This is a genomic window from Mesorhizobium sp. 01N446, from assembly GCF_056399285.1.
The window spans coordinates 57,672-113,048 of record NZ_JBFTRA010000011.1; the positions used below are offsets into that span (position 1 = coordinate 57,672).

Genomic DNA, 55,377 nt, shown 5'->3' on the forward strand with positions numbered 1-55,377 from the left:
GCGGCACAAATGAAGAGTGCAATTCTCATGAGCTTCCTCCTTGGCCCACAGCCCGGGTCGACCGCGTAATACGTAAGATTGCCATCAAAGGTACGGGATGACAAGACCACAATTCGCGGATGCATGAAGGGGTCGGAACATGTTCCCAGCGACACGCTAAGGTCGAACGGAGCATGAATGTCATGCGGCGTGGCGTAACCGAGCCGGAAGTCTGAGCGACCGGAAGCCTTCAGGCATCTGATGTTCTGCATCACAAGTGTAGATGCCGGTCAAATTGATGTGTTCCCAGCTCAGCGGCGAGACGTGCTTGAGCAGATGATCCGGAATCTCGCGATGCATTTTGCGCAAGCGGTGACAGCCCGTTCGATATAGGCCGTATTCCAATGCACAATCGCACTAACGACGAGGTTGAGGCCGGAGGCGCGGAACGCCTGGCTTTCGAATGATCGGTCGCGGATTTCGCATAAGGTGCTCGTCGATCGGCCGGAACGATCGGCTGCCATCGACCCAAATGCTTACCTCGGTCTCCGGACTGCATCTAGAGACGATCGCCGCGCCGCCCTTGTGGCTGCAATCGATGCGGCGGCCAATGGCGATCACGGGTTGCCGATCGCGACGGCAGTCATTGCCGAGTTCCGGAAGCGAAACGCACTCCTGCCCTCGCTGCATTCCATCGAGAAGATCGGCCTCGGCGGTCGCGCGATAGCTCGCCGACGCTGAGAAAGAACTCGTCGAAGGTATCCCGCCCGATCGGCATACATTTTTGGACAGGCTGTTGGAGGTTGACCCGACCCTCGACCAGACGCGCTTTCATTGGCTGCGATCGGCGCCGGAAGCGAAGCCGCGGGTGGCTGCTCGTTGTCCCACAAGAGCCGCCCCGTTTGTCGCATCGTGCAGAGTTGAACGGCGAAGCCCAGCTTGTTCTGCGGTCGCCGGCGGAGTTCGCATTCCAATCTATCTGCCGGGTCCAGTGTAACGTGACGGATCAGACTATCCTCGTCCGTCGCTATGCCCAGAAGTATCGCCGCTTCCCTAGTCATGAAAACATTTGGTCCCGCGCGGTGACCGGTTACTAGAGAGCCGCCGCCAAACCGGCAACTCCGCAAATTAGCTGGCTGACAAATGACCGAAGCAATCATCTCTTGCCCTCCCGCCCACTTTAAGAAAAAAAGGCCGGCGCCCTCCATGGGAGGTTGCCCGAATGGCGCCGGCCGGCGGCTTTTTTATTTGCGCTTCGAACCCCGCGCCGCGCGGGCCAGCATCAGTTTCATTTTTTGGTGAGAAAGGCCTTACAGGCCGGCGTGACTTCGCTGAGGTGCTGCTTAAGGCAACCTTGCGCCTTTATTTCGTTGGCCATGTGGCACACTCGCACAGCGTCCGCTCGACAGGGTGTTTTGGTGGCATCTTTGGCTAATGTGGCTTCGGTGACAAAGAGTGATATAGAAGCCAAAAGCGCTAGTTGAAGCGATTTTCGATTTTTCATGATTTTTCCCCTTTCGAAAATTGTGCGCAGAAACGCACCACGTCATATATGCTCCTGTTCTAATATAAACGGAAGACCACACGAATGATGCCGATCAGACCGGCGGGCTACGCCTTGGCCTTCCGCTTTGCTGCCTTCTTGGCCGGCTCAGCCTTGCGGCCCAAGCCGCTTGCCTTTGCCAGCGCTGACCGAGCTGCCGCGTAGTTTGGCGCGACCATAGGGTAGTGGCCCGGCAGGCTCCATTTAGATCGATATTCGTCTGGCGTGATGCCGAAATCGACCCCCGTAGGGACGGCACTACTGGAGCAATATGGGGAAGCGGTCTTCAGAAGTCGCACCGGCGCTCGAGCGGTCAGCTTTCGTGTCGATGTCGACCCAGAAGGCGCGACAACTGTGACGCCTGTAGAGGAAGTCATCCCCACCCAGGCGCGAGTGCCCGAACAGGTTGGAATCGCGAGCCCCGAACTGCAGGACGCGTTGGCCGCAGCGCGCGCTCGCGGCCGGTTGCGGGCGGCCGAGATCCTCACTGCCGACGATATGCTGAGCGCTGAGGCATTCGCCGAACTGCTCGGCACCACACGGGTGACGGTGAACACGAAACGGCAGAGCGGTCAGCTTCTGGGCCTCGATGGGGCCAAGCGTGGTTTTCGCTTTCCGGTCTGGCAGCTCGACGCTGATGGTAGACCCTATGCCGAACTCGCAGCGCTTCATGAGCGATTGGGAGGGGCGTGGGCGGTCTATCGCTTTCTAGTCCAGCCGCACGGCGAGCTCGAAGGGCTGACAGGACGTGATGCCCTGGAGCGAGGTAAGACGAAGGCTGCTCTTGAAGTTGCCAAAAGCGTCGGCCGAGACTTCCGCTAGATGGCGAAGGTACTCCCGCCTAAAGGCTTTGCGGGGTCAAGCCTTCAGATTCATACGGTACTGGCCGGACTTAAGTTCGGCCGAATCTACATGGATCGTTATCCCGACCCTCTCGGCATCGGGAAAACGCCGAGCCGATTCAGTGATCCGAGGGCGCGCACTCCTCAAAACAGGTTTGGCGTGCTCTATCTGGGCGGTTTGCTTTCTCGAGGCAGTGCTGCGTGATCGGCGTGACGGCGTAGTCGGCGACCTGCCGATCGACGAAAGGGAACTCTTTGCGCGCAGTTATGCCGAGATTGAGATTATCACCCCACTCAAGATGGTCGATCTGCGCGACGACCGAGCCATCATCATGGGTGTTCCGACCGATGTAGCGAAAGCAGCCAATCAGACTCTGGCGCGCGCTTGGTCGGTGGCTTTTCACAACCACCCCGACAAGCCAGATGGCATCATCTATCCGTCCCGATTTAACGGGCACACGAACTTGGCCGTGTTTCGACCACGCGATCGTGAAGCTGAGGGCGATCCGGGTGATGCAACTGGTCGCCGCGTCAGGATTGGCCGCCGTGCTGAACGATCTGCAGGTCAGCATCGGCGAGCCCGATCCATAATGGGGGGCTTGCTCGGACAAGGGCGTTCTCCAAGACCCGGAAGACTAAATTATCCGGGCGGCCCTGCAAGCATTTGTGCTCAAGTCTGATAGCTGAGGTTAGCTATTTGTTGCGTCAGAAGCGGCATCGACGTTCACCATTTGTGCCTAAAAAGTCGCATAATTGGCACACTGGTGTGATGTCCGGAATTATTTGGCATTTGATGGGGTTTACCTGTCCGGAATTGTGGGCCGCAGGTGTTCAGCCTATACGATTGAAAACAAGAGGATTTTCAGGTCGAGGAGAGGGGCTCCCGATCCAAAGACCGGGTTTACCAATGGCCACAATCACAGCTAATTCTGGATTGGCGTTAAGTGGTTGAATCAGCGTGGAAGTTAAGCGCCTCTATTGGTCAACCTGCTTACGGTCGGCAACGGATTGGTCAACCCCAAAACCCCAGGATTGGTAAACCGAAGCAGCAGCCCTATCGACTAAGATTCAGCTCTACGCCTTCACTGTCCCAGCAAGGGCTCTCGGTAGCGAATGGCGCCCTTGAGCGGGCGAGGGCGGCAAGGCGTGGGTGTCACGACACATATAACTCAGCTGCTACTCCGTGGTTTCCGTTCTGCCGCTGGGGACTAGCGCACGATGTCGAGGAAAGAGTTCGTGCCGCTCAACATGCTCGCCAGCTTGGCGGGAATCTCTCGACAAGCGGTTTGGAAGGCCTGCCAGCGCGGCAACTGGCGGGGGCACGCCCTGGAGGTGCGCGTCGTTCAGGGCAAGGGTGGCAACGCGGGCAAGCAGTATCTCGTCAGTTTGGCTTCCCTCCCACCCGAGTTGCAACTCCGGTTAAAGCCCATTGAAACGCGGGCTCAAAACCGTCCGAAGCCGATTGCAAGCCGGGGGCGGCGCGGCAGAGCGGATCAAGGCAAGAAACGCGTCGTCATCAGCCGGCAGTGGGATGCTTTGGTACCGTTCGACGCTGTCACCAAGGCCCAGATTGCAGAGGATCTAAAACAGGAAATTCGAGGCCTTTTGCCGGCGCCCCAGGTGAGACGATATCGGCCTTCGCTCGCCTTCCCTCCCGGCGCACTCACTTGTGCGGCATGCAAAAGACGCCCTCGGATTCCATGAGTACCGCGCCACCCTTCAACTCGCTCAGTGCGCCGACCCACGCTTGCGAATAAGTACGGCTGGCATCCACGGCCGTCAGCCAAAGAACGCGATTGTCGGCCAATTCAACTTTAACTTCCTGCTGCAAAGGGCTCCCCTGCACGGTCTGTTGATAGTGGCGTTTGATCCTGACATTGCTGGCCGGAAACTCAGCTTCGTTGCTGCCGTAGTTCAGCACAAATCCAGTGTGGTCCTCAGCCACCGAACAACTGCCATCGCGCTCGCACACGATTTTGGCTGCGGTCTTGCAGTCCCATTTCAGTGAAGCCGGCCACATAGGGTTGTTCACGTTTGATCGCGGCTTGTCGCTCTGACCAGCCGCCGCCAACACTGCGCCTATGTTCATAATCACAGTGGACAGGAGAAGCACCTTGAACACTTCAAACCTCCCTGAATTGTCACCCTCATAGCACCTCGTCCTGCGTGATCGCCTGGCTCATGGCATGTTGAGATTGAACCAGCTTTTCTGGCGCACGCCGTTCGCGTCATCATACTGGATGAGCCAGGGCTTTCCGCGCGTCGGTCGAGGGATGGTGTAGTAGGTGGGGCCATTACCAAGGGAATGTCCTCGATCGTTTCCCGCGGTCTGGATTGTTGCCGCAACCACCTTACCGTCGATTTCGATTTGGACCGGACGTGAACCGTCTCCATGATGCCCGCCGAGGGCGTTGTTTTTGAAAACAACGGGCAAGGAGAGCCTATCGGCCGCGATGCGGCAGATGTTCCGTTCTTGACCTAAGCCCGGCCGATCGGATTCGGAGCTGCCAACTGCTTGCCAGCCAGACGGACAATCCTCATACTTCTCAAATCTCGCCGCGCTAGAGTTGGCTTGCGGACAGGTCGGCCAGTCAAAACCCGGAGCTTCCATCGCCGCAATCAATTTGTAGATCGGCGGGTGGCACGAGGGGGTACCTTGCCAGTCGCCGGAAAGACATAGGAGGACCTGACAGCCCCATTCCGACGCTTTTGATTGGGATGGAAGAGCTGCGGCGCCCGCGATGGCGACGGCACCCCCTAGTAGAAATTTGAGTATGGTCATAGCCTTTTCCTCGCTGCTGATTTGACAGTTTACTATGGATAATCCGCGCGAAAAAGGACAGGTCGAAAAGGCAGGTTTGTGCGACTACATCGATTTATGAAACGAGACGACGGAGGCGTGGTCAACAACCCGTTGCGCGCCAACATTGCACTGACGCTGGAGCGGGAGAGAGCCAGACGCGGCCTATCCCATATGCACATGGCAGAACTGTTTCGGACCGCCGAGGGCGAAAAACTGGCCTATCGAACCTACATTCAGACTGTGCGTCAGAAAAATAATGTCACATTGATGACGCTGCAGATCATGGCAAACGGCTTGCAACTGTCTTTTGCATCACTGCTCGCCGGCGGCAAGAAAATTCCGGAATGGGCGCATCGGTTGGACGACAATGCGATTCGCAAGCGGCTGGCGCACATCATCGATTTTGAGCGACAACGACGTACTTTGCACCGCTATGAGATGGCCGAACTAATCGGCGTGGCGGAGGCGACATTCACGAAACTGGAACGCGCGAGCGGCAATATCAGCGTGGACACGATTGCGGCGATCGCCAAGGCGTTGAAACTTGATCCAGCGACCTTCCTCTTTTCCGAAAAGATCCCGCCTGGCGGAGCCGACATCTAGCCGCCTGACGAGTGTTCCTAAAGGGCCTGTAATACGCCCCCAGCCGGCGACCGCTCCCATGCCCCTGCCCGTCAGGCCCAGCGGCCGACTTTAGACTAGCACCCCCGCCGCGGCTGTCGAGCCGCTGCTGTCATCGTCGGCTGCTAGCCTTTGCAGCGGCGGGGATAATAAGGGACTTTAACATGGACGACTGTGCCGGCGTCGGGAATTCTGCTGATGAAGAGCTTCCTCTTGAGGGTCGAAACCATATGAGAACAAGCCGTCAAACCTAGCCCGGTGTGATTGCCGGCGCGTGTAGAGTAAAAGGGTGTCGTGACTTTTGCCGGTGTCACGCCTGCGCCGTTGTCGGCCAATTCCAGGGGTCGGTTCCGGTAGGGGGCGACCCAGATTCATCACTTTAGTGTCGTGATGCCCATCAGAGAATTTGCTGGTGAACTGACCGGCCAACGCCAAACTCATGCTTGCCGGGCAGACTTGTCAGCACGCGACAGAAACCGCTTCAAGCTCAAACCGGCCAACAAAATGTATGGCGGCATGGCGAGCGAATAATGACCGCAGTTTAATTCCAAAATATTTGGCCTAGCTCCGGCGTCCTTCAGCCTCTGCATGAACCTCTCCGATAGCTCTGGCAACACCACTTTGTCTCTCTTAGCCAACACAACGTGAAGACCGAGATCAGGCCGTGCCAAACTATCTGCGTAATTCTCCAAGTTAAGTGGACCCCAAGCCCTTCTGAGCTCGGTCAGCTTAATCGCTGGCTCGAGACTAGCACGTATCAATCGTGTCGCGCGACCCGTCCAAACCATATCCGCTAGACTCCCCGCCGTGAGAAACAACGCGGCTTTCGACACAGCCGAGTCGTGCGCCGCGAGAAGGCCCGCAACCCAGGAGCCTAAGCTCATACCGAGAACTGAAATCTCTCGATAGCCTTCGATCTTCAACCAACGTATGAGCTTTCGCCCATCTAACACTGCCTGCCTTACAGATTGAATCGTTCGACCGAGATTAGGGCTAAGCATATAGTCAGCGTGCGCGGAGCCGGGACGGCTGCGCTCGAAGTGATAAGGCATAGCGATCTCGACAACCGTGATGCCACGTTGCGAGAAAAAGTTGGCGATCTGACGATTCCGGAAGGTTGCATTCCAATGGTGAAAAATCACCATCGCCTGATCGAACGACCCGCTTTCTGTGATTTTCGCCGAGACGACATTGTTCTGTTCGATGTCAGTAGATATGTCCGATGGAAATTTGAGCCACCCATCTAGCCTTTCAAACCCCTGAACACTCACATTCGGATCATCGAAAAAGGCTGGATCAGCCACGGCTTGGTCCGCAAGGGCACAGAATTCCTCGATACTTGTTATCTTATCCGCACCTGGAAAGGCACGTTCCGCGTCAAGGGCGAAATCGGTTGATTTCTTCCCTTCCTCACCGCGTCGCGCCCGCCGCTCATCCCAATGATCAAGCCAACTATGATACACTCTGATTGCTTCCCAACTTAATCGCTTGCCGTCGCCCCATCCCCGGATCAAACAAGCCATATATTGCGAACAGCACTCCAACGCCCAGAAGGATCGAAAAGCCGGCAAATGCATCGATCAGCAAGTAGCTAGCCACGAGTAACGCTACGATCGCTGACATCTTCCACAAAGACATACGAAACCGAGGTTCGACACCTACACGGATGGAGCCGTACAGAAATACAGCACAGGTCGAAATAGCGATAAGAAGGCTACTATAATGGGTCGGCCTACGGTAGCTGATCACGGCGGTCACATCATTTCGCCCATAGAAGGCGGAAGACATATCGCCGACCAACCACGCCACAATATTCTCCCCACGCGATGTCAGGTAAGCACTCTGGAGCTTCATGACTATGGCGATCAGAAGCCCCAAAACAGTACATCGGAAAATCGCACGCATAACCCTGAGGCTGGCTTCATGGAAGCCGTATTGATAATCCACCTCGGGCGAATTACTCGCTGCTTTTCCAATTTTCCAAAGATCATGGATCACTGTATAAAGCAAAATTAGACCTACGAAGAACAGATAAAAACATAGGCACATGTATAGGTAAGCGAGCCCCGTGAACACGATCGCTTCCGGCACCGATATAACTTCAGGGCGCACAATCGCTAACGAGCCCCAGTCCGTCGCATAGCTGCCACCACCTTTGAGCAACGGGATTAAAGACACGCCGATCCACTGAAAAAGACCGGCGAATACCACACAAATCAAAAGAACCGCCCAATATGAATACGAAGAAGCTTGTACGCTGCGCGCCCAGGCATCGTCGCTTTTCATCTTGTCGCCCTGCGCTACAAGCTTTGGGCGGCCTTCATCTTTCCAAAAGGTCACCAGCTCTGTCACGAAGGCAAAAAACAGTGGCAAAAATACCATGAAGACGAATGTCCAATTCGCTGTCCAAAGAAACCCAACCTGCTTGACGACGCCATCCGCCCGGCCATATGTCACGCTGTGAATCCCCGTAAGATACGACAAAAACCCAAGAGCGGTGACACCCGCAAACACCGACGCCGGTAAATTCAGGGGAGATCCGCGACTAAAAAAAGCCTCCGATTTCCTCGCCAAACTAAAACGCCGGCTCGGCCCCTTGGGGTCAGTATCCCGTGTCAGCACTGCTGGGGAGTCTGTCTCGTCGTCGAAGGTCGCCGTCAGTGACGTATCTGGAATCTCCTGTGCAACGCTGCTTCCGGCTCTCTTCCATCCTCGTCTCTTGATCGATAGCCGCGATTGCGCCGCACTAAGCTCCATCTGCCATTCGCTAGTTGCGACCGGATCATCGCATCCGAGAATCCTCGCCAGCCAACGAATGTTGGCAGTGCTAATACCCTTCTCGTTCTCTTGAAACCAAAGCTGCACCGTTCGTAGATCGACCCCAACCCGGTTGGAATCAATCTGTGAAATCGCCTCTGCAAGGAGCTCGGGCGTCCATGGGCCGGCAGGAAACCCGTCTTTGCCCAGTAGTCGACCCGCGCCCGCCGCCGCCAATCGTTTGAATAATTCTTTGAAATCACTCCCGTCTCTGGGCGGAGGGAGAAATAACTTTCCGTTCTTAAACAACAACTTATAGGCTCTAGTTTCGTTCCGCTTCGCTAGGCTTCGTATCTTATCGTGCCTTTGTGCTCAATCAACGCTTTTATCAACTGGATTTGGCCGGCACGGGAGACGATCGATGACTGGTGACCCGCTGGAGAGGCTGCACACGGTTGTTGCGGGAGAGATGTTTCGCAAACCGCCGGCCAAGGCACTGAGCTGCCCGGATCGGTCGCGACCGCATGAGCGAAAAGTGGGGGAAGCCAGGGCTTCGGGAGCCTGAGAAGCAGAGGGATGAAGCCATCCCTCTTTTTCTCGCCTCCCGAGGTATCATTTACGAATTGTCATGAGCGTGGAGCCAATCGATGCCCATTCAAGTGGTCTGTAACAACGGAGTGGTGGAAGAGGCCGACGGGGTCCCGAATCTGATCGCGGCGCATCGTCAGGCAGTCGCCATGGTTGAACGTCTCGGCAAGCGATGGATGGGGGCAGAAGGGGCGGACGCGACCCTGACCGGCCGGCGATTGGATTCGGTCATGGCGGAAGAGGTTATCGCGCGTCGGCGCGCGGCCGCTGCGCCGGTGGCCGATATCGTCGAGATGAAAATGAAGGCAGCTTATTTCTGTCGGTTGTTGGGGAACGACTGGTGCGAGATTGACGTCGACGATTTGCGCGCGTTGCTCGGTTCTTTCACGAAACTGCAGGCCTAGGAGAAGAGCGCTGAAATCCATGACGCCACGGTATTCCAGGCCACGTAGATCCCCGCCGGCACCAAGATGATCGCGATGAATGCGATAGCATCGCCGATTGCGCCGTCGGTGCGTCCTTCCACGGGATAGTAATATTTGTGCGCCTCATCGTCGTGCTTCATTCTTGTCTCTCCGATCGCTTATTTAGCAGCAGCTGAACAGGGTGCTGAAACGTCGTGCCCCACAAACCTGCACGTTTCATCTTAGCGTTGATTTCCGCGACGAGGTAGTTCTCGTTGACGGCTTTGCCCTTTGCTGTCGTTGCGGCAAACGCGTATCCGGTCGCTATGAGCGCGGTGCCGACGTCGATTGTGTCGCCATTCAGCTGCGCACCGCAGACGACAAAGGCCGCCTTGTCGAGGGCGTAGCCGATTGGCTGGCATGTCACCGCCGCGCTATCGAACAGTGCTGCCAGATGCGCCAGCGAGATGTTCCCGCAATCGAGTTTGTTCCCATTTCGCTCTTCAGCCGACGTGCCGCGAAGACATGACTGCACGCCATAGAGGCGGAAAAGGTGGTCGCCGTCACGCCAGGTATCTCCGGTCAGCAGTTGAGCCGATTTCGATACCGCGAAGGGCGTTGGCGCGGCAGATTCGGATGCACCCTGGGCCTGTGCCGATGCGCACAAACCAAAAGCGGCCAGCACTGCAAAGCGCGCCTGTTTCATTCCTGGAACTGTCCACCGAGGTCGGCGGAGTGCTCCAGATCGGGGCGCAGCGACTTGCCGTCCTTGTTGCGTCCGATTGCGGCCATGCCGAAGAAAACCATTTCGTCATCGTCGTAGGCGACGTTGTACGGGTCGTTTGTATTGCCCGCACCCACGAGAGAAAAACACGACACGGCGTCGGGTTCCCCCTTCTTGCTCTGCAGCACAAGCGTTTTGCAAAGCACGACAGAAGCACGATGGTTGTAGATTCCTTCTTCATAGTCCTGCGCGGCCTTCGTGCAGTCCCACGCCTGCGTCTTGTAGGTAATCTTTGGATTTGGGCAGGCGGCGAGGCCGCGCAGTCGATAGGCCACGCCGTTGATGACGCGCTCGGTCGCCGACGACGCCTTAACCGGCGAACTGAGGGTCGCCGCGTCGCGCTGAAAGAGCGCGCCTTTCGCATCGTAGCGCTCATAGACGAACACCTTCTCGCCCGGCTTGGCAAACTGGAGCAGGTAGTGTTCCGACGGCTGCGCGAAGGCATTTGGAGCGTCGGCGCCGGCAGCATAAGCCGCGGTGCCCTGGAGCAGCAAAGCCGTGCAAAGGGCAATCTGTTTCATCGAAATCCGTCCCTGCGGTGCATATGGTGTTGACACTTTACTAGGGCTGCGTGTAGCCATAGTAAAGTGTCAAATTTTGGCGACAGTATGAACACTCGAACAGCTCTTCTGCTCACCCTGTGTGCCGCTACAATGCCCTTGGAAGCGCACGGCCGGGATCTGGCATCAGACCGCGTCGCGGTCGCCTTTGCAACGCCGGCGCAAGCCCTTACCTCAGTCGGGGCGCAGAGGCCTGGGGCGTGCAAGACCGGAAACCGTACTGAAGTCGCCGAACTTGTGCGTTCAGTCGCGCTGGACGAAGGCTTCGACGCCGATCTGGCCGAGGCGATCGCATGGGCTGAAAGCGATCTCGGCGCCAATCAGGGTCCGTCCAAGGCCGGAGCCCTTGGGATCATGCAGTTGATGCCGGGGACGGCGGCTGATGTCGGCGTGAGCGACCGTTGCGATACGCAGGCGAATGTTCGGGCTGGCTTGCGCTATCTGAAGTCACTCTATGACGAGTTCCAGGATCCGCTGCTGATGCTGGCGGCATATAACGCCGGGCCCAACAGCGTCTACAAGGCGCAGGGCATTCCGGTGAATCCGGAGACCGCGGAATACATCGTGAAAATCCTCAACCGCTGGAAGTTCGGCGGTGTCGCGAAGAAGCCCCTCCTGACCAAATCCGAAATGCTCGCGGCCGGTCCGCCAGCAAGCGGAGACGCTTGGCAGGAGGGTCATGTCATGGATTTCGGCAACTGAAAGGAGCCAAGGGTGGAATACAGGAAAGCAGGCAAATTTGCTCTGAAACTGGCCTTGGCCTCGGCGGTCGGAATAGCTCTGGCGCCAGCCACCGCATACGCCCAATCGGCGGCGCCAGTCGAAAACGTGCTGGAATGGTTCGTCGGCGTTCTGCAGGGCAACATAGCGCGCTCATTTGCCATCATCGCGGTCTGTTTTCTCGGCTTCCTCGCCATGACGGGACGGCTGGCGTGGATGATGGCTTTTTCCATCATCATTGGCATCGCTCTTATCTTCGGCGCTGCCCAGCTGGTGGACGCGGTTCGCGCGACGGCAGGAGGCAGCTGAGCCATGGACGACGAGGAAGTCTACGTCGAGCCGGTCAGCCTGCCCCTGACACGCCCCCCGATGAAATGGGGGGTGCGATATGAAGTTTTTGCATTGAACGGCATCCTGGCGGTGATCGGCTTTATCGCCACGAGCAGCTTCATGCTCGGTCTTGGCGTCTTCGGCGTGGTGCATCTGGTAAGCGCATATCTGTGCCAGCGCGATCCCTACATCTTTCATATTTTCGAGCGGCGCGTCTCCAAACGCGGAGCGGTGGCGAATCTCACTTTCTGGGGGGCGAGGAGCTATTCGCCATGAGCCTCGATGCAGAGCTGAAGTTTGGCCGTGAGCGCCGCCGCGAAAAGCCGGCTGCGATGCACATCCCCTACCTTCGCCATGTCGATGACAATCTGATCGTGACGAAGAGCGGCTTTCTGGTCGGCGCCATCCGGCTCAGCGGCCTGCCATTCCAGACCATGGACCAGGCCGAGTTGAACAGCCGAATGTTCAACCGCAACACCACGTTCCGCAATCTTTCGACCTCTCGGTTTGCGGTCTACACAACGATCATCCGCCGTCACGTGACCCCGGAAATCGAAGGCGACTTTGAAAATCCTTTCGTGGCCGAGCTCGACGCCCGCTACATGGACGAGCTTGGCTCGAAAAACCTCTTCGTCAACGAGGCGTATCTGACGGTCATACGGCGCCCGATGGTCGGCCGGGTCGRCTGGGTGGACAAGGCGCTCAATGCATTCCGTATCAGCACCGCTGGCGAAGAAACCCGCGAAGAGGCAATAGCCGAACTGCATGACATCCTCGACGGCATGGTCAAGGATTTCAGCGCATATGGGGGACGTCTTCTCGGTGTCGTGAAGCGCCGCGACAGCTTCTTTTCCGAGCCTGCCGAATTTCTGGCGAAAATCCTCGCCGGTGGTGGCGACGTGGAAATGCCTTTGCCGCGCATGTCCCTTGGCGATGTGCTGGCGACGCGGCAGCTGTTTTTCGGCAAGTCGGCGCTGGAACTTCGCGGTCCGGACCAAGCCAAGCTCGGCGCCATGGTGTCAATCAAGGAATATCCGCCGTTCACCGCGCCGGGCTCTTTGGACGGTCTGTTGCGACTGCCGCATGAGTTTGTCCTGACGCAAAGTTTCGCGATCGAAGACCGTGTCACGGCGATGCGCAGGATCAACACTATCGCCAACCAGGTCGAGGGTTCCGACGAGGCGGGCACGACGGTCGAGGTCTCCGTCCACGACGGTGCCGACAAGCTGGCTGGCGGCGAAGTCGTATTCGGGCAACATCACATGAGCGTCATGGCATTGGCGCCGGACATGACTGGTCTCAATCGTGCGCTATCCGACATCACGGCCGAACTTTCGCGCATGTCGATCGTGCCGGTCCGCGAGACACTGAACACGGAACTGGCCTTCTGGGCGCAGTTGCCGGGAAATTTCAGCTACATCGCGCGACGTGCGTTGATCTCGTCGCTGAATTTCGCCGGCCTTTTTTCCGGACACAATTTCCCGTCCGGCCAACGTGACCGGCTGCATTGGAAACGGCCCATCGCCTTGCTCGAGACGACCAGCCAGACAGCCTACTATTTCAATTTCCACGTACACGATGTCGGGCACTTCACGGTGTTCGGCCCGACCGGCTCGGGCAAGACCGTGGTGCTGTCGTTCCTGATGGCGCAGGCCATGCGCATCATGCCGCGGCCGCGATGTGTTTATTTCGACTACATGCGCGGCGCCGAGATCTTCGTTCGGGCGCTCGGCGGTCGTTACGAGGTGATGGAACCCTCTCAGCCGACCGGGTTGGCGCCATTGCAGCTTGATGACACGGCGGAAAACCGTTCTTTCCTGGAAGATTTACTCCTCTACATTCTGACGCCGGAAGGCGGCGCGCTTGAGGTGGCCGAGATGCGCGTCATCAACGCGGCCGTCGACATGATCTACAAGATACCGCGCGAACAGCGGACCTTCGACCTGCTGCCGGAAGTGCTGCGGGGCTCGCTCATGCCTGGCATGAATGATCTGGCGGCGCGGATACAGCCCTGGCTCGACCCGAAGGACAAGGGCTGGCTTTTCAACAATCCCGTCGATCTGGTCGATTTCTCGAAACCCGTTGTCGGTTTCGACATGACGAAGATCCTGGGCGACCGAAAGCTGCGCTCGGCGGCGTTGCTCTACATCTTCCATCGTCTCGAGGACGTCATCGACGGCTCGCCGATCATGCTTTTCCTCGATGAAGGCTGGAAGCTGCTGGACGACGAGGTTTTCGCCGCTTTCATCAGTGAGACGCTGAAGACCATTCGTCGCCGCAACGGCGTGGTCGGCTTTGGCACGCAGACAGCAGAAGACGTCGTCAACTCCTCCATCTCGTCGTCACTGATCGAGCAAACGAAGACCAACATTTTCTTCCCCAACCCCAAGGCGAGCAAAGAATCCTACGTAGAGCGCTTCTCGCTGACAGCGAAGGAATTCGAGTTCGTGCGCCGAACCGCGAAGGAAACACGCACCTTCCTCGTCAAGCACGACAGCGACTCGATCGTCGCCAAGCTCGATTTGTCGGCAATGCCCGATCTCATCAAGGTCTTGTCCTCGAACGAAGCCAACAGCAAGGAATGCGCACGGCTCCGGGAGACCTTCGGCGACGAGCCGGAGATGTGGTTGCCTTACTTCTGCGGATGGGAGGACGAGCATGACGAAGCGGCTTAGCAGCTTTTGTCTGGCCGTGACTCTCGCGACAGCGGAAACCATGAGCGTGGCTGTCGCCCAGATCGCGGTCATCGACGGGCCGAACCTCGACAAGCGGCAAGAGGACGAGCAGCACAGCACGAAGTCGGATGAGGCCAAGAAGGACGAAACCGACAGGAAGAAAAGCGTCGTTTGCACCTATTCGAACAAATACCGCTCGCAGATGTTTCGCCGATCCCCGGCCGAAGCGTTGCAGCGCGACGCGGGCAACGTGAAGATGATCCGCTATTATGCGCAGAAGTACGGCGTGCCGGAAGGCCTGGCGCTCTCCGTTGCCTATCAGGAATCGCGCTTCGACACATGCGCCGGGAGCCACACCGGGGTCAAAGGCGTGATGCAACTGACCAAGGGCACCGGCAAGTCCATGGGACTTGACCGCGACGTGAACGAGCAGAACGTCGAAGGCGGTGTCAAATATCTCGGAATGGGTGTCAAGCAATGCGGCGCGACGAGTTACAGCTGTCTCGCCTCCTTCTACAACGGATCGAACGCAGGCGAGCAGAACCAATGGGCCGGCGGCGTCGGCCGCTGGAACAGCTACTTCAACGACTATGTATCGAGCGGCAAGGCTCCCGCCGCCGCGCCGCCACCATTCTCGATCGTAACGGCCGACGGCGCCGGCGGCACGGCTCAGGAAGCGGCCATGGGCACGGTGAGGAAGGCGGCTGGCGGCCTTGATGCAAGCTCATCGCAGATGGGCGCCAACAATGCTGCAATCGACGCGCTGGCGGGCAACGTTGGCCAGGTTACCGAATACAAGGATGCGTGGGAGCTGAACTCGTCGGCTCGTGGGATCAACGCCGATGTCACCAACCAGTACCTCGCCCAGGCGGGGGATTTTACGACGTTGCTGGCCCAACTTCTATCGTTGCAGAATGTTCAGGCATCGCAGTCTTCCAAGCTGGTGCAACAGCCGAAGAGCGGGTCTCCAAACCCGTTGTCTTGTGATCCCGCGGAATTGGAGCGGTTGAGGATCGATCGCGGCCGGTGGCTACCATGCGCACTTGAAAACGCGGGGGCAAGCTCGGCCGACAGCAGCTCGACGATCATCACCAGCGATCCTGCCGGCGCTGCCAGCGTGATCAATTCTCTACAGCAATAGGAGGCTGACATGAAAAAATTCGCGACTGCTGCCAGTCTGGCGCTTTGGGCAAGCACGGCCCACGCACAGATTGCCGTCATTGATGGCGCCAATCTCGATGTCGCCCGCAAGAATGCGGACAACACCAACTCCATCATGGATTCGAACAAGGATATCCTGAAAAAGAGCGAGGAGATCCTGCAGGCTCTCAGCGGCAGTCGTGACGGTTCGCTCGGGATCGGACAAATGGGTCTTGGCGGCAACATGTCGATTGCCCAGGCTCCCTCGTTCGGATCGATCCTGAACGGCGGTGCGCTTTCGTTTGGTGGCCTTTCGCCCGAAATCCAGAAAATCGCAGGCGCCGTCATCAATGGGCTCCAGCTGGTGAAGCAGCTGCAGCAGATTGCCGGCAAGGAGACCAGCGCCGTCAACACAGCCTATGGCGGCAGCGTCAATGTGGCCTCGCTGCTAAGCGCATTGACCTCGCAGGCTTCGCAGGGCGTCACCCAGCGCCAACAGTCCCTCCAGTCCGCGAGTGGGCAGATCGGGCAGTCACAGGACGTCAAGGGATCGGTGGACCAGAACACCCGAATGCAGCTGGAAAATGCGCGCGCGGTCAACGAACTGATCGGCGTCCAGAACGGCGCTGTCGCGGCCCTGAATGAGAAGCTGAAGGGGGACCTTCTTCGCCAGAGCCAGGTCCAGAAGATGATGACGCCGCGCAACGTCAATCCGTTCGCGGAATTTGGCAAGAGCGGAGGCTAGCGCTTGTCGAGGCGAGTGCTGCGCATATGCGCTGTAATTGGGCTCGGCGCAGTGCTGTTTGGATGCGCTAATCGCGAACGGAAAGCGCCGTGCGGGCCTTTGGCGTATGCCCGCACCGACGAATGCGGCGCGCTAAAACCGGTCAATTCAACGCCGTTCGCCAGCATCATTGACGAGGATCCATGAACGGTCTCGCCGCAAGCATTCTGGGTGGCATTGACAACATCGGCGAGGACTTCGTCCGCACCGTCTATATGCAGTTGGGCAATGCGATGGGCAACGTCTTCACCCTCATGCTGACCCTCTATATCGTGTGGTGGGGCTATTCGATCCTGAGCGGGCGGGAGTCGATTTCGCCACTCGAAGCGGCCTATCGCCTCGGCCGCGCCGTCATCATCTATCTGCTGCTGACCGGATGGGGCACATTTTCCGCGACGATCTACCAGCTAGTCCAAAGCATTCCAGATGAGGTCGGCAAGGTGATCGTCGGCGCCGTGTCGCGAGCCACCGGCAATCAGCTCAACGACCAGGCGGCAATTCCAGCGCTGATCGACAACCTCTATCAAGGAGCGCAGGACGTCGCCAATCAGGTCTATAGCGGATCCTTCTACGACATTTTTGGCGCGCTCTTGTCGCTGCTCGTCCTGCTGTCGGCCATCATCTTCGCAGCGCTTGCCATTGCCGCGATCATCGCCGCCAAGGTGATGTTGTTCATCACGCTCGCCCTGGCGCCGATATGGATCATTCTTTGGCTTTACCGCTGGTCCTCGCGCATGAGCGAAGGCTTCCTTTCGCTCACCACCTTCCTCATGATTCAGCAAATCCTGATCTACGGCTTTCTCGGTTTCTACTTCTCGCTCGTCAATGCGGCGCTGAACACCGCCACATCAGGTGGAGCGACCATGGACAGCAAGATGTCGCTGGTGCTGCCCCTGGTGCTGGTGACGATCATCGGGATCTACGTTCTCATGCAGATACCCTCGATTGCTTCCATCCTGAATGGCGGCGGGTATCTCAGCACCACAGGCGCTCGTTACTCATATGGGACGTTCGGCAGGAATGCCGTGCGCTATTCCGGCGCGCGATGGGCCGCAGGCCGCGCCGCTCGGGGCGCCCGGCAGCTCGCCGCAAACAGCTTCCGATCCCCGCGAGCAGCAAGGGCGGACGACGCAGCCCGGTCAGCCATCCAGCAAGGTGCGCGCGATAACGCCAGGCCTCTGGCGTAGAACACACGAACGATCATCGATCGCGGCCCTGGATTAGGATTGCGTCACTCAAACGAGGCAATAGTAAAGTGTCAACTCCATCGGAAACGACTGCTAACAGCAGCAGCGAACTCGTCGACAAGCGCTATTACAGAGCGGGCGCGACCTGGGAAGACGACACGCACAGGTCAATGCGGCGATCGCGTACATTGGCCTGGATCGTCAGCGGCTTTTCCGGACTGGTGGCGGTGCTGTCGCTGCTTGCGCTTGTGTTGATCCTGCCGCTCCGCCAGTTCGAACCCTACGTTGTTGAGGTCGACAAATCGACGGGCTACCTCGAGATCGTGCGCGCGCTCAAGCCTGGAGATTTGTCCCAGAACGAAGCCGTCACGGCGGCCAATCTGGTGCGCTACATCCGTGCCCGCGAGACCTATGATTCCCGTGAACTGAAACAGAATTACGACCTGGCGCAGCTCTACTCCACCGACGCGGCGTCCAAGGATTTGACATGGCTTTTCACGGCTGCAAATCCGCAATCGCTGGACAAGATCTATGGCCGCAATGCCACCATCTCGGTCGAGATCAAGTCGGTTTCCCTGCTCAACCGCAACACAGCCTCGGTGCGCTTTGCCACAACGACGCGGCGGGACAATTCGTCCACCGCCGACAATTGGGTGGCGGTGATAAAGTTCCGCTACACCTCGACGCCGCTCAAGAACGAATGGCGTTTCGACAACCCGTTGGGATTTCAGGTAACGGATTACCGCCGCGACCAGGAATCGGCGCCGGCCGCGGGGAGCCTGCAATGAGGCGGCGCGTGAAGCTAGCGCTGTGTGCCGCCCTTCTCCTCGGCACGATCCACGGCGCGGCTGCACGCGACGGTCGCATCCGATATGTCACCTTCAATAACGACGACGTGACGTCAGTGCGGGCAGCTCTTGGCATTTCAACGATGGTCGAGCTCAGCCCGACTGAAGTCATCGAAACCGTCTCCGCCGGCGACACGAAGGGCTGGTCGATCATTCCCAAACGTGGATCGCGATTTCTGTTCGTCAAGCCGCTGGAGCGCGATGCTTGGACCAACGTCAACGTCATCACCAACCGGCGCGTCTACTCCTTGCTGCTGCAGGCGACTGACAATGACCGGGACCGGGCATCCTTCCAGGTCCGGTTCAAATACCCGGATGAGGATGTGAACGCCCGCCTGCTCTCGCAGGCCAAGGAGAGCGCCGCCGATCCGGATTTGAAGGATCTGAACTATGCCGATCTCAATTACGACTATGCCTATAAGGGCGACGACAGCCTGAAGCCACGCACGGTATTCGACGACGGCACCAAGGTGTTTCTGGAGTTCAAGGGTGACATTCCGGCGATTTTCGTTGTCGACGACGACAAGCGCCATGAGTCGCTGGTCAACGTTCGCACGCAGGGCAAATACACCGTCATCGACAAGGTCGCGCGGCAATTCACCTTGCGAGCCGATGGCAAGACGCTCTGTCTCTACAACCGGGCGCGACCCAACGCTGTCGACTCGGTCGAGCAGGTCTACGGTCCAACGAAACTGACAGGTGGTTCCACCCTGTTCGGATCCAGCGCAGGGCGGTGATGACGCAGATCGACTATAACCAACTGGACGGCAGCCCGACGGTCGCGGGCCGCGGTGCAGGTGTGGGCACGAGGATCGCCCTGGTCGGCCTCGGCGTCGTGCTCGTGGGCGCGTTGATATGGCTGAACTGGCCTCGAGAGCCAGTGTCGCGCGATCTTCGCAGCGATGGCGAGGAACACTTCAACCCGCCGGAGTTTCGCCCGCCGGCGCTGAACGAGCCGCCGCAACCTGCCGACGGCACGATCGACCAGATCGTGGTGCCGCCACCGGCTGACGACCAGAAGGCCACGCAACAAGCCGACAACGTTGATCAGACAGTGCAGGAGGGCGCGGATCTCGATGCGCAGCGGCGGGCGCTGGAAGCACAAATGGCGGCCGAGGAAGCTCGCCGCAAGGCCGAGGCGGAAGAAGCCCGCCGCAAGGCCGAGGCTGATGACGAGGCTCGCCGCAAGGCTGAGGCCGCCGAGCATGAAAAGGCCGTGTGGGAACGCCTACGATCCAACCAGATGGTGACAAATGGTGAAACCGGCTCGACGGATACCGGCGCCCAGGCGGCACAGGCCGAAATCGCGCCCGACGGTCAGATCATCCCGGTCCCCGGCGCCGACAACGATCCCAACAAGGCATTCCTGGCGCAGTCAGAGGCAAGTTCTTCCAGTATTGTCAAAGCCAGGGTCTTCCGACGCACCGATGCGTTGATCCCAGAGGGAACGATCCTTCGCGGCTATTTGGAAACCGCTGTTAACACCGACCTTCCCGGTGCGGTGCGCGCTGTCGTGCGTGAGGATGTCTTTTCGCTCGACGGCAGGCGGGTTCTCATTCCGAAGGGCTCGCGCCTGACCGGGGAATACCGCTCGGGACTCGCGCGCGGTCAAAAGCGTGTGTTCATCGTGTGGAACAGGGTCATTCGCTCGGACGGCATTTCCGTCGATATCAAATCGCCCGGCGCAGACGCCCTCGGCCGCGGCGGCATGGGCGGCCGTGTCGACACACACTGGGTTGAACGCTACGGCAACGCCATCATGCTTTCCGTCGTTGGCGGCGTCTCTGAATATCTGTCCCCGCTTGGAGATAGCGGGCAAGATGGCCAACAGCGCCAGGTGTCGACGATCGATCCCGTAACCGGTGAGACCACGACCGTAACTTATGGTGGCAATGGCTCGCAGCGCGACGCCCGCGGTATCGCGTTCGACAAGTCATCGACCGCCTTGCAGCAACTCGCGCAAGAGGCGTTTCGCGACACGCAGAACATTGGCCCGACAGTCTACGTAGACCAGGGCACGTCCATCGTCGTGCTGGTGCGGCGAGATCTCGATTTCTCGGATTTGTACGCCGATCCGGTTCAGGAAGAAGTTGCACGAATGAGGGCAGGTGGGCGGCCGAAGACCGCGATCGATCCGACGCCTCTTTACGCGACGCCAAAAGATCATTTTTATCCCGGCTATGGGAGCCCGGTGAAATGAACGCCGTGCATCCCCTCCCTGACCCGTGGGCAAGAGCGCCGGTCCTGCGCGCGCATCTGGAACCGATCTGGCCCTATTTGAACGAAGATGCGGTATCCGAGATTGCGATCAACAGGCCAGGTGAATTGTTCATCGAACGCCTCGGCGCTAAGGAAATGGAGCACGTCGTCAAGCGCGAGGTGACACCCGGCTGGATCCGCAATATCTCGACGGGCGTCGCCTCGGCGACCAATCAGGTTATCAACGAAGAAAAACCGGTCCTATCGGCCGCGCTACCTTCGGGTGAGCGCATCCAATGCATCTTGCCGCCTGCGGCTCCCGAAGGCGGGGCGATCTCAATCCGCAAACAGGTCATCATGGATATGAGCCTTGATGCCTACAAGGATCTTGGCGCATTCGAGAACACGGCGATGGGCAGCGGCCTGGCGCTTTCAACCGAAGAAAAGCGACTTGTCGAAATGCTGCACGACACGTCGCCGATGGAGTTCCTGCAATATGCGGTGCGCAACCGCGTCTCGATCGTCGTTTCAGGCGGCACGTCGACCGGCAAGACGACGTTCCTGAATGCACTCCTGAAGGAGATCCCGGCTCATGAACGGATCATCACGATCGAAGACACCCGCGAACTGAGGCTGCCGGCTCCCAACAACGTCACGCTGATAGCCTCGAAGGGCGACCAGGGCCTTGCCAAAGTCTCCGCGCAACAGCTTCTCGAAGCCTCGCTTCGCATGCGACCCGACCGTCTGTTGTTGGGCGAGTTACGCGGCGCTGAAACCTTCGCGTTTCTCCAGGCGATCAATACCGGCCACCCGGGTTCGCTCACGACCGTTCATGCCAATTCGGCCCGATCCGCCTACGAGCGCCTGGCGCTCATGGTCATGCAGGGCAGTACGGGCCTCTCACGGAGTGAAATCCTCGACTATCTGCGCGAGGTCATTCCGGTGGTCGTCCAGATGGTCCGCACCGAAGGCGGCCGGCGCGGCATCAGCGAGATCAAGTTCACCAAGGCGGAGACGATCTAGCGAGGCCCCACCCATGCAGAAAATCGCAACAGCAATTTTCATGGTGCTCTTGGCAATGGCCATGGGCGCCCTGCTTTTCACGGTCGCCTATGCCGCGACTGGTTGGTACCAGACCGGCTCCCACGTCCTGTTCGATCAGCTGAACGACAATCCCTTTCCGGTTGTTCGTCAGGCCTTGGCGGACACGATGGCGAGGAATTTTGACCAGGTGCAATACGCCCTTGGGGCAGGAGCATTGGGGTTTCTCTTGCCGCTGGTGAGCTTGTTTCTCATGCGCCCGAGAAAGCGCAATGACTCTCGCTTCATGACTATGAGCGACGTATCAAAGACCGGCCTGACGAAAGTGGGCGGCGTCTTCGTCGGTCGAGCCGGCGGCAGGCTTGCCGAAATTTTGTCGCCCAGCCGCGATCCGCGCTCCGGCAAGATCCACTTGACGCGGCGCAAGCTGATTGGTGGCAAGAAATTGTGGATTGATGGCGACGATGTCGGCGGCTTCGTCATAGGGCCGCCGCGCTCCGGTAAGGGTACGTCTCTCATCATCCCGAACGCCTTGACCTGGCCGCATTCGCTCGTGGTTCTCGACCTGCGGGGCGAGACCTATGCGGCGACTGCTGGTTACCGTTCCACCATGAGCCGGGTGGTGCGTTTCGCGCCGGCTGATCCCGACGGCAATACCGCATGCTACAATCCGATGGACTTCATCTCGCTGGACTCCTCACAGCGCGACATCGACCTTCGCAACATCGCTGCGGCACTGTTTCCGCGCCCCCCTTCGAACGCGGATCCCTACTGGGTTAACGACGCCCGCCTGCTTTTTACCGGCATCGCGTCCTTCGTCATGGAATCGCCTGCGATCCTAAACGAGAAGAAGACCTTTGCCACAATCCTCGAGATCATGAACGGCGCCGAGCAGCCGCTCCTCGAATTCGTCGGCTCGCTGCGTGAGGATCGCCGCCGCGAATGCTCCCATTTCACGCTGCAGACCCTGTTGCCATATTTCGAAATGTCTGAGCGGCAGTTTTCCGGAATCTACGCCGGCGTCCGGACCGGCATGGCCCCCTTTCTCAACGAGCGCCTGATGCGAGCTACCTCACGCAGCACGTTCGATATTCGCAAACTAAAGCGCGAGCGGATCTCTCTTTATCTCGACGTACGGCGCGAGCAGATCACGTCGCTTGGACCGTTGTTCAACGTCCTGATTACGCAGATGATGAACTTCATGTCGGAGACTATGCCGCGTCCGGACGAGCATCCGGTGCTTGTGCTGCTCGACGAGTTTCAGAACCTCGGCAAGCTCGAGAACGTGACCGAAATGGCGAGCGTGCTTGGCGGCAACGGGGTCTCCATGTGGTTTTTCGTGCAGTCGCTGAAGGCCGTAGACGAGATCTATCGCCAGGAAGGGCGCAAGACGCTCATCAACGCCGCTCGCGTGCAGATCTTTTTCGGTGCGCAGGACGCCGACGATCTGCGCTACGTTTCCGAGCAGCTCGGCGAAACCTCGGACGTCCAAAAGGACGTGACGCGCACCAAGGCAACGTTATTTGACACTTATTACACGCGCTCGGAGCACCGCAAGGAAGTGCGGCGGCCCCTGATGCGGCCAGATGAAATCCGCACGCTCGACAGGAACAAGGTCATCATATTGCCGCGTGGCGAACTGCCAATCCTCGGCATACGCAATTTCTATTTCGCCGACGGTCAGCTCGCCAAACGCGCGTTCATGCCCCTGCCCTCCTCTGTCGAGGTTTCGCGCACGAAAAGACCTGCATTGGACCCTTCCGCGGCGGTTCCATCTCCTACGCTCCCGGCGATTGTGCCGATAGCACCTGCGTATCGCTCAGGCCTCTTGCAGACGCGGCTGCGGCGCGGCGCGACATTTGCCGCAAAAGCGGGCGCTATAGCTCCGCCTCTGGCCCGGCGCGCACTTGTGAAGGACCGGCCGAGAGCAACAGACGCTGCAGCCGTACCAGCTTATGCCGCCATAGATTTTACCGCTTTGGCGGCCAAAGCGGTGACAACACGCATAGCGCCCGACAAGGAAGCGGCCGTTGCAGCGATCCTAAACAAGGTGCGGTCTCTCCGGGCCCACGCATCCGATATCGAGGCTTTCGATAGGAATTTGTGCGTCGTCGAAGATACTTTGCCCGAGGTAGTCGACGGGTAGTCTCTAAAGGCGCAAGCACGCTTGTTAGCGGGCCGATTGCAATTTCGGCTAAGGAAGCGGCAGAGATTGTCTCACAGCCTTGCCGCGTGGCGGCTTTTGGGCCAACGGTCGAGCGCATCGACATCGGAATTGAGATGTCTCGCGCCAAGGCATCAAATGAGTTGCCGCGTTGGCCTTTGGGAGCGATGTCGCGCTCGCCCCGAGGAATGAGCATACCAAACTTGGTCATCTCCCATCACCCATTCCATTTAACGGGAGGAAAATACGAACGGGGCGGGCCGCCGATCGAGCAGAGAACGGCGGCCCGGCGGGACCCTCACTCTGTCTCTTTGACCGTCTTGTCGTAGAAAGTTTTCATGCTCGCGGCAATGAATGGCGCGTTGTCTTCCGCGGCAAAGTGGCCGGCGTCCAGCCGATGCATCTCTGCCTTGGGCAAATCACGCAGATAGGCTTCCCCACCTTCGGGAGTGAAAAATGGATCATGCTGGCCCCAGAATATAATCGTCTGCGGCTGATGATCGTGGAGGAATTTCTCCCACACAGGGTATAGCTCGGCGTTCTTGCGATAGTCATAGAACAGGTCGAGGTTTAGCCGCACGTGACCGGGACGGGCCATGATGCCGTAGTCATATTCCCAATTGTCCGGGCTGATCAGTTCGGGATGGGCGGCGCCGGCCAGGTAAATGCCCTTGATGCCGTCGTGTGTCAGAAATGCCGCCAGCGGCTTTTCATTCTCAGCCGAGCGGTCGAGCCACAGCTTCTTGCGGAAGCCGTCCCACGCCGCCGAAAAACCCTCCGGATATGCGTTGGTATTCTGGATGATCAGCCAATCGAGCTTGGCAGGCGTTTCGGTAACGATTCTGAAGCCGACCGGGCCACCATAGTCCTGGGCATAAAGCCCGAAATGGTCGAAGCCCTTGGCGACCAGCAACTTCTTGGTCGTATCGGCGAGCTTGTCGAAGGTGTACTCATAGTCTGCCGGGTTGGGCGCATCGCTGGCCCCGAAGCCTTGATAATCGGGAGCGATGAGATGAAAGCGGTCGGACAACTCGTCGATGAGCTTCCGGTATTGATGGCCGGATGCCGGGAATCCCATCAGTAGCACGAGCTTAGGCGCGTTGGGGTCGCCCGCTTCGCGATAAGCTATGTTAAGCCCGTCGATGGTCATCGATTTATAAGTGACATCGCGGGACGAGATCGAGGCCGTGTGCACTCCGGCCTCAGGGGCGACAAGCGAAGCCGATTCGGCAAAGGGTACGCCTGTCAGAAGCGCACCTGCCACAAACGCAGCACGCAGCGAATTGATCGATCGAACATGTTTCATGATCTGGGTCCTTCTGTGAATGGGATCTTGCGGGACAAGGGATAGGCGCGGCGCTGATCTCGCGGTATCCGGTCAATCCGGGATCCATCCTTTCATTTTTCGGGACCGCTGGGGCGGGTTTGAGCGATGCGGAAGTTGCTTGCGGCAGCCTGCCTGCAACGCCCACGCTCCCCTTGCCCGCCGCTAGGAACCTTCAAGCGGGTATCGGACCGGGAGCCACACCTTCCCGCTTAGCTTATGGTCCGGGCGAAGATGCGACTGTCGCTAGCCGAGACGAGCCGCGTCTGGCGATCGACATTGGCCGCGGGGTCCTGAAATTCACCTTGCTGCACCCAAACGCCTTTGTGCTGGGCTCTTCGTGGTTTGCCCCGAAGCGCGATTAGGTGAATTTGCCGGCGTGACAGCTAGCCCTCATAGGCCACGCCCGTTCGACCGAATAGCTCCAGCGAAACGTCGCGATCGGTCATGATCGTTCGGAAGTGGGGCCGGGCATCCATGCGACTCATATATGCTGGCGCATCGGGAACTAATTGCTCCACAATATCCTCCCCGTATATCGCCAGCGTCGCCTTCCGGATCATTGTAAAGTGGACATAAGCGACACAATCCGCAGCGGTGAACTCGGAACCGCAGGCGTAAGGCGCGAACCCTGTCAGACGTGCCACTGCCTGGAGGCCCAAGACCAGCCGGTTCCTGGCCTCGTCCTTGGTTTCCTGGGAGACCCTGCCCCCAAAAAAGCACTCTTTGTAGAGCCGGCGGGCGACCCATTCTGAGTTGAGCTCAAGATGCTGGATCAACTCGCGGCACTTCGCCCGTGCAAACCTACCCTTGGGATAGAGCGGGATCGCCGGAAAGCATTCCTCCAGATATTCAAGGATCGCTTGCGACTCTGACAGGCCGCCTTCATCGGTCTCGATGAAAGGAATTTTCCCGATTGGCGACTGGTTGATGAAGCTCTCGCGCTCCCACGGGTAGACGAGGCGTTCGCGAAACGGTATCTGTTTCTCCAGCAACACCAGCTTGAGTTTGTTGTAATAATTGCTCACGCCGAATCCGCACAACGTGATCATAGCTGCATCCCCCGCGAGCCTAGTTTAGGAGAGCATACACCAAACGTCCAAGGGATCTCCCGACATTCGCACTAAGCGCGGACTTAGTTTCTTTCCCCCTCGCGAGATCAAGCCTATTCAAGTTCAGATGCGGCTTTTCCGAACCGCGGCAAGTTCCGCTTCAAGCTCCGCAATGCGCAGGTCGCGTTGCGCGAGGGCGGCGGCGATTTCGGCGGCTTCGAACCGTTGCGGAATGTGCTGCGAACAGTTTGCATCCCAGGCGGCGACGGTGAAGAGGATAACCTGCTCCGGGCGCGCCTTGTAGTTGGCGGGCATCAGTTCGGCAATTTGCACAGCATCGCCTTCGACGACGCGTGCGGTGCCCCATAGCTTGATGCGCCGCCGTTGTGCGTAGTCGATCAGGAACAGGTAGGCTTTCGAGTTCTCGGCTAGGTTGCCGGTCGTAATGAATTGCCTGTTGCCGGCGAAATCGACAAAGCCGATGGTGCTGTCGTCGAGCACCTTGAGAAAACCGGCCGGACCACCACGATGCTGGATATAAGGCTGCCCTTCTGCATTGGCGGTGGCCAGGAACACGCTGGTCTGCGCTTCGATGAACACCTTCAGCGCTGCGTCGATCGCTGTGGACCAGCCGCCGCGTTGTTCCTGATGGGCATATGCCCGCCGAGAACCTCTGCGGCTCTGGATCGCCTTGACCATCGGTGTGAAGGCCACGTCGCTGGAGTGGGTGGGCTCGTCCGCCATCGTCGACAACTCACAATCCCAGATCGCCCAACCCTGGATGGTCGTCGGGCCGGCGTCCCGGCGTCCAGAAAAACAGGCGCTTCCCTGGGTCGATGGCGAGATCGTTGATGCTGGCGATACGTCGACACATCAGCCCATCCTCGTCGAACTGCCAATTCTCATTGCCATAACTGCGGAACCACTTTCCCTCGCTGTCGTGCCACTCATAGGCAAAGCGGACGGCGATACGGTTGTCGCACCATGCCCAGACTTCCTTGATCAGCCGGTAGTCCTGCTCGCGCTGCCATTTGGCGACGAGGAAGGCTTGGATTGCGTCACGGCCCTGTATGAAATCGGCGCGGTTGCGCCACTGGCTGTCGGCCGTATAGGCAAGCGCGACGCGCGCCGGATCGCGGCTGTTCCAGCCATCCTCGGCAAGGCGGACCTTCTGGGCAGCGGTCTCGGGCGTGAAGGGCGGAAGCGGCGGTCGGCTCATGAGGAGGCTCCTTCGGACAAGTGCGCTGCCGTGGCCGAGACCGCGGCAGCGAGCGGACGTGTCATGCGGCCAAGGCGGAGGCGACCGGGAAATCGATCTCGGTTCCGGCGACTGAGTTGAGGTAGTTGGTCCAAGTGTTGAGCGCAACGTGCTGCACGATCTCAATGATCTGGGCGTCGTCATAACCGGCAAGGCGCACTGCACGGACTTCTTCATCTGAGACATGGCCACGCTGGTGGACAATGCTGGCGGCGAAGCGGACCGCGGCATCGGCCTTGGGGTCGTTCGAGCCGCCGTGCCGATTGGCGAGGATCTCTGCGTCGTCGAGCTTGGCCAGGTTGCGGCCGAGATAGGTGTGAGCGGCCAGGCAATAACCACAGCCATTGATCTCAGCCACCGCGAGGGCGATCCTTTCGCGTGTCGGCGCTGGCAGCCAGCCCTTGGCCAGCGCACCGGAGAGGCCGAGATAGCCTTCCAGCGCAGCAGGGCTGGTCGCCACCGTCCGGAATAGGTTCGGCACCACTCCGAGCTGTTTCTGGACTGCTTCAAGCATCGGCTGCGACGCCTGCGGCGCGTCGGCGATGGTCGCGGGAGTGGGGAGACGGGTCATCTTTTATGTCCTCTGGGTTCGGTACAGGCCGCATTGGCCGGACGAACGACAAATGCCAGCTTTCATTGTCGCCTGGCATCCGATAATCTCGGAACCTATCCTTCCGATTTTCGGAACTTTAATGGACCGCATTGATGCAATGACCGTGCTGCTCGCCGTGGTCCAGGCGGGCTCGCTGTCTGGCGCCGGGCGAAAATTGGGGATGCCGCTGCCGACCATCAGCCGCAAGCTTTCCGAGCTTGAGGATCACCTTGGCGCGCGGCTGGTGATCCGCTCGAGCCGGCAGTTGAGTCTGACCGATGCGGGCCGCAGCTACACCACGGCCTGCCAGCGCATCCTGGAGCAGATTGATGAGGCAGAACGTGCCGCGGCCGGCGAATACAGCGCGCCACGGGGCAGCCTGGTTGTGGCCGCGCCGGTAGCGTTCGGGCGCGCACATATGCTGCCTGTGATAGCTGAGTTCCTGAAAGCGTATCCTGAGATCGACGTGCGGCTGATTCAGGCCGACCGGATTGCGCATCTGCTGGAAGACCACATCGACGTCGCGCTGAGGATCGGAAATCTGCCGGACAGCAGCCAGATGGCGATCAGGCTGGGCGAAGTGCATCGAATCGCCTGCGCGAGTCCGCAATATCTGGCGCAACGCGGCGTGCCCGACGCGCTGGAGGCCTTGTCAGGGCACGATTGCATTGCCTTCGACATCCTGACCTCAAGCGACGGCTGGTTGTTCCGCGACGGCGGAAACGACCGGATCGTGGCTATTACGCCGAGGCTGGTGGTCAATATTGCCGAATCTGCAATTGATGCCGCCAGTGCCGGGTTAGGGATAGCCCGAGTGCTGTCCTACCAGGTCATCGAGGCGGTCCGTTTGGGACGCTTGCAACTGGTGCTGACCGGATTCCAGCCGCCAGCCTGGCCAGTCAGTCTGGTCTACGCGGCTCAGGGGCAGCTGCCGCTGAAGTTGCGTGCCTTCCTCGACTTTGCCGCACCGCGACTGAAGGCTGCGCTACAGCCGGTAGGCGCCTAGGGTCAAGACCACCCGCGCTCAGCCAACCGGCCAAGCCTGCGATTGCCGTCTGCTGCCTCCGACATTCCGCAACCTGAAAGCATGGCTCTCGGCTTTGCCCGATATCGGAACGCCGGGGACGGGAGTACTCAACCGGTGCCCAAGCAATCCTGCTGAGCCTCCCGAAAAAGGAATACGTTAATGTCCCGCCTTGCCGCCTTCCGTCGCCTCGCCCTGCACAGAGATGCAGCACTCCTGCTGCAGGCTGTCGCGCTGACCCTTAGTCTCGGCCTGCCCGCCCGCGCCGAAGCCGGCGCCATGGGTGCCGGTCCCGGGATGACCTGTGCAGAGTTTTCGATGATGGACGCCGCCGGGCAGATGCAGGCAATGGCAACCATGGCCGCCACTGGCGCCGATGCCATGGCGACCGATGCGATGGCGACTGATGCGATGGCCAATGACGCGCCGGCGACCGGCCCCATGGCGGCAAGCCACGACGACGTGATCGCGACGGTCGATGCCTGCGCTGGCCACGCCGACATGATGGCTGTGGATGCGATGCATGCAGTCGCTCACTGAGCCGCTGGCGGCGGCGCTCGCCCGCGCAGCGTCGCCGCCTTCCTGAACCATTCCCGAGGATCATAGAAATGCGAATCTCCTCGATTGCCGCCCCGGAAGTGGCGCCGAAAGGCGGCGACATGGTACGCCGCCACCGCTTGTCCACCCGCCTGTGGCACTGGATCAGCGCCGTGACGATGGTGATCCTGCTGATGAGCGGGCTAATGATCTTCAACGCGCATCCGAGACTTTACTGGGGCCAGTATGGGGCCAATCCAGACCATGCATGGCTGGAGATCGGAAGTGATGGCGGGCAGGGCTTCCTGCGCATTGGTAGCCAGAGCATCGCTACGACCGGCTTCCTCGGTCAATGGACCGATCGCACCGGCCAGTCCCGTGCACGCGCTTTCCCCGAATGGGCGACGATTCCCTCGGGTTACGATTTGGGCATGTCACGGCGATGGCACCTGAGTTTCGCGTGGCTGTTCGCTACCGCGTTGGCCGCATACGGCCTGAGAAGTCTGACGAACGGCCATTTGCGCGGCGACCTCTTGCCCCGCAGGGACGAGCTTCACGCCCACCACATCTGGCAGGACATCCGTCACCATGCCACGCTCAATTTCCCCAAGGGGGTTGCGGCGCTGCGCTACAACATTCTCCAGAAAGCCGCCTACCTCGGCGTTCTCTGCGTGCTGTTGCCGACGATGGTGTTGACAGGGATGACTATGTCGCCCGGTCTCGACGCCGCTCTGCCCTGGCTGCTCGACGTGTTCGGCGGGCGGCAATCGGCGCGGTCGATCCACTTTATTGCCGCAGCTCTGCTGGTGCTGTTCGTCCTGGTCCACCTGGCGATGGTCGTGCTTGCCGGCCCGTTCAACGAGATCCGGTCGATGATTACCGGCTGGTTCCGCCTTCCCGAGGAGAAGCCCTGATGTCACCCGCGATTTCCCGCCGCACGCTGCTGACCGGCCTCGCCCTCGCCACCCCCGCCCTGCTGGTTGGCTGCGACCGCATGGGCGCCAGCCCAAGCTTCCGCGACCTTGTGCTTTCGACTGGCGAGGCCCTCGCATACCGGACCCATCGTCTGTTCGCCCCAAACACTCTGGCGCGTGAGTTCGGCGCTTCGCAATTATCGCCCGACTTTCGCACCAACGGCAACACCCAGCCGCGGTCCGCGCAATACCGGGCGCACCAGGCGGAGGGTTTCGCCAACTGGCGCCTCGACGTCGGCGGGCTGGTAGAAGCGCCGCGCCGCTATTCGCTGGCCGACCTGCGGAACCTTCCGGTTCGTACCCAGATCACCCGGCACGACTGCGTTGAAGGTTGGAGCGCCATCGGCAAATGGACCGGGGTTCCGCTGTGGGCGATCCTCAACGAGGTGCGGCTAGGCGCCGACGCCCGCTTCATCGTATTCCACTGTGCCGACGACTTCGGTGGTGCGGCCTATTACGAAAGCATCGACCTGGTTGATGCTTTCCACCCGCAGACGATCGTTGCCTATGGCATGAACGACGGCAACCTTGCGGTCGGCCATGGCGCGCCGGTTCGGCTGCGGGTCGAACGGCAGTTGGGCTACAAGCAGGCCAAGTTCGTGATGCGGATCGAGGCGGTTGCCTCACTGTCGCCGATCGGCGGAGGACGCGGCGGCTTCTGGGAGGATGCCGGGTCCTATGATTGGTACGCGGGAATCTGATCCGGGCGCGCCGCGCTCGCGGGCGTGATCCGTATGCGAGCGATCTGCATCGAACAAAAGTGCGGCCCCGGGGCTCGCTCGGCGGCCATCGAGAAACCGTTCAGGAGAGATTCGCCCATGCCCACGATCACCATCCATTACGTGACGCCGGAGCCTCAACCCGGACTTCGCTTTCAGATAGCAGCCCTGGCGGCGCGCCTGGGAGCGGAACGGTGGGGGCAAAGATCCCTCCGTCACCACAGTATTGGTTGAAGAAGCTGATCCAGAAAGCTGGTCATAGGCGGCAGACACGCCACCGAAGCTGACCTTTCAAACTTCTGGTTCGAGATCGAGAGCACCGGAGGGACCAACACAAATGCCGAAACGGCTTGTTTCGTCAGATCAGCCTTTTCCGGCATGCAGGCGCTGCTTGGCCCCCTTCACAAGGAGTGCTACGTCTATGCGCACGCGGCCTGCGGTGACGCGTACGGCTATGGCGGCCGGACTCAGAGCGGCCGCTGGGCTGCCGCTAACCTCGGGTAGCCGGCAACAGGGACTGCGGCCGTTCAAAAGGCAATCGCTACCTGTGCGCTAGGAAGCGATTGAACTCGACCTTCCCCCGAGCCTGCCTGGAACCGGTCCAAAGCGATTGCGCGGCRTATTTGTTGGTTGCAGCGGAACCTTTCGGTGCAGTCAGATCAACGCGAAAGAAACCTCAGAACGGGAGTGGTGCTGTGAAGCGATACATCGTCGAAGTCGAGGGCGTGCCGCCTTCTCCATCCCCAATCAGCAATGCGGTAGTTGTCGGGAATCAATGCTGGATCAGTGGCCAACTCTCGATCGGCCCAGACGGATCTCATATGGCTGGCACCGCGCGGGAGGAAGCAGAAACCGCTTTTGGACATATGTTCAGGATCGCGGAAGCGGCCGGTTTCTCGAGAAGCGACATTGTTTATGTCGACTTGGCTTTCATTGATCTAGAAGACGTAGAGGAGGTCAATAGACTTTATGGGAGCCTTTTTCCCGAAGGCCGGCGTCCCGCCAGAACCATCTATCAAGCCGCGAAGCTGCCATTCGGCGGGAAGATCAAGGTCCAGGCGATCGCCGCCCGCTCATAGTACGGTCCCGCTGTCGGCCCAAATCGAGACGTTCGTCTCGTTGGCGCTGAGTGTTAGCTTTTGCCGTCGTCGCGACCAATAGCGTGGTTGCCAATAAGGTCCGCTTTCAGTCAGTGACAACGGTCACTCCTACGGCTGAGATCAGGCGCATTGCTGGCAGGCGGCTTTGGGCCGTTGGCCCACTACGCTGAATACAAAGGTCGGCTTTCTGGCTCTATCATCTCGGAAGCAGACGTTCCGCTTCTGATGCGGTGGACGGCTCTCCTCCCTTCCTGCGGTATGATCGCGGGATTAGAGCTGGAGGAGCGCTATGATGAGCAACGTTTACGCCAACGAGCAACGATGAGCCGATCGCAAAGCCAACATGAGTTCTAATCCGCCAGCGGTCTGAACCACGATGCCCTAAAGGCGCAACCACGATTATCAGCGGGGCCGCTTAACTTCGGACGGGCCAATGATTGCGAGATGAAAGGTGACCCGACATTGAGCATCAAGGCGTTTGACGTGATCGGGGAACTCACGTCCATCACAGGTGGCCCGGTGAAGTAGTATTCTTTGAGGCTACGAGGGAGTAGTAGCAGGAGCGCGGCCAGAAGCTCGACGATCCCCAGCACGCCGCGCAGCAGTGCAGAAGCGGACGGAAGAGCAGCGGATCGAGTTCCACATCGGGGTGAATGTGGGAGACATCATCGTCGAGAAACGGTGGCATCTATTGCGACGGCGGCAATGTTGCAGCGTGTGTCGAGAGCATGCCAAGTCTGGCGGCGTCGCGGTGCACGCAGTGGTGCGAGACCAGGTCGGTAATCGGCTAGAGAGTCCGGTTATGGCGATTGGGGTCCGGCAGCCTCGGGTCGACAGCGCGGAAGCGGATGTTCATGGTTCCGTCCAGTGGTCTCGATCGGGCCCACGTCGCGCATGGGGATTTTCCGCGTTGAGGCAGCCTAAATGTCCGAACACAGGCTGCCCGCTTGCCAATGCCAGAGCTGAGGCTCAGTCCGGCGTGCCACCCTTCAGGTAGTCGATCTCAGGCGTGTCGGCGTACAGTCGCCGCATGCTTCGGATCTTGCTAAGCGGCAACACAACTATGGCCTTTCCGTCGAAAATGATGGCGAATCCGGAAGTCATCCTCAGAATGCGACCGCTAATTACGCCCTTGTCGGTCTCGACCTCAGTTGTCGCGGCCGACAAGCTCGAGACGGTCCGAAGACTATCAGCAGCGCCGCAAGAAAACGGGACATAAATCAATGAGAAGGCGAGCCAAACCAAACCCACGGCTCGCGCCCTGAATATCAGATTGGAAAGGGACGCCAGGCCAGCGAGCAGCAAGTAGGCAAACCCAAGATGCCCTCCGGTCGATTGATGAGGTCCCTGATAGAAGTACCAGGAGCCAGCGAGGCCGACCGCCATCAACGTCATTGAAATCGCTACCGTGCGCACTGGGCGCTTTGGCGCATCTGCAATAAAGCGGGCAATGAACAGCGCTATCCACGCCGCGACCGACATAGGGAGCAGTGCAATCGATGCTCCAATCAACAGGTCTTGCACGGTGAGCACGGAGATGAGACTCCACTCAACGGGCGCAAAGAAACCGAGATTATAAAGCGTCGCGCCGACCATCGCAGAAATCGACAAGCCGGTTGCGATTTCGGTCACACTTCGCCGCTCCAGCGACAGATGATGGCGAACAGCCGCTATTTCGATCATTGTGCCGAGCCCACGTTGCTTGCAGCAAATCCGGCGCCGGCGACAACGAGCGCGGTTGACGGCATGACCGCCAGCAGATGGCGTCGGGCGAATTGGGCAGGCATGGCGATGCTCCTCAAGTTGCGATTTGCATGCGTTGATAGACCTGTCGCCTGTCGCAGACTTGAATGAAGGGGCTATGCGGACATCGGACGGGATGCCGGGGGAAGTTGCTGGCGCAACGAACTTGGAGCGAGCCCATACATCCTACGAGTCGTTCGGCTCAGATGGGCAGAATCCGCGAAGTTCGTCGTATGAGCCGCATCAGTCCAAGAGGTTCCCCCGAAACCCAGTTCGAGCGCTCGATTGAGCCTTGTCCAAAGGAGATAGGCTCGAAACGAGATGCCTGTTTCCTTGACGAAAAGGTGTCTGAAGCGCCCCGCGGAGAGTCCAACATGATGGGCCACCGCTTCGAGCGTGAGCTGCTCTCCCAGTTTTGCGGCAATGAAAGCGGTGGCACGAATAATCCGCTGATCGACCAGGCTTGCTGGAACACCTCCGCAAAGATCGTAAAGCGTCTCGAGCGCTATATGCTCAAGTTCTTCGTCGGCATTCCCGTCATCGAACGCTGAACGAAGAGCCTTGGCGTGTGGCGCTATGCAGGCTGGAGGGAGGCCCACGATATGGTCGCTTCCAAAACGGGCCAAAAGGGCACGGCCTAGAGCAGACTCGGGCTCGCAGAAAAGGTTGGCAACTGTCTTACCGGGTGCCTGGAACGAGTGGGGCAGGTCGGACCGAATGAAAGCCGCGCCATAGGATACCCAAGCAACCGCATCGCTCGTTCGGAACTGCACGCGATCAGACAGGCCCATGCTGACCTGAATGGCATGGTGGGAGTGAAGCTCAATCGGGCCAACTGCCTGCCCGATCCAAAGGCTTCCGCCAGACCAGAAGATGATCCTTCCGATGCCTGAAATCTGCATGCGACTACTATGCCATAGATCTCGAAAAGAACGGAAATCATTGAGGCTGCTCCCTAGTCGATATGGCGCCGGTGACATGCAGATGTCAGCATCCGGAAGAGGCTTAGGCGTCGCGGAACCCATCTTCCCAAACTCGGCCAGGGCGCGCGCCGCCGCATCCACCTACCCCAGCTGGGACGGCGAGTCCGGAAGCGCTTTGCTTTCTCAAGCCCGCCCCTTTCCGCTTTTCGCGCCTGCAATGCCATGAGGATCGACGTGCATCACGTAGGCCGCGCGACCTATTAGAATGCGGATGCAGTGGCTATTTCTGACCCCTCATTTTTCAATGAGTTTCACGAAGTGCTCCAGGATGGTCTGCGTCGTTCGCTCCGCAGTGTGTCCAGCCTCCGCCCACTGCGCAAAGTGTCCATCGATGCACATGCGTGCGAGCCCGTAGACCAACGCTCTGGCAGCTACCTGGGTCTCCGCTATGTCGTCTGATCGGAGCAAGTGTCGAAGCTGTGCTTCTTTCATCGACTCTTCCATCAGAGACCGCACCACTTGGTTATCATGACGAAGCGAATCCGAGCTTTCCCAGTCGATAAGAGTCCGTGTCGAAATGATCTGGAAATGGGTCGGGTTTCGAATTGCCCACCGCAGATAAGCTGTTCCAACCGCGGCAAAGCGCGCGATTGGATCATCAGTGGCAACGTTCTCAACTGCTGCCGTGATCTCTAATCGAAAACGGCTCATTGCCTGCTCTGCGACGGCCGTCATAAGTGCAGTCTTGTTGCTGAAGTGGCGGAAGGGCGCGCCAGGCGAAACGCCTGCCCGCTTTGCGACTTCGCGCACGCTCACATTGTCGGGGCCGCCTTCCTCGACAAGTTGAACCGCGGCATCGATCAGCGCGTCCCGCAAATTGCCATGGTGATAGCCGGTGCGGCGAGGCGCCTTTGTCTTTCGCATTTCATTTCCTTCGTTCGACAAAACAGCACCCTCACCCATATCACGATTCAAGAAAATGTAATCACTGTTTACAATCCTCGCATTAGGATGTAAGCAGTGATTACAAACGTGATAGGGACAGACCTGCGGTACCCGCGGGCCTCCAAATGCCCAGATGGAGAAGAAGATGCTTGTCGCAAACGCCAACCCCCGCCGCTCTCAAATCACATCGTCCCAGAGTTCATCTAATGCGCCCTATGTCCGGACCGCTCCATCGAGCGCGGCCGTGTCCAGCGTCATCCTTTATCGGCTTGCCTCTATGGCCGGGGTGGGAAGCGCCGTTATACTTCTGGTCAACGCAGCGAAACGCAGCTCGCTCATTGCGACCACCGATCTAACGCAACTTCTTGCGCCACTCGCCGAGATTTTGGCACTCGGTCTTGTCGTCGGCTTGTTCCTTGCGTTCGGTCGGCGCGCGGGTCTACCTGGCACAGTCGCGTTCGTCATCAACTTCATTGCACTTGCAAGTTTGGAAGGCGTGGAAGTGGTGATCAATCTGGTATTTTCGAAACTTCCTCTGGCAACAATCATCGAGCTGCGGGACGGCCCGCTAGGCCTGGCTCTGGTCGCCAGTTCGTTACTTTTTCTTCTTGGGACGCTCGCGTTCGCGATCTCTCTTGCCGTCGGAAGAGGTGTGCCTCGCACTCCCCTCGTCCTCTATGTCGCCGGCGCGGTGCCTATTGCACTGCGTGCGTTCGTTCCGGAGTGGACTCTTGATTTGGGCTTGGCCGTTCTTGCGGCAGCAATCGCCTGGCTGGCGGGCTGGCTGTGGATACGCGCGATCGCTGTCACCGAATTCAGGCCGAAAAGTCAATTGCCATTATAATAGCGCGTTTCGTAGGTCAGGTGAGGCTCGCCATTCCGGTCTCCTTTGCGTCAGAAGCCGGCCTTCGTCAGTGTGTCGTTGCCCAACTGAATGTCTGAAATGTGTATCGAAGCCATATGAGGAACCGGTACACGGAACCTCCTTTGGGCCGAGATTTGACGGGCCGCCTTAGAAACCCATTCGGCGGAGCGTGAATTCAGTTTCCAAGGCCATTCAAGCCTGCGGCTTCCGAAGTGGCGGGCTTTTCAAAGCGAATGCGTCGAGAGGACGGTCGAGGATGTTCTGTGAAACAGCCGAACCCTCGCTCCGGTTGGCATGCCAGAGAATGATGGCCGCCGGGGCTCGATCGACGGTGTCCCTGCAGCCGCGATTGGCAATCCACTACGAACTGCCGAGTTAAGGATCGGAACGAAAATGACCGGTCAGCGTTCTATGCGTCGTTGCTAATAGCTATTCGCCAAAGGGAGGGTCGGCGTTGCAGTTAAGCGGGGGCAGCGAGAAGCTCACAGAGAGGTTGGACGAACTCAGCGCGCTTTACGTGCTGACGGATCGACTGTACCGGGCAAAGTCGAGCCACGAAGCTTTTGAAGCCGGCCTGGATGCCATCCGTGACGGCCTAGGGTGCCGTCGCGCCTCCATGTTGCTCTTTGATGAAGCAGGCGTAATGCGCTTCGTAGCCTGGCGCGGCTTATCCGAAAGTTACAGAAAGGCGCTTGAGGGGCACTCGCCTTGGGCTGTGGGCGAACGCAACCCTGATGCCATCTTTGTTTCGCACATTTCTGAAACGGATGAAGCTGCCGCCGTCAAAGAGATTATTGCCAGCGAAGGCATCGTTGGTTTGGCGTTCATTCCACTGACAGTCCAAGGCGAAGTAGTGGGAAAATTCATGACCTACTATGAACACAGGCATTCGTTTGTCAGCCATGAGATCGATCTCGCTACGACAATTGCCAGACAGATCGGCTTTTATCTCGAGCGGACGCGAGCAGAGCAGGCCCGAAAAGTTGCCGAAGAAGAGCTGCGAGGATCCGAGCAACAGTTTCGCCTTATGTCGGAACACGCTCCGGTGATGATCTGGACTTGTGACGCTTTGGGCAAATGCACCAATCTGAACATCATGCTTCGAGAGTTCTGGGGCGTCGAGACCGAGGATGTCCCGACGTTCAATTGGCACCCAACCATTCATCCTGATGATGCTGCCGATATTGGGGCCCGAATGTTGCAGGCACTGGCTACACAATCAGCCGTCTCGGTTCAGGGTCGCTACAGGAATTGCAGGGGGGAGTACCGCGTTCTGCTAACAACGGCTCGTCCTCACTTCTCGGCAAGTGGGATATTTCGCGGGTTGATCGGGGTAAATGTCGACGTCACGGAACGTGACCAGGCGGAGATCGCGATGCGCCACAGTGAGGAACGGTTTCGATCAGCTGTAGAGGCGGCTCCAAGTGGCATGGTGATGACAGACGAGGACGGACGCATTGTTCTCGTCAATCTTCATGCAGAAGCTTTATTCGGCTATGGGCGGGAGGAGATGGTCGGGCAAGGCATCGAGATGCTTGTCCCCGATCGCTATCGTAGCTCGCACCCGGTTTTTCGCCGCGGGTATGGGAGTTTCCCGGAGGCACGCCCAATGGGTGCGGGGCGGGATCTCTATGCGCGCCGGAAAGATGGAAAAGAGGTGCCGGTTGAGATTGGACTCAGCCCGATTCAGACGAGCGAAGGAATGATGGCGCTCGCCTCTGTGGTGGATATCAGCGAGCGACGGCGGTCGGAGGCACAAAGAGAACTGCTGATGGCTGAGCTCAACCATCGTGTGAAGAACACTCTGGCTGTAGTCCAAGGTATTGCTCATCAGACGTTCAGGGGAACGGAGGCCACTGATGCTCATGCCGCGTTTGAAGGCCGCCTCATGGCCCTTTCGGCAGCGCACAACATCCTGACGCAGACCAGTTGGGAACATGCATCACTGGACCAACTTGTTTGCGATAGCCTTCAGATTCGAGGCGCATTCTCCAACCGGGTTTCGACAACTGGACCAGCAATTCGATTGCAGCCTAACCAAGCTCTTTCCCTAGCGCTCGCCTTCCATGAATTGCTGACCAACGCAGTGAAGTACGGCGCCCTTTCAAACGAGGCCGGCAAAATTTCCGTCGAGTGGTTTCGCACCGACAAACCCAAGCCAAGGCTCAAGCTGGTTTGGAGCGAACTCGGGGGGCCTACAGTTTCCTCACCGGCCAGGCGAGGCTTTGGCTCTCGCCTCCTCGAGCGGGGCTTAGCTGCAGATCTCGAGGCGGAGGTCGCGATGGATTTCCAACCCCAGGGCCTCGTCTGCAGGATCGATGCCCCCTTGGCAGAGGGGAGGTTGCCTCAATGACAACACTGTCAGGCCGACGTGTGCTCATCGTCGAAGACGAATCCCTCATTGCCATGCTGGCTGAGGATTTTCTGATTGAGCTTGGGGTCACAGTTATTGGGCCCGCCACCACCATCGAAGGCGCGATTGCGATGATCGAAACCCAAGAAATCGACGCGGCTGTCTTGGATCTGAACATTCGCGGGGAGCGGAGCGACCGCGTTGCCGACGCACTACGGTTGCGAGGCATTCCGATTGTGTGCGCCACCGGATACGGAAATGGTGCGGCAGACTTCGCGAGAGGATCGGCGATTATCGCCAAACCTTATTCCAAGGAGAAGTTAGACCATTCGTTGCGGCTCGCGCTCTCAGATGAGCAAGGCGGGACCGAACCCGTCAGCATGTGACTTGAGGATTTGCTATTAGGCCGAAGCCGGAACTGCTCGTGTGCTTTGCAACGGTAGGCTATGGCCGACATGATTCGAGATCTTAATCTGGCGCTAGGCGCTCGTAAGGTCCGCTTTTGGACAACGCCGAAATGGGACTTAACGTCCTACATTAGGCGCTTTTCGGTCAGGCAGCTTTGGGGCCGACAGCGAAATGGCAGCTGTTGGCGTCTGAAGAAGGAATGGTGCAAAGATCCATCTGTTGCCCTCGCCACGAGGACAGATAGGGCATATGGTTCTGGATCGCTTGCTTGGGACTTGAGCTGGCGCTTGAGAGTGTAAGAAACCGCGTTAATTGCAGAGCTTCTAACCCGGTTTGTTCCGTGCGCTCTCACAGTTGCCACCTCGGCCGGCCTCTCATTAGCGTGTCCGGCCGCTATTGCATTCATCACTGAAGGAGTTCTCAACTTTTCACAGGAGGAGAAGTCATCATGCATTATCTTCCGAGACGTGAATTTATCGGTCAAGGCGGCGCGGCCCTCGCGGCATTGGCGTTCTTTCAATCACGGGTGGCCAACGCTTTTCCAACTCGGGTCGGCGAGGAAGTTATCAAATGGCTCGATCAGCTGCCGCCGAACCCGGTTCCAGAGGTCATCAAAAATCAGCTTGTCTGGGAGGATCTCGATTCCTGGGTGACGCCCAACGACAAGTTCTTTTCAATCGCGCATTTCAACCGGCCTGTTATCGACGAAAGCAAGTGGAAACTCGAAATCAGCGGGTCGGTCAAAAAGCCGACAGCGCTAACACTCGCCGACATCAAGGCTCGTCCACGCCAGGAAGTCACGTTCACGGTCGAGTGTTCGGGTAATACCGGCCTGCCGTTTTTCAACGGCGGCATCGGCAATGCGCGCTGGGCCGGCACGCCGCTGGCCCCGATCCTTAAGGAGGCAGGGGTCCTTGACAGTGGTATCGAGGTTGTTTTCTGGGGTACTGATAAAGGGGAAATCAAGCGAGCCGACGATGTCAAGTTCACGCAGAATTTCGCCCGCAGCATGTCACTCGCCGACGCCATGGATCCCAAGAACATCCTTTGCTACGAGATGAACGGAACTCCCTTGCCCCCTGATAATGGCTTCCCGTTGCGGCTGATAGCGCCCGGCTGGTATGGGATCGCGAACGCGAAATGGCTTCAGCGTATCGACGTGCGCGACCAGCGCTTCGAGAACCGTTTCATGGGACGCGACTATGTCACGCTCCGCGAGGAGGACCACAACGGCGAGACAGTATGGGTGGAAACTTCTGTCGGGCGGGCGCGGCTGAAATCGGCACCGGCCCGGGTCACTCATATCGGCAATGATTATCGGATTGTCGGCGCCGCCTGGGGCGCGCCGATCGACCGGGTGGAGGTGAAAGTCGACGACGGGCCGTGGATGCCGGCGGCCATCGACGAAACCGACAAAGCCGACTTTGCTTGGAAGATGTGGTCGGTCGACTGGCCCAAGCCCTCCGCCGGGGAGCACACCGTCACCTCGCGGGCGGTCAGTATGGAAGGGCAGGTCCAACCCGCAATGGACGATCCGTATATCGCCAAGAAGCATACCTATTGGGAAAGCAACGGTCAGGTGACCCGTCGTATCGGCATTCACTAGGGAATTTTTTGCGGGCGGAGAGCCGCGCCGACGTGGCGGAGGATCAATGTGACCCCATGTTGCTGTCATGGGGTCACTTCACAGTGGCACAAAAGGCGATCAAATCCCCATGTACACCTCGGCTCGATCTCTGAAGGGCCGCCCAGCGGCCATCTCATTCAAAGAATCCCGTCCGACGAAGCTTCGCCAGTAATCTTGCGACGGCGCTCCTGTAGCTAACACGGGCTTGCTCGGCCATCGGCAGTGAACACCACGCGGTTAGTTCGACAATTGAGTCGTCGTTGCCGTCCAGTGGCGCGAGCAAAGTTGCTCGTGCTTGTCCATGCAAATTGCGACCGTGCCGTTTGCGTCATACCCAATTGGCGCACCTCTCTGGAATCGGGTGTCGCCATCGACGCGAACATCGAACAGGATGGAACCGGCAGTTTTCTCCGCGACATCACTCTCGATCAAAAAGCGGACGGTTCATTTTCGTCTGCATTGGCAAGAGATTGCCCCAACAAAACTAGTTCAACGTACTCCGCCTTCATGCCGTAAGAGTGCTGGGCCTGCCGTGCGGGACCAATAGGCCAGGGTGAGCTTACCCACACAAAAAGCTCGCCCATCCAAGTGTTTTTCCCAGGCAAACCTATCAATATGACGACCTCAATTAGAGTGCTTCAACGGCCCGGACGGCCGGCTCGGCAGTGACGGGGTGTGGTGCTTGCTCTTTCGGTACATCTGGCGACACCGCTCAGATGCTTGGCGTCGCCGGCAATCACGTCATGACGACGATCCGGTGCCCTCGAACACAAACGGTGGACCTTCCTTTCGCGGGGCTCCGGAGGGCGCCGCGAAATGCGGCCGAGTTTGGCCCGCGAATTGCACCACTGCTTCACGGCTTGGACACGCACCCGAAAGAGGGCGCCTAGGACGGAAGCTGGCCAGGCTATTGGGACCGTTTGGCCAGCGGCCTGAAGTCATCGTGCGAAAACTGGGGAACGGCTATTTAAGCCCGGCCACCCGCAGACCGCTGGAATAGCGAGCGCGATCCTCCAATCTAACGATCGGGTGGAACGCTTCGATCCAGGCGAGGGTAAGCGTGGGATGAAGCCGCCGTGCCTCGGCAAGAGCCAGGGCTGCGAGGGGACCGTCGTCAGCGAGGCCGGCTGTAGCGGCGAGCGTGCGCCACGCAGTACCAAAATGAGGCCGCAGTTCGACGGCACGCTGAAGATTAATAATAGCCTCGTCGAGGCGACCGGCAATCATGTGGCACATGCCCCTCGTTGCGTGGTTAGCTGCGAGGCTGAAGTCACGGGGACTCAGTCGGGCAGATAGCGCAAGATGGTGAAGACCGTCCTCGGGCATGCCGCCATAGCCATAGGTCGAGCCGAGGATCAAATGGGCGATGGCCATGCTCGGGTTGAGCTCGATCGCCTCGTTGAGCGCGGCGACAGCGGGTTCGAACTCGCGGCCGACCATATGGACGTAGCCTGCGGCAAAGTATGTCCATGGATCCTTCGGATCGCGGCGGAGGGCTCGCAGGGCGGCCTCACGTGCCACTTGGAGCGCTTCCTGGCGCTCATCGAGGCCTAGCTGCACACGGGCCGCCTGTGTCCAAGCCAGCAGACTGTTGGCGCGAGCGTAGTCGGGATCAAGAACTATGGCGCGACGCAGCAATGCCTCGGCCGAGGCGATTTCCATCGCCGTGCCCCAGGTCCAGGCATAGGGCATTGCTTGCATGACAAGGCCCCAGGCATCGAGATTGCCCGGTGGACGGGTGCGGGCGCGCTCATGCTCTGCGGTGTAGAGTCGTGGCTCGATCGCCGCAACAACGGCACCCGTGATACGGTCCTGCAGATCGAAGAAGGATTCGAGGTCGCTGTCGTAACGTTCGGCCCAGACCTGAAGGCCACTGGTCGCGTCACATAGTTCGCAGGCGACGCGCACGCGATCCGCCGACCGCCGAACACTGCCGCCGAGGATGTAGCGCACATTAAGTTCACGTCCGATGCGACGGGCGTCTGTCGGTTGGCCTTTGTAGGAGAAGCACGAGTTTCGCGAAGCGACCATTAGCCAGCGGAGGCGCGCAAGCTGCAGACTCAGCTCCTCGGCAAGACCGTCGGCGAAATGCTCCTGCTCTGGATCGGTCGAAAGTGTCTTGAATGGCAGAACCGCGATGGAAGGGCCGGGCTCATGCGAGACATCGGCTTGGGTGAGCGTTCCCTCGGTGATTGCGAAGCGGTAGCCGACGCGAGGTATCGTGGTGATCCACTCGCCCCCTTCTGGCCTTTCGCCCAACAGCTTGCGGAGCTGCGAGATTTGGACGGAAAGGTTACTCTCCTCCACTGCCATGCTAGGCCAAGCCGCGTCCATAAGGGCGGTCTTGCCGAGGACCACTCCTGGTTGCCCGGCGAACTCGGCAAGGAGAAGCATAGCCCGGTAGCCGAGTGGAACGGCGACCCCTGCGCGCAACAGCGAGCCATTGCGCGGGTCAAGCGCAAAGGGGCCAAACACGAGGGACTCGTCCATTCTTCACCAACCCGGATTTCGGAGGTTTTCGGCGTTTTTTAGGTTCCCTTCAAGACTTGTTGGAACAGCGTCGTCACAGTCGGCGCGGTTRCAACGGAATGCAAGGAGGGACTGTGAACGCCATCCCATCTACAACGCAGCGCGCCGTAACGAATCGAGCGACGACATTGTTTCAAGAGGAGTGGGCCGTATATCGCAAGATGGTCGACAACAACTACCTGTTCCATCGCGAGGCCTATGGCTGCCTTCACGACTTCATTCTGCGGGACGCGCCGCGCGGGTTCTCATTCCTCGATATTGCCTGCGGCGATGCAAGGGAGACAGTCGGCGCGCTAGAGGGAACCCCTGTTGGGCGATTCATCGGGGTCGACCTTTCGGCGCCCGCCTTGACGATTGCCCGCGAATCCACCTCCAGGCTGGAGTGCCCCGTCGACTTGATCGAGACGGATTTCATAACAGCGCTTAAAGATATCGCAGGACAGATCGACATCGCTTGGATCGGGCTCTCGCTCCATCATTTCGGGCACGAACAAAAGCTGCCGATCCTTTCACGATTGCGGCAGCTGGTTGGTCGGGATGGAGTCGTAATTTTTTACGAGAATGCTAGCCCCGACGGTGAGGACCGCGACCAGTGGCTTCGACGATGGGACCTGCAGGAACCGCACTGGACTGCCTTGACGCCGACGGAATGGCACACGGTGCGGGACCACGTCCGTGACAATGACTATCCAGAAACGCGATCTGCATGGATTGGCCTTGGACATCTCGCCGGGTTCTCGCAGGTAGACGAAGTGATGGTTTCGCCGACTGGCCTGTTCCGGATGTTTTCACTGAGGGCATAGCGCGCCCCTCGCGTCCAGTACTGGTCCGGGGTCCTTTTAGTTCGGGTCGAGACGCTCTCGACCGCCAAACAAGCGCCTGGCCGGGACTAGGGTCCGCTACGATGTCTAGGTTGAGCGCGGGTAGCTTTCAGGCGCTGGCAAACCTGACCCCAACTTCCGTATGGAGGCGCAAAACAGCAGGGAAACGACATCCATGTGCGGCACGTTTCACGACCATTGAAAATCACTCGCGGTCGCTCTCTGTTTGCGCCATGAGCTGCCCCTGTCCTCCGTCGGGCTGAAGGCCGACCAATAGCCTTCTGGAGTCCGCTCAGCCAGCAGAAGACGTTCAATCCGCCAAGGCGCATCCTTAGGAACATTTAGAGACAATTAGGCACTCGCTTCAGGACCCTAACGGGGCCTTTGGGCGATGGTTTCCTTCACTGGCGCAACGAAGCGCCAAACGGGAGACCGAAATGAACCCTCTTCAGATCGTCACCGCCGACACCTTGACCTACAATGCCGAGGATTCCGCCAATGCCTTCGCGGTAGTCGAGCGTATTGTCTCCCTCGCCGCCGCGGTTCTGAGGTCTGTTAGCAACGCCGCGTATGTGGGTAGCGCCCTGGCGTTGCGCGCCGCCCAAGCCTAATGAAAAGGTGAACGTCCAGTAGAATGTATCAACGCACCCACAGCTCGCTAGACTATCAAACTCTTCGGGAGGATCGGCCGATGCCACAACGCCCCTATGATGAGCGCCTGCTCAGGCAGGCCTTTGCAGTAGCGCGCCGTGCCCGCGACGGAGGCGATCATCCCTTTGGGAGCCTGCTGGCCGATCGTGACGGCAAAGTGCTGCGCGAGCAGGGCAACGGTTATACATCCGAGGGATACGACCGTACCGCTCATTCGGAGAGGCTGCTGGCCGCGTGGGCCGCGAAGAATCTCAGCATGGAACAGCTGCGCGAGTGCACACTTTATACATCGGCTGAGCCGTGCGCGATGTGCTCCGGTGCGATCTATTGGGCCGGTATCGGGCGGGTCGTTTATGGCCAGACCGAACGTGACCTGAAGGCGCAGACCGGCGCACACGAGGAAAATCCAACGCTCGACCTGCCCTGCCATATCGTTTTCGAGGCCGGACAGCGTCCAACCGAGATCGTCGGGCCTCTTCTCGAAGACGAATCAGCGCAACTGCAGGCCGATTTCTGGAAGTAGATCAATTGCCGCGCGCGGCCCTTGCCTCGGCCTCCCCATACGTGGAAATAGGCGCTACAAAGGCGCGATGGGGGAATCGTGCAACTTCGGTCCATTCGTGCTCGACCCGGAGCGGCAGATAGTGCTGCGCGATGGAGTGACCTTGCCGCTGGGGCAGCGTGCGCTCGCACTGCTGACGGCGTTGGCCAAGGCCGACGGTCCGGTCGACAAATCGACGCTGATGGAAGCCGCTTGGCTCGGCACCATCGTTGAAGAAAACAATCTCACGGTACAGATTTCAGCGCTGCGCAAAGCGTTGGGGCTGCGCGACGATGGCAGCGAGTGGATCGTAACCGTCCCACGGGTCGGCTATCGGCTGATCAAAGGCGCAACTGGATCCACAAATGACGCCGAGATTGGCGGCCTGAAGCTTCCTTCAATCATCGTCCTGCCATTCCAAAATCTGAGCGGCGACGTCTCTCAGGATTATTTTGCGGACGGTGTCGTCGAAGACCTGATCATGGCACTCAGCCGGTTCAGCACCTTCGTTGTACTCGCACGCAGCAGCTCGTTTGCTTACAAGAGCCGCAACGTCGATGTGCGCGAATTGCAGCGCGACCTGGGCGTTCGATATGCCGTCGAGGGCAGCATGCGGCGCGCGGGCAATAGGATGCGGGTCACCGCGCAGCTTGTCGACGCGGCAAGCGGAGCACAGCTCTGGAGCGATACGTTTGACGGTGTCGTCGAGGACGTCTTCGATGTTCAGGAGCGTATCGCTGAGAATGTCGTCGGCAGGATCGCGCCGCAAATCCGCGCCGCTGAGATGGAGCGTTCGCGGCGGGCTCGGCCCGAGAATTTGGATGCGTACGATCTGACGCTCAGGGCTGCGCGATACTTCTACGCCAATCCCGGCTACGGCGCCGATTTGGAGACGGCGCTGGAACTTGCGACGCTCGCCGTCGAGCGGGACCCGACCTACGCATACGGACTCCATGTCGCAGCGTGGCTCGACTTTAACCGCATTCTAATGGGATTTTCGAACCTTGGAGAGAATGAGCAGGGGGCTTGCGAAGCACTCGCGCGTCGCGCAATCGCCGCTGCGCGCGGTGACCCGGAGATTCTATGTCGCGGGGCGCTCATCCTGATCCATATCTCAAAGGACTATGACCAGAACCTAGCACTGGCGAGAAGTGCCGTCGACGATGGGCCAAACAACATCGACGTTCTCACCGAGGCCGCGGTAGTCGAGCTCCACTGCGGAGACGTCGAGGAGGCGATCCGGCTGGCGAAGCGGGCAATGGCATTGAGTCCAAAAGATTCCGTGAGCGGCTTTCCAACCGCGACGATCGCGCACGCCAATATGATACTGGGCGACTACGAAGCCGCGATCGAAAGGGCGAGCCGGTCTGTCGCGTTGAACCCTGCCTTCTTTCCCGCTTACTGGGTCTTGGTCGCCGGCAACGCGCAGCTGGGACGTATGGATGCAGCCAAAGCGTGGCTCACCAAATGGCTCGAGATTCAGCCGCATGCAAGTCTGTCTCAAATCCGACGCGTGCAGCCGGCGAAGGATCCTTTGCGCCTGGCCGCAATCTATGAGGGGCTAGCACTGGCGGGCGTGCCCGATGCGAGGTCCAGATCGGCGTGAACGATCCCTCCAACTGTTTTGGACCTTGATGCATGGCCTCGTGAATGCCAAGTGGCGCGTTGTCGGATGGCAGGAACGTCCGCTTTCAGAGGGTGGCAGAGCTGACCTCAACGGCAGATAAGGGGCGCATTACTGCCATGCAGCCTGATCATCCTGTGACGAATGCGTCGTTTGATAGCCAACCGCGCGAGGAGGCTAGGTCGGCCCTTGCTCAGCGCTCGTAATCGTTATCATTCGAGCGCTGGGTCTTGCGGTCCTGCTCTTCAGCCCGCAGAGCCTTCTGCTTGTTCGCGTCCTTCTGCTTGGCTCTCACCTTCTCCTGCTCGGTGCCGGTGCGCGGCTGCTCCGGCTGGCGGAGATCGTCCCGAGTTGGAAGGTCGCGCCCTCGCGCCTCGCGCTCGGGGATCGGCTCGTCGACACCGCCACGACGCTGCTGCTGGCGCTCGAATTGCAGCCGCGCCAGACGTTCCTGCATCTTGTCGTTCACCTCTTCACGATATTGTTCGAACTGTCCTTGATGCGCCGGCGGCAGCGTCTCGCGCATGTTGTCCAGAGCCTGATTGACGCGGGCCATCTGACGCCGCATTTCCAAGGGGGTTTGCGCCATGTTCAAATCTCCTATCAGTGCATTCAATTCTCTCACACCGGGATGGGACAGGAAAGACTCCTGCCCCGACTGATCAGTCCCACGACCCGCGCCAGGACCTGGCTGCCCCTCCCCTGCTCGATCGCGACGGAACTGCAGAAAATTGTTTCCGATCGACTCCGCTGCCATGAGAGCCTGACCGACTACGCCCGCGGTACGCATTGTCGACACAGTCTTTTGCCATGCGGCAGCGATTGCGTCGCCGTTCACGACAAGGGATTGTCCATCCAAACGGCGTTGCCGCTTGGCCTCAACTCGCTCGATTGTTTTGGCGCTGACCTGATAGCGCGGATCGCTCTGGGCGCGGCTATAAGCCCCGGCATGCTCCTTGGTGAATGGCCGCGTCATCGCATGATCCATGCGCCGCGTCGCCACCATCGCAATGCCATTCTCGCGTGCCTTTTCCGCGAAGGTCTCGCGCCAGGCGACAAGGTCTGGCTTGTAGAATTTCAGGCGCTCGCCGTCGGCTGACCGTGCCTGCACCATCGCATGGATATGGACGTGCTTGGTGTCCTTGTGATGCGCCAGGACGAACTTGTACCCCGGCGCGCGCTCCTCGAGCACGGCGCGCGCCGCGGCCATGACGGCGTTGGCATCGGTGCCGACCCTTGCCGAGAAAAGCAGGTGATAGGCATTGCGGCGCTCACGCCCCGAAAACTGCGGCCGCCATTGTTCATAGACCGAAGCCGCCGCCTTGGTGGAAAACTTCGCCCCGGACACAGGCTCGCCATTTGCGTGGCGGACCTGGTTGTGGGTGCGGATGAACTTCTGCAGGAAATATTTCGCTTTGGGTTCACGGCTCACGGCCGCAGTTACCTCTGCCTTGGCGACCACGCCAGCGGCGCCCATGGCCTCGGACAAGTGCGCCTCGATCTTGTCGAGCGCCTTGCTGCGCGAATTCTCCCGACCGCCCGCAAGCACCTTGGCGAGCGGCCCCGCCCGCTCATCGGTGTGTGCGTAAGCCTCCACCGTCTGCCCGTCCTGTGCATAGATGAACGGCTTTGCGCCGAGGGCCTTGTTCAACGCCTCGCTCAAGGCGGCGTCGGTGACCTCGCCGGCGAGCTCGAAACGAACCTCGATAAAATTGGTGTTTTCCAAGGGCGGTTCTAACGTCTCGCAAAACCTTTCCAGGAACGCCTTTCGTGCGCCGCCTGTCGCAAGGACTTGTCCATCCTCGTTAAAAATCTCGATGTCGTGTTTCTCGCCTTTTTCGTCCTCGCGCTTCCCGATGTAATTGAGCAGCCGAGCCGCCGCTTCCTTGGTCGATGGCGGATTGGGCATGACCTTGAACACGGCAGGCTGCGCACCCGCCGCATAGCCTGCCCGTGCCGCCACGGCGCGTGCCTGAAAGGCGACCCGCGCCGCTCGTCCTGTCGCGCTCGCGCGACCCGCACCACGGCCGCCGCCGCCGCGCCGCTTCCAGTCTTCCTCCTCCTCTTCCGGCCGGAAACCGGCGAGCGTGGCGCCATAGACCATGATCGGAGCGCTAGCGGCCTTGGGTGAGCCAGCAGCTGCAGTGGACTTCGGAGCCCCGCTGGCGACGGAGCTCCCTGCCACTCCTGTCCCTGCCTGCGACGAACGAGGGGCGTTCCTGCCGCCAGCTAGCGTCGAGCCGGCTTGTCCTTGCCCGAGGGGTCCGCCACTCGTCGCGGACTTGTCGTCGTCCAGGTCCTCGCGCTTCACGCCGGACCCGCCTCGAAGATAGCGTTCGATTTCGGCCGCGTAGCCAGCAAGACGACCGCTCAAGGCCTGGCCTCCCTCGCCTTGCGGGACCCGCCAGTCATCGCCTTCAGTTCGTCGCGGAACTGCCGCACCAGGTCGCCCACCGCGATCAGCGCCTGCTCAAGATCCTCATCGTGGGCAACACGGCCGTCGTTCATGGCGCGCACGGCCTGATTGAAATTGACGCCGACGCGCCGCAGCTGATCGGTCATGTCCAAGATCGCCGGCCGCAACGCCTCTGACGCGATAGGCAGATGCCCGACCTCTGCCCGCACGAGACGCCGGACGACCTCGCTGACGGTAACGCCGTCCCGCTCAGCAATGGCTTTGAGGTTGGCCAGCTCCTCAGCCGAAAACCGGATGTGCGTTACATCGCCATAGCGTCGTGAGGCGCTCTTCACCGCTGTTTTCTGAGCCTCTGCATCCATCTCTCAAGCCCGCTTGCGGGCGCTAAGGCCCTACAGGGCCGCGCCGCCTATTTGTGTGTATCACAAAATAGGCTATCCTGCCAATATAGAAAAGGGAGAGGCTACTAAAACTGAGCGGACGTCCCCTCACGACCTAGCCCAGTTTCCAGCACATAGACCAGGCACGCCAACGTCGACATGTTCCATAGTGATTTGTTGTGATGTGTCGGTGACGCGTTGGAGACTTGTGTCCATGTTAACATGGACACACCCGAGCGGTTGCAGTCGGGATGCTCCACCGTATCCGTACTCACTGAAGATAGCAGTCCGGAATGATTGCGCTTGCGATCGAGCGTTTTATTGGTGCGCGCCTGGGTTGCCAAACCGGTCAGCCCCGTCGACTATGTCATGATGTTTCGACCGTGATTTTGTTTCATGTGTCCATGATGACTTGTCTCCATGTTAACATGGAGACAAGGAGACAACGCCGGAAGGAGGCCCCCATGATCATCTCCGCTGCGATCCCCAAGGGCGGCACTGGCAAATCGACGATGCTGCGTGCCCTCGCATCCGTCGCGCTGCATAGGGGCTATTCGGTCACTCTCATCGACGGCGACCGGCGGCAGAACATGAACCGCTGGTTCCAGATGCTGGGCGAAGCTGGCAATCGTCCTGACAGGTTCCAGATGGTGAGCGCGATGACCCCGCAGGAAATCCTTCGCGCCGCAGCCACCCACAACGGTGAACGCTCGGTCGTGTTGATCGACACGGAAGGCACCACAAACGATAACCTCATGGCTGGGCTCTTCGCCGCCGATATTGTCGTCGTGCCGGTCTATTTTGCTCTCGACGATGTGACCGCCGCTATCCAGATCACCGACCACTACATCCCGCTGGCGGTCGAGAGCCGGGGGAGACCGCTGCCTGCGATATTCGTGCTGACCAAGCAGACCATCATCGATGGCAGGGCGCGAGCCCTGACCGAACTGCGCGCCATCATCCAGGCCAACGGCACGCCGATTGCAGAACACGTCCTGCACAATCGCGTTGCCTACCGTGACCTCCAGACCGGGCAGACCCTTTACAGCCCCGATGTGCCCGATGCGAAGGCGATTGCCGAAAGTGAAGGGGTCTTTGAAGACCTTCTGCAAACCTTCATCGAAGCCACAAGGAACGCGGCATGAGCGAAGAAACTGCACCGAAACCCGGTGACGACAAGAAGGCCCGCATGATGAAGGCGATCTCCACGCAGCCGCCAGCGCTGCCCAGCATGTTCATCCCGCCGAAGGCCGAGACGTCAGGGATCAAGGAGCAAGCTGCGCCACAGATGCAGGAATCGACAAAGCCGTCCCCGGCAGTCGGCCCCGATTTCCGCAAGCTGCTGCGGCAGGGTCAGAAAAAGGACCCCATCGCCGGAAAGAAGATTCGCGAGGAGGAGATGATCCGCTGCGGCTACTATTTGACGGCTGCGGAGCAGCGCCAGTTCAAGTTGCTGGCGATCAGCAACGGGCACAGCATGACCGAACTGCTGCGAAAGGCTGTCCAGGACTATATCCGCATTCATAAGCACAAACTGCCGAAGGAATAATCGGCGGTTGGAGTCGCTGTCTCTTGCTGTAGCGGGTGATGTTCGTGGCTCTTTTGCGACGTGCAAAAAAGGGCCGCGACGGAACACTCCGTCGCGGCCCTGGGACGTGTTGCCTAATTGGGTTGGTTGAGGTGTTTCAGCACCTGGCCGAAGATTGTGTCTCGCACCGGACGCCCGCTGGCTGCCGCTTTGTCGTCGACCAGCTTTGCGGCCAGTTTGGGCGACAGCGGGATGAAGTCGTAGCCGTGTGAGATGGCTGCGCGGTGAAGATCCTCAGGCGTTTCGAACGCGCGATCGTGGGTGCCGAGCCAAAGATCGGGCTCGTCGGTTTCTTCGTGCGGGAATGCTTGCAGGAAGTACGTCCGGAGTGGGGGATCGTAACCGATGACAGCGTCTGGATCCGAGCGGACTTTTCCGGTGGTACCAGTGACAGTGATGGTATAGCGGCTCATTGCAACCTCCTATTGCCGGTGGGGAGCCGGCCCCTTGCGGGGCCGGCCACCGATGCCTCACTGGGGGTTGTTCCAGAGGATGACCTTCTTGTTTTCCTCGCCACCGGGGGCGGGAGCGAGATTGCCGAAGATGACGCCGATCTCCGGGGCTTCCAGCTTGACCGAGAGGTATTCCTCGCCCGAACGCTGGGAAATGCGGTGCCAGCCGGCTCCGATCTCGAAGCCCGTGCGCTTGTTGACGATCCGGTAGTCAGGGGCGTCCTCGCGCGACTTGTTGGTGTTCGGGATCAGGGTGATCGGGGCGTTGACTCGGAGCGTGGCAAAGACGCCTTCCATCGAGCCGTCGGCCTTGGTGGTGAGGTTTGCGATCGTGGTGGCCATGGTAGTTCTCCTTCGGTTACATCGGGACCATTCCCGATGGCGCCACAGGAGAGGGCCGTCCTGCTGCGGTCATCTCGGCGAAAATTCTGGAAAATTCTATTTTCCGAAAAATTGCGGGCAGGCCCTTCGCCTGTCCGCGGACAAAAGCAGAAATCGAATTTTCCTGAATATTCGCCGAGTGTACCCCCAACGGGGGTTGACCGCACAAAGCAGGCGGTCGTCTACAAAGGCGACATGAAACGGGAATGGCCCCGGATGCGACCGAAGGAAAAGAACTCAGGCCGCCATCGCCAGACCGCCGACGCAACGCTGGCGGATCGCAGGAACATGCTGCAGCCTCTCGGGTCATATAGTCGCCATTGCCAACACATCGAACAGCAGCCCGGCGCGTGACCGCCTTGCGTGTTCGGTATGGCGGCATAGCGGTTTCGAGATCGGGCCGGCTGGCAGCGGCCTTCACGCCCCCTCGGGGATGATACCGCGCAGTCCGGTTGGATGACCCGGCAAGCCAGGATTTTGTTCGGCACGCTTGCACCGGCTTCAGAGGTGAGAAAAGATGAACGCACAAAACCCCGCGGCTCTGCGCGTGGACCGGTTTCGAAGGGGCCGGCTCCGTCCGCACATACAAATGGATTAGGCGACGAGGAGCCGGATCAACATATCTGATTGAACCCGCCGGGCTGTCGGCGGGACCGCATCCATCATCCTGGCAACGTTAGACGCTCCTCCGGCGTCATGCGCGCTTCGACGTGGCGGCGAGTGTCCGGATCGACATGGCGGAGCATGGCGCACCAGTCCTCCACATTGTACGTCGTCGCCATCCGGCCCCTGGCCAGATCGTAAATGACGCACGGCTTGTTCGCGATGGCGAGCCGAAGCACGTTGACGGCCGTACCGGGTGATGCGCCGTCCCAGACCATCATGCCAAAGTCGGCGCGCCGCGCCATCTCCCGGTCCTTGGCGGCGTCGTACCAAGATCCATGAGTGCCTCCAGGAGAAGGAACATGGTAGGCGGCCCAGTCGCCCAGATTATTGCGGGGTTCCTTGCCGGCATGGAAGACGCCGACATGCTCATATCTGTAGCCCGCGAGCAGGCCTTGCGCCTCGGCATCGGCTCCCGAAGCGTCGCCAATCATTACGCCGTGCTCGGCAGCAACGATTGCGCCGATGCGAGTAATGGCAGGCTCCGGCAGCTCGAATATCTCGCTTGATCCACCTATGAATATCATCGACATCGTGACTTTCCTTCTCTCCAGCCTCCCGCCCCGCGCCGGCCGCCCTCTCCCTCTGGTCCTGCGCGAGGGACCATCACCTGGCCGTGACTGCGAAGCCGGCGCGGAAGCGGCGGGACGCCGCGACTAGAGCCCGGTCGGGCGCAGGCCGGCGCGCCTAGGCCTTGCACCGCCGCAGCAGGTGCTACGCGCGTGGACTAGCGGCCTTCGGCCAGCCAGAGGCTCACGTCCTGGATCGAGCGCATCAGGATAGACGGGTTGTCCCGCGACGGCTTGCTCCACGTCGCGCGAGTGCGGATCCGAGGAAAGCGGCGCTTTACGCGCCGCCCTCCGCGAACCGCCAGACGGGGATGCCCAGTCGACGGGCCTTGTCGGCCAGGTTGTCGGTGATGCCGGAGCCGGGAAAGACGATCAGGCCGTAGGGCACCACCGAGAGAAGCTGGTCGTTGCGGCGGAACGGAGCGGCCTTGGCGTGCCGGTTCCAGTCCGGCTTGAAGGCGATCTGGGTGACCTTGCGATTCTCGGCCCAGCAGGCGGCGATGCGTTCGGCTCCGCGTGGGCTGCCACCGTGGATCAGGACCATGTCAGAATGCTTCTCGCGGGCCTTGTCGAGCGCGTCCCAGATTCGGTCGTGATCGTTGCAGTCGAGACCACCGGCGAAGGCGATCTTGGTGCCGGCGGGAACGAGCACCTCGGTTTCAGCGAGGCGGCGGGCAGCGAGGAAGTCGCGGCTGTCGATCACCGCCGCCGTCATCGCATGGTGGCTGACCTTGGAGCCGGTGCGCGGCCGCCATGCCGATCCGGTTTGTGCCTCGTAGAGGTCGGCAGCCTCATCGCGCATGATTTCGAGCACGTTGCGGCGCTCGATATAGGTGATGCCCTCGGCGGTCAGCCGCTCCAGCTCGACCGACTTCACCTCCGAGCCGTCCTGCTCCTGCTGGCTTGAACGCTGCGCCTCCTCATTGCGGTCGAGGCTGCGGGCGACGCGCTCGGCGGCACGGTGGAAGACGTTTGCGAAGGACCAGAGCAGGTCGTCGAGATCGGGTTCGAGCCTGGTGTCGCCAAGCATGCCGGCAAAGGTCTCGACGATCCCGGCGAGGCCGGCCCGGATCACTTCGTCGTCGGGAAGTGGCCGAGGATCAGGTTCGTCCTGATGCGGGCGATGGCCGTACATCTGCAGTTCGAGGATGACGCGGTCGGTCGGCGAGGAGGCGTGGTAGGGCTCGGAGGCGTCGTCGAGAGGAAGGTCGTAGGTCATGGCGGTGTCTCCGTCGGTTGTGGCCGCACCTATCGCGGCCTGACAGCGCATCCCGGCCGCGCGCCGGGCGCGGCCGCACCGAAGGCCGAAGCGCGAGCGGAGGACGGCGAAGCCGTTGCGGCCGTAACCG

General features: G+C 59.7%; 57 protein-coding genes and 3 pseudogenes (1 of these 60 cut by a window edge). 31 read left to right on the plus strand and 29 right to left on the minus strand.

What is annotated here, in order from left to right; genetic code table 11:
* Together AC1DPX_RS30420 and AC1DPX_RS30425 are read right to left on the minus strand one after the other, a co-directional pair.
* Positions 1-29 carry the 5' portion of a hypothetical protein gene (locus tag AC1DPX_RS30420; RefSeq protein ID WP_477241374.1) on the minus strand. Its footprint begins 424 nt before the window's first position, so 29 of the gene's 453 nt are visible here — the first part of the coding sequence; the start codon lies at positions 27-29; its stop codon lies off the left edge, out of view.
* A 151-nt stretch (positions 30-180) separates the two neighbouring features.
* Positions 181-467 (minus strand): annotated as a pseudogene (locus tag AC1DPX_RS30425) (Tn3 family transposase); the annotation flags it as partial.
* A gap of 49 nt (positions 468-516) precedes the next feature.
* On the opposite strand from AC1DPX_RS30425, the pseudogene AC1DPX_RS30430 reads away from it, so the two are divergent.
* A pseudogene (locus AC1DPX_RS30430) lies at positions 517-838 on the plus strand (Tn3 family transposase); the annotation flags it as partial.
* On the opposite strand, the pseudogene AC1DPX_RS30435 reads toward AC1DPX_RS30430, so the two are convergent.
* From AC1DPX_RS30435 to AC1DPX_RS30445, 3 genes and pseudogenes are all read right to left on the minus strand, one after another.
* Positions 834-1,040 (minus strand): annotated as a pseudogene (locus AC1DPX_RS30435) (DUF4158 domain-containing protein); the annotation flags it as partial. The pseudogenes AC1DPX_RS30430 and AC1DPX_RS30435 overlap by 5 nt on opposite strands.
* A gap of 227 nt (positions 1,041-1,267) precedes the next feature.
* Positions 1,268-1,483 (minus strand): hypothetical protein, encoded by a 216-nt coding sequence (locus tag AC1DPX_RS30440; protein ID WP_477241375.1) that lies wholly within the window; start codon positions 1,481-1,483, stop codon positions 1,268-1,270.
* 107 nt (positions 1,484-1,590) lie between these two features.
* Entirely contained in the window at positions 1,591-1,821 is a 231-nt protein-coding gene (locus AC1DPX_RS30445; RefSeq protein WP_477241377.1) for a MucR family transcriptional regulator, read from the minus strand.
* On the opposite strand from AC1DPX_RS30445, the gene AC1DPX_RS30450 reads away from it, so the two are divergent.
* Positions 1,751-2,344: an XRE family transcriptional regulator gene (locus AC1DPX_RS30450; RefSeq protein ID WP_477241379.1), complete on the plus strand. Its 594-nt coding sequence runs from the start codon at positions 1,751-1,753 to the stop codon at positions 2,342-2,344. The genes AC1DPX_RS30445 and AC1DPX_RS30450 overlap by 71 nt on opposite strands.
* 139 nt (positions 2,345-2,483) lie before the next feature.
* On the opposite strand, the gene AC1DPX_RS30455 is transcribed toward AC1DPX_RS30450, so the two are convergent.
* The 3 genes from AC1DPX_RS30455 to AC1DPX_RS30465 all read right to left on the minus strand — a co-directional run bounded on the left by AC1DPX_RS30455 (position 2,484) and on the right by AC1DPX_RS30465 (position 5,146).
* Positions 2,484-2,975, minus strand: coding sequence for a hypothetical protein (locus AC1DPX_RS30455; protein ID WP_477241381.1), 492 nt, complete (start codon positions 2,973-2,975; stop codon positions 2,484-2,486).
* A 1,052-nt stretch (positions 2,976-4,027) separates the two neighbouring features.
* Positions 4,028-4,486, minus strand: a complete 459-nt coding sequence (locus AC1DPX_RS30460; RefSeq protein ID WP_477241383.1) for a hypothetical protein — start codon at positions 4,484-4,486, stop codon at positions 4,028-4,030.
* 57 nt (positions 4,487-4,543) lie between these two features.
* A complete protein-coding gene (locus AC1DPX_RS30465; RefSeq protein WP_477241385.1) occupies positions 4,544-5,146 on the minus strand; it encodes a hypothetical protein in 603 nt (200 codons plus the stop codon).
* Positions 5,147-5,263: 117 nt separating this feature from the next.
* Between AC1DPX_RS30465 and AC1DPX_RS30470 the strand changes: the two genes are divergently transcribed.
* Positions 5,264-5,770 (plus strand): helix-turn-helix domain-containing protein, encoded by a 507-nt coding sequence (locus tag AC1DPX_RS30470; RefSeq protein WP_477241387.1) that lies wholly within the window; start codon positions 5,264-5,266, stop codon positions 5,768-5,770.
* A 143-nt stretch (positions 5,771-5,913) separates the two neighbouring features.
* On the opposite strand, the gene AC1DPX_RS30475 is transcribed toward AC1DPX_RS30470, so the two are convergent.
* From AC1DPX_RS30475 to AC1DPX_RS30485, 3 genes are all read right to left on the minus strand, one after another.
* Positions 5,914-6,123, minus strand: a complete 210-nt coding sequence (locus AC1DPX_RS30475; protein ID WP_477241389.1) for an ATP-binding protein — start codon at positions 6,121-6,123, stop codon at positions 5,914-5,916.
* Between the two features lie 102 nt (positions 6,124-6,225).
* Entirely contained in the window at positions 6,226-7,251 is a 1,026-nt protein-coding gene (locus AC1DPX_RS30480) for an alpha/beta hydrolase family protein (RefSeq protein ID WP_477241391.1), read from the minus strand.
* Complete coding sequence (locus tag AC1DPX_RS30485) at positions 7,241-8,854, minus strand: RcgA family putative transporter (protein ID WP_477241547.1); 1,614 nt, start codon at positions 8,852-8,854, stop codon at positions 7,241-7,243. The genes AC1DPX_RS30480 and AC1DPX_RS30485 overlap by 11 nt, the downstream gene beginning before the upstream one ends.
* Before the next feature lie 338 nt (positions 8,855-9,192).
* Between AC1DPX_RS30485 and AC1DPX_RS30490 the strand changes: the two genes are divergently transcribed.
* Complete coding sequence (locus AC1DPX_RS30490) at positions 9,193-9,537, plus strand: hypothetical protein (RefSeq protein ID WP_477241393.1); 345 nt, start codon at positions 9,193-9,195, stop codon at positions 9,535-9,537.
* On the opposite strand, the gene AC1DPX_RS30495 is transcribed toward AC1DPX_RS30490, so the two are convergent.
* From AC1DPX_RS30495 to AC1DPX_RS30505, 3 genes are read right to left on the minus strand one after another with little or no spacing between them, the layout of a single operon-like run.
* A complete protein-coding gene (locus tag AC1DPX_RS30495) occupies positions 9,534-9,698 on the minus strand; it encodes a hypothetical protein (RefSeq protein ID WP_171026564.1) in 165 nt (54 codons plus the stop codon). The two genes, AC1DPX_RS30490 and AC1DPX_RS30495, sit on opposite strands and share 4 nt — an antisense overlap.
* Positions 9,695-10,243 carry a thermonuclease family protein gene (locus AC1DPX_RS30500; protein ID WP_477241395.1) on the minus strand — a complete coding sequence of 183 codons (549 nt, stop codon included), beginning with the start codon at positions 10,241-10,243 and terminating at the stop codon, positions 9,695-9,697. The genes AC1DPX_RS30495 and AC1DPX_RS30500 overlap by 4 nt, the downstream gene beginning before the upstream one ends.
* Positions 10,240-10,842: a hypothetical protein gene (locus AC1DPX_RS30505; protein ID WP_477241397.1), complete on the minus strand. Its 603-nt coding sequence runs from the start codon at positions 10,840-10,842 to the stop codon at positions 10,240-10,242. Before AC1DPX_RS30505 ends, AC1DPX_RS30500 begins: the two co-directional genes overlap by 4 nt.
* A gap of 132 nt (positions 10,843-10,974) precedes the next feature.
* On the opposite strand from AC1DPX_RS30505, the gene AC1DPX_RS30510 reads away from it, so the two are divergent.
* The 12 genes from AC1DPX_RS30510 to AC1DPX_RS30565 all read left to right on the plus strand — a co-directional run bounded on the left by AC1DPX_RS30510 (position 10,975) and on the right by AC1DPX_RS30565 (position 23,951).
* Complete coding sequence (locus tag AC1DPX_RS30510; protein ID WP_477241399.1) at positions 10,975-11,583, plus strand: lytic transglycosylase domain-containing protein; 609 nt, start codon at positions 10,975-10,977, stop codon at positions 11,581-11,583.
* A gap of 12 nt (positions 11,584-11,595) precedes the next feature.
* Positions 11,596-11,910, plus strand: a complete 315-nt coding sequence (locus AC1DPX_RS30515) for a TrbC/VirB2 family type IV secretion system protein (RefSeq protein WP_023720448.1) — start codon at positions 11,596-11,598, stop codon at positions 11,908-11,910.
* Between the two features lie 3 nt (positions 11,911-11,913).
* A complete protein-coding gene (locus tag AC1DPX_RS30520) occupies positions 11,914-12,207 on the plus strand; it encodes a VirB3 family type IV secretion system protein (protein WP_006339854.1) in 294 nt (97 codons plus the stop codon).
* Positions 12,204-14,606 carry a VirB4 family type IV secretion/conjugal transfer ATPase gene (locus AC1DPX_RS30525; protein ID WP_477241401.1) on the plus strand — a complete coding sequence of 801 codons (2,403 nt, stop codon included), beginning with the start codon at positions 12,204-12,206 and terminating at the stop codon, positions 14,604-14,606. Before AC1DPX_RS30520 ends, AC1DPX_RS30525 begins: the two co-directional genes overlap by 4 nt.
* The gene (locus tag AC1DPX_RS30530) at positions 14,590-15,747 is read left to right on the plus strand and encodes a transglycosylase SLT domain-containing protein (RefSeq protein WP_477241403.1); all 1,158 of its coding nucleotides are present in this window, start codon (positions 14,590-14,592) and stop codon (positions 15,745-15,747) included. Before AC1DPX_RS30525 ends, AC1DPX_RS30530 begins: the two co-directional genes overlap by 17 nt.
* Before the next feature lie 9 nt (positions 15,748-15,756).
* Positions 15,757-16,491, plus strand: a complete 735-nt coding sequence (locus AC1DPX_RS30535) for a type IV secretion system protein (RefSeq protein WP_477241405.1) — start codon at positions 15,757-15,759, stop codon at positions 16,489-16,491.
* 182 nt (positions 16,492-16,673) lie between these two features.
* Entirely contained in the window at positions 16,674-17,717 is a 1,044-nt protein-coding gene (locus tag AC1DPX_RS30540; RefSeq protein ID WP_477241407.1) for a TrbL/VirB6 family protein, read from the plus strand.
* Positions 17,718-17,785: 68 nt separating this feature from the next.
* Positions 17,786-18,505, plus strand: coding sequence for a VirB8 family type IV secretion system protein (locus AC1DPX_RS30545; protein ID WP_477241409.1), 720 nt, complete (start codon positions 17,786-17,788; stop codon positions 18,503-18,505).
* Positions 18,502-19,302 carry a TrbG/VirB9 family P-type conjugative transfer protein gene (locus AC1DPX_RS30550; RefSeq protein ID WP_477241411.1) on the plus strand — a complete coding sequence of 267 codons (801 nt, stop codon included), beginning with the start codon at positions 18,502-18,504 and terminating at the stop codon, positions 19,300-19,302. The genes AC1DPX_RS30545 and AC1DPX_RS30550 overlap by 4 nt, the downstream gene beginning before the upstream one ends.
* A complete protein-coding gene (virB10, locus tag AC1DPX_RS30555; protein ID WP_477241413.1) occupies positions 19,302-20,765 on the plus strand; it encodes a type IV secretion system protein VirB10 in 1,464 nt (487 codons plus the stop codon). The genes AC1DPX_RS30550 and virB10 overlap by 1 nt, the downstream gene beginning before the upstream one ends.
* Entirely contained in the window at positions 20,762-21,787 is a 1,026-nt protein-coding gene (gene virB11 / locus AC1DPX_RS30560) for a P-type DNA transfer ATPase VirB11 (protein WP_477241415.1), read from the plus strand. Before virB10 ends, virB11 begins: the two co-directional genes overlap by 4 nt.
* 13 nt (positions 21,788-21,800) lie before the next feature.
* Positions 21,801-23,951 (plus strand): type IV secretory system conjugative DNA transfer family protein, encoded by a 2,151-nt coding sequence (locus AC1DPX_RS30565; protein WP_477241417.1) that lies wholly within the window; start codon positions 21,801-21,803, stop codon positions 23,949-23,951.
* A gap of 316 nt (positions 23,952-24,267) precedes the next feature.
* Here the strand turns inward: AC1DPX_RS30565 and AC1DPX_RS30570 are convergent, their stop codons facing one another.
* The 5 genes from AC1DPX_RS30570 to AC1DPX_RS30590 form a co-directional block, all read right to left on the minus strand.
* Entirely contained in the window at positions 24,268-25,275 is a 1,008-nt protein-coding gene (locus tag AC1DPX_RS30570) for an alpha/beta fold hydrolase (protein WP_477241419.1), read from the minus strand.
* Between the two features lie 404 nt (positions 25,276-25,679).
* Positions 25,680-26,345, minus strand: coding sequence for a glutathione S-transferase family protein (locus AC1DPX_RS30575; RefSeq protein WP_477241421.1), 666 nt, complete (start codon positions 26,343-26,345; stop codon positions 25,680-25,682).
* Positions 26,346-26,468: 123 nt separating this feature from the next.
* Positions 26,469-27,089, minus strand: coding sequence for a pyridoxamine 5'-phosphate oxidase family protein (locus tag AC1DPX_RS30580; protein WP_477241549.1), 621 nt, complete (start codon positions 27,087-27,089; stop codon positions 26,469-26,471).
* A 10-nt stretch (positions 27,090-27,099) separates the two neighbouring features.
* Positions 27,100-27,564 carry a nuclear transport factor 2 family protein gene (locus tag AC1DPX_RS30585; protein WP_477241423.1) on the minus strand — a complete coding sequence of 155 codons (465 nt, stop codon included), beginning with the start codon at positions 27,562-27,564 and terminating at the stop codon, positions 27,100-27,102.
* A 61-nt stretch (positions 27,565-27,625) separates the two neighbouring features.
* Positions 27,626-28,174, minus strand: coding sequence for a carboxymuconolactone decarboxylase family protein (locus AC1DPX_RS30590; protein ID WP_477241425.1), 549 nt, complete (start codon positions 28,172-28,174; stop codon positions 27,626-27,628).
* Positions 28,175-28,295: 121 nt separating this feature from the next.
* Between AC1DPX_RS30590 and AC1DPX_RS30595 the strand changes: the two genes are divergently transcribed.
* From AC1DPX_RS30595 to AC1DPX_RS30615, 5 genes are all read left to right on the plus strand, one after another.
* Entirely contained in the window at positions 28,296-29,201 is a 906-nt protein-coding gene (locus tag AC1DPX_RS30595; RefSeq protein ID WP_477241427.1) for a LysR family transcriptional regulator, read from the plus strand.
* Positions 29,202-29,381: 180 nt separating this feature from the next.
* On the plus strand, positions 29,382-29,759 hold the full coding sequence (locus AC1DPX_RS30600; RefSeq protein ID WP_477241429.1) for a hypothetical protein: 378 nt from the start codon (positions 29,382-29,384) through the stop codon (positions 29,757-29,759).
* 68 nt (positions 29,760-29,827) lie between these two features.
* Positions 29,828-30,670: a cytochrome b/b6 domain-containing protein gene (locus AC1DPX_RS30605; RefSeq protein ID WP_477241431.1), complete on the plus strand. Its 843-nt coding sequence runs from the start codon at positions 29,828-29,830 to the stop codon at positions 30,668-30,670.
* Complete coding sequence (locus tag AC1DPX_RS30610) at positions 30,670-31,431, plus strand: molybdopterin-dependent oxidoreductase (protein ID WP_477241433.1); 762 nt, start codon at positions 30,670-30,672, stop codon at positions 31,429-31,431. The genes AC1DPX_RS30605 and AC1DPX_RS30610 overlap by 1 nt, the downstream gene beginning before the upstream one ends.
* Positions 31,432-32,144: 713 nt before the next feature.
* Complete coding sequence (locus AC1DPX_RS30615; protein WP_477241435.1) at positions 32,145-32,528, plus strand: RidA family protein; 384 nt, start codon at positions 32,145-32,147, stop codon at positions 32,526-32,528.
* 990 nt (positions 32,529-33,518) lie between these two features.
* On the opposite strand, the gene AC1DPX_RS30620 is transcribed toward AC1DPX_RS30615, so the two are convergent.
* The 3 genes from AC1DPX_RS30620 to AC1DPX_RS30630 form a co-directional block, all read right to left on the minus strand.
* Entirely contained in the window at positions 33,519-34,232 is a 714-nt protein-coding gene (locus AC1DPX_RS30620) for a hypothetical protein (protein WP_477241437.1), read from the minus strand.
* A gap of 176 nt (positions 34,233-34,408) precedes the next feature.
* Positions 34,409-35,317: a helix-turn-helix transcriptional regulator gene (locus AC1DPX_RS30625; RefSeq protein WP_477241551.1), complete on the minus strand. Its 909-nt coding sequence runs from the start codon at positions 35,315-35,317 to the stop codon at positions 34,409-34,411.
* Positions 35,318-35,509: 192 nt separating this feature from the next.
* A complete protein-coding gene (locus tag AC1DPX_RS30630) occupies positions 35,510-36,139 on the minus strand; it encodes a TetR/AcrR family transcriptional regulator (protein ID WP_477241439.1) in 630 nt (209 codons plus the stop codon).
* A 265-nt stretch (positions 36,140-36,404) separates the two neighbouring features.
* Here AC1DPX_RS30630 and AC1DPX_RS30635 point away from each other — a divergent pair, with 265 nt between their 5' ends.
* The 4 genes from AC1DPX_RS30635 (at position 36,405) to AC1DPX_RS30650 (ending at position 41,392) form a co-directional block, all read left to right on the plus strand.
* Positions 36,405-37,004 (plus strand): hypothetical protein, encoded by a 600-nt coding sequence (locus AC1DPX_RS30635; RefSeq protein WP_477241441.1) that lies wholly within the window; start codon positions 36,405-36,407, stop codon positions 37,002-37,004.
* Positions 37,005-37,518: 514 nt separating this feature from the next.
* Positions 37,519-39,378: a PAS domain S-box protein gene (locus tag AC1DPX_RS30640; RefSeq protein ID WP_477241443.1), complete on the plus strand. Its 1,860-nt coding sequence runs from the start codon at positions 37,519-37,521 to the stop codon at positions 39,376-39,378.
* Positions 39,375-39,764 (plus strand): response regulator, encoded by a 390-nt coding sequence (locus AC1DPX_RS30645; protein ID WP_477241445.1) that lies wholly within the window; start codon positions 39,375-39,377, stop codon positions 39,762-39,764. Before AC1DPX_RS30640 ends, AC1DPX_RS30645 begins: the two co-directional genes overlap by 4 nt.
* Before the next feature lie 470 nt (positions 39,765-40,234).
* Positions 40,235-41,392: a sulfite oxidase gene (locus AC1DPX_RS30650; RefSeq protein ID WP_477241447.1), complete on the plus strand. Its 1,158-nt coding sequence runs from the start codon at positions 40,235-40,237 to the stop codon at positions 41,390-41,392.
* 984 nt (positions 41,393-42,376) lie between these two features.
* Here the strand turns inward: AC1DPX_RS30650 and AC1DPX_RS30655 are convergent.
* A complete protein-coding gene (locus tag AC1DPX_RS30655) occupies positions 42,377-43,903 on the minus strand; it encodes a winged helix-turn-helix domain-containing tetratricopeptide repeat protein (RefSeq protein ID WP_477241449.1) in 1,527 nt (508 codons plus the stop codon).
* Positions 43,904-44,016: 113 nt separating this feature from the next.
* Here AC1DPX_RS30655 and AC1DPX_RS30660 point away from each other — a divergent pair, with 113 nt between their 5' ends.
* The 4 genes from AC1DPX_RS30660 (at position 44,017) to AC1DPX_RS30675 (ending at position 47,561) form a co-directional block, all read left to right on the plus strand.
* On the plus strand, positions 44,017-44,745 hold the full coding sequence (locus AC1DPX_RS30660) for a class I SAM-dependent methyltransferase (RefSeq protein WP_477241451.1): 729 nt from the start codon (positions 44,017-44,019) through the stop codon (positions 44,743-44,745).
* A gap of 455 nt (positions 44,746-45,200) precedes the next feature.
* Entirely contained in the window at positions 45,201-45,374 is a 174-nt protein-coding gene (locus tag AC1DPX_RS30665; RefSeq protein ID WP_477241453.1) for a hypothetical protein, read from the plus strand.
* Between the two features lie 80 nt (positions 45,375-45,454).
* The gene (locus tag AC1DPX_RS30670) at positions 45,455-45,937 is read left to right on the plus strand and encodes a nucleoside deaminase (protein ID WP_477241455.1); all 483 of its coding nucleotides are present in this window, start codon (positions 45,455-45,457) and stop codon (positions 45,935-45,937) included.
* A 97-nt stretch (positions 45,938-46,034) separates the two neighbouring features.
* Positions 46,035-47,561, plus strand: a complete 1,527-nt coding sequence (locus AC1DPX_RS30675) for a winged helix-turn-helix domain-containing protein (RefSeq protein WP_477241457.1) — start codon at positions 46,035-46,037, stop codon at positions 47,559-47,561.
* A 211-nt stretch (positions 47,562-47,772) separates the two neighbouring features.
* Here AC1DPX_RS30675 and AC1DPX_RS30680 read toward each other — a convergent pair whose 3' ends face one another.
* Both AC1DPX_RS30680 and AC1DPX_RS30685 read right to left on the minus strand, forming a co-directional pair.
* Positions 47,773-49,683 carry a relaxase/mobilization nuclease domain-containing protein gene (locus AC1DPX_RS30680; RefSeq protein ID WP_477241459.1) on the minus strand — a complete coding sequence of 637 codons (1,911 nt, stop codon included), beginning with the start codon at positions 49,681-49,683 and terminating at the stop codon, positions 47,773-47,775.
* A 266-nt stretch (positions 49,684-49,949) separates the two neighbouring features.
* A complete protein-coding gene (locus AC1DPX_RS30685; RefSeq protein WP_477241461.1) occupies positions 49,950-50,357 on the minus strand; it encodes a plasmid mobilization protein in 408 nt (135 codons plus the stop codon).
* A 482-nt stretch (positions 50,358-50,839) separates the two neighbouring features.
* On the opposite strand from AC1DPX_RS30685, the gene AC1DPX_RS30690 reads away from it, so the two are divergent.
* Both AC1DPX_RS30690 and AC1DPX_RS30695 read left to right on the plus strand, forming a co-directional pair.
* A complete protein-coding gene (locus tag AC1DPX_RS30690; protein WP_477241463.1) occupies positions 50,840-51,520 on the plus strand; it encodes a nucleotide-binding protein in 681 nt (226 codons plus the stop codon).
* Positions 51,517-51,924, plus strand: coding sequence for a hypothetical protein (locus AC1DPX_RS30695; RefSeq protein ID WP_477241465.1), 408 nt, complete (start codon positions 51,517-51,519; stop codon positions 51,922-51,924). Before AC1DPX_RS30690 ends, AC1DPX_RS30695 begins: the two co-directional genes overlap by 4 nt.
* A gap of 113 nt (positions 51,925-52,037) precedes the next feature.
* Here the strand turns inward: AC1DPX_RS30695 and AC1DPX_RS30700 are convergent, their stop codons facing one another.
* From AC1DPX_RS30700 to AC1DPX_RS30715, 4 genes are all read right to left on the minus strand, one after another.
* Positions 52,038-52,376 carry a hypothetical protein gene (locus AC1DPX_RS30700; RefSeq protein ID WP_477241467.1) on the minus strand — a complete coding sequence of 113 codons (339 nt, stop codon included), beginning with the start codon at positions 52,374-52,376 and terminating at the stop codon, positions 52,038-52,040.
* Between the two features lie 57 nt (positions 52,377-52,433).
* Entirely contained in the window at positions 52,434-52,757 is a 324-nt protein-coding gene (locus tag AC1DPX_RS30705) for a DUF736 domain-containing protein (RefSeq protein WP_006205585.1), read from the minus strand.
* Positions 52,758-53,458: 701 nt separating this feature from the next.
* Positions 53,459-53,992 carry a hypothetical protein gene (locus AC1DPX_RS30710; RefSeq protein ID WP_477241469.1) on the minus strand — a complete coding sequence of 178 codons (534 nt, stop codon included), beginning with the start codon at positions 53,990-53,992 and terminating at the stop codon, positions 53,459-53,461.
* Between the two features lie 313 nt (positions 53,993-54,305).
* Positions 54,306-55,247 carry a DUF2493 domain-containing protein gene (locus AC1DPX_RS30715; RefSeq protein WP_477241471.1) on the minus strand — a complete coding sequence of 314 codons (942 nt, stop codon included), beginning with the start codon at positions 55,245-55,247 and terminating at the stop codon, positions 54,306-54,308.
* Positions 55,248-55,377: the final 130 nt, after the last annotated feature.

Bases quoted from the DNA above. Each gene is read 5' to 3' on its own strand.
- AC1DPX_RS30440 (WP_477241375.1), bottom strand. From the start codon at position 1,483: ATGAAAAATCGAAAATCGCTTCAACTAGCGCTTTTGGCTTCTATATCA.
- AC1DPX_RS30450 (WP_477241379.1), top strand. From the start codon at position 1,751: ATGCCGAAATCGACCCCCGTAGGGACGGCACTACTGGAGCAATATGGG.
- AC1DPX_RS30465 (WP_477241385.1), bottom strand. From the start codon at position 5,146: ATGACCATACTCAAATTTCTACTAGGGGGTGCCGTCGCCATCGCGGGC.
- AC1DPX_RS30490 (WP_477241393.1), top strand. From the start codon at position 9,193: ATGCCCATTCAAGTGGTCTGTAACAACGGAGTGGTGGAAGAGGCCGAC.
- AC1DPX_RS30495 (WP_171026564.1), bottom strand. From the start codon at position 9,698: ATGAAGCACGACGATGAGGCGCACAAATATTACTATCCCGTGGAAGGA.
- AC1DPX_RS30500 (WP_477241395.1), bottom strand. From the start codon at position 10,243: ATGAAACAGGCGCGCTTTGCAGTGCTGGCCGCTTTTGGTTTGTGCGCA.
- AC1DPX_RS30505 (WP_477241397.1), bottom strand. From the start codon at position 10,842: ATGAAACAGATTGCCCTTTGCACGGCTTTGCTGCTCCAGGGCACCGCG.
- AC1DPX_RS30510 (WP_477241399.1), top strand. From the start codon at position 10,975: ATGCCCTTGGAAGCGCACGGCCGGGATCTGGCATCAGACCGCGTCGCG.
- AC1DPX_RS30520 (WP_006339854.1), top strand. From the start codon at position 11,914: ATGGACGACGAGGAAGTCTACGTCGAGCCGGTCAGCCTGCCCCTGACA.
- AC1DPX_RS30530 (WP_477241403.1), top strand. From the start codon at position 14,590: ATGACGAAGCGGCTTAGCAGCTTTTGTCTGGCCGTGACTCTCGCGACA.
- AC1DPX_RS30535 (WP_477241405.1), top strand. From the start codon at position 15,757: ATGAAAAAATTCGCGACTGCTGCCAGTCTGGCGCTTTGGGCAAGCACG.
- AC1DPX_RS30540 (WP_477241407.1), top strand. From the start codon at position 16,674: ATGAACGGTCTCGCCGCAAGCATTCTGGGTGGCATTGACAACATCGGC.
- AC1DPX_RS30550 (WP_477241411.1), top strand. From the start codon at position 18,502: ATGAGGCGGCGCGTGAAGCTAGCGCTGTGTGCCGCCCTTCTCCTCGGC.
- virB10 (WP_477241413.1), top strand. From the start codon at position 19,302: ATGACGCAGATCGACTATAACCAACTGGACGGCAGCCCGACGGTCGCG.
- virB11 (WP_477241415.1), top strand. From the start codon at position 20,762: ATGAACGCCGTGCATCCCCTCCCTGACCCGTGGGCAAGAGCGCCGGTC.
- AC1DPX_RS30565 (WP_477241417.1), top strand. From the start codon at position 21,801: ATGCAGAAAATCGCAACAGCAATTTTCATGGTGCTCTTGGCAATGGCC.
- AC1DPX_RS30570 (WP_477241419.1), bottom strand. From the start codon at position 25,275: ATGAAACATGTTCGATCGATCAATTCGCTGCGTGCTGCGTTTGTGGCA.
- AC1DPX_RS30575 (WP_477241421.1), bottom strand. From the start codon at position 26,345: ATGATCACGTTGTGCGGATTCGGCGTGAGCAATTATTACAACAAACTC.
- AC1DPX_RS30580 (WP_477241549.1), bottom strand. From the start codon at position 27,089: ATGGCGGACGAGCCCACCCACTCCAGCGACGTGGCCTTCACACCGATG.
- AC1DPX_RS30585 (WP_477241423.1), bottom strand. From the start codon at position 27,564: ATGAGCCGACCGCCGCTTCCGCCCTTCACGCCCGAGACCGCTGCCCAG.
- AC1DPX_RS30590 (WP_477241425.1), bottom strand. From the start codon at position 28,174: ATGACCCGTCTCCCCACTCCCGCGACCATCGCCGACGCGCCGCAGGCG.
- AC1DPX_RS30595 (WP_477241427.1), top strand. From the start codon at position 28,296: ATGGACCGCATTGATGCAATGACCGTGCTGCTCGCCGTGGTCCAGGCG.
- AC1DPX_RS30600 (WP_477241429.1), top strand. From the start codon at position 29,382: ATGTCCCGCCTTGCCGCCTTCCGTCGCCTCGCCCTGCACAGAGATGCA.
- AC1DPX_RS30605 (WP_477241431.1), top strand. From the start codon at position 29,828: ATGCGAATCTCCTCGATTGCCGCCCCGGAAGTGGCGCCGAAAGGCGGC.
- AC1DPX_RS30610 (WP_477241433.1), top strand. From the start codon at position 30,670: ATGTCACCCGCGATTTCCCGCCGCACGCTGCTGACCGGCCTCGCCCTC.
- AC1DPX_RS30620 (WP_477241437.1), bottom strand. From the start codon at position 34,232: ATGATCGAAATAGCGGCTGTTCGCCATCATCTGTCGCTGGAGCGGCGA.
- AC1DPX_RS30625 (WP_477241551.1), bottom strand. From the start codon at position 35,317: ATGGGTTCCGCGACGCCTAAGCCTCTTCCGGATGCTGACATCTGCATG.
- AC1DPX_RS30630 (WP_477241439.1), bottom strand. From the start codon at position 36,139: ATGCGAAAGACAAAGGCGCCTCGCCGCACCGGCTATCACCATGGCAAT.
- AC1DPX_RS30645 (WP_477241445.1), top strand. From the start codon at position 39,375: ATGACAACACTGTCAGGCCGACGTGTGCTCATCGTCGAAGACGAATCC.
- AC1DPX_RS30650 (WP_477241447.1), top strand. From the start codon at position 40,235: ATGCATTATCTTCCGAGACGTGAATTTATCGGTCAAGGCGGCGCGGCC.
- AC1DPX_RS30655 (WP_477241449.1), bottom strand. From the start codon at position 43,903: ATGGACGAGTCCCTCGTGTTTGGCCCCTTTGCGCTTGACCCGCGCAAT.
- AC1DPX_RS30665 (WP_477241453.1), top strand. From the start codon at position 45,201: ATGAACCCTCTTCAGATCGTCACCGCCGACACCTTGACCTACAATGCC.
- AC1DPX_RS30670 (WP_477241455.1), top strand. From the start codon at position 45,455: ATGCCACAACGCCCCTATGATGAGCGCCTGCTCAGGCAGGCCTTTGCA.
- AC1DPX_RS30680 (WP_477241459.1), bottom strand. From the start codon at position 49,683: ATGGTCTATGGCGCCACGCTCGCCGGTTTCCGGCCGGAAGAGGAGGAG.
- AC1DPX_RS30685 (WP_477241461.1), bottom strand. From the start codon at position 50,357: ATGGATGCAGAGGCTCAGAAAACAGCGGTGAAGAGCGCCTCACGACGC.
- AC1DPX_RS30690 (WP_477241463.1), top strand. From the start codon at position 50,840: ATGATCATCTCCGCTGCGATCCCCAAGGGCGGCACTGGCAAATCGACG.
- AC1DPX_RS30695 (WP_477241465.1), top strand. From the start codon at position 51,517: ATGAGCGAAGAAACTGCACCGAAACCCGGTGACGACAAGAAGGCCCGC.
- AC1DPX_RS30700 (WP_477241467.1), bottom strand. From the start codon at position 52,376: ATGAGCCGCTATACCATCACTGTCACTGGTACCACCGGAAAAGTCCGC.
- AC1DPX_RS30705 (WP_006205585.1), bottom strand. From the start codon at position 52,757: ATGGCCACCACGATCGCAAACCTCACCACCAAGGCCGACGGCTCGATG.
- AC1DPX_RS30710 (WP_477241469.1), bottom strand. From the start codon at position 53,992: ATGTCGATGATATTCATAGGTGGATCAAGCGAGATATTCGAGCTGCCG.
- AC1DPX_RS30715 (WP_477241471.1), bottom strand. From the start codon at position 55,247: ATGACCTACGACCTTCCTCTCGACGACGCCTCCGAGCCCTACCACGCC.